The sequence below is a fragment of the Streptomyces sp. NRRL WC-3605 genome (assembly GCF_001509795.1).
Taxonomy (GTDB): domain Bacteria; phylum Actinomycetota; class Actinomycetes; order Streptomycetales; family Streptomycetaceae; genus Streptomyces; species Streptomyces viridochromogenes.
Window position 1 is genome coordinate 1 of record NZ_LLZN01000064.1, and the last position, 55568, is coordinate 55568.

Annotated in this window: 51 protein-coding genes and 1 pseudogene (1 of these 52 running past the window's edge); 20 read left to right on the forward strand and 32 right to left on the reverse strand. The window is 73.1% G+C overall.

From position 1 onward, the window contains the following. From ADL34_RS20845 to ADL34_RS20855, 3 genes and pseudogenes are all read left to right on the forward strand, one after another. Positions 1–222 (forward strand): annotated as a pseudogene (locus ADL34_RS20845) (hypothetical protein); the annotation flags it as partial. A 17-nt stretch (positions 223–239) separates the two neighbouring features. Then, positions 240–1004, forward strand: a complete 765-nt coding sequence (locus ADL34_RS20850) for a DUF4239 domain-containing protein (RefSeq protein ID WP_107115697.1) — start codon at positions 240–242, stop codon at positions 1002–1004. Between the two features lie 225 nt (positions 1005–1229). Beyond that, on the forward strand, positions 1230–1742 hold the full coding sequence (locus tag ADL34_RS20855; RefSeq protein ID WP_062670940.1) for a hypothetical protein: 513 nt from the start codon (positions 1230–1232) through the stop codon (positions 1740–1742). A gap of 101 nt (positions 1743–1843) precedes the next feature. On the opposite strand, the gene ADL34_RS20860 is transcribed toward ADL34_RS20855, so the two are convergent. Continuing rightward, the gene (locus tag ADL34_RS20860) at positions 1844–2332 is read right to left on the reverse strand and encodes a hypothetical protein (protein ID WP_062670942.1); all 489 of its coding nucleotides are present in this window, start codon (positions 2330–2332) and stop codon (positions 1844–1846) included. Between the two features lie 331 nt (positions 2333–2663). Here ADL34_RS20860 and ADL34_RS20865 point away from each other — a divergent pair, with 331 nt between their 5' ends. Continuing rightward, positions 2664–3323: a class F sortase gene (locus tag ADL34_RS20865; protein WP_062670944.1), complete on the forward strand. Its 660-nt coding sequence runs from the start codon at positions 2664–2666 to the stop codon at positions 3321–3323. Positions 3324–3354: 31 nt separating this feature from the next. Here the strand turns inward: ADL34_RS20865 and ADL34_RS20870 are convergent, their stop codons facing one another. Then, a complete protein-coding gene (locus ADL34_RS20870) occupies positions 3355–4206 on the reverse strand; it encodes a polysaccharide deacetylase family protein (RefSeq protein WP_062670946.1) in 852 nt (283 codons plus the stop codon). Positions 4207–4581: 375 nt separating this feature from the next. Here ADL34_RS20870 and ADL34_RS20875 point away from each other — a divergent pair, with 375 nt between their 5' ends. Beyond that, a complete protein-coding gene (locus ADL34_RS20875) occupies positions 4582–5043 on the forward strand; it encodes a universal stress protein (protein ID WP_062670948.1) in 462 nt (153 codons plus the stop codon). A gap of 19 nt (positions 5044–5062) precedes the next feature. On the opposite strand, the gene ADL34_RS20880 is transcribed toward ADL34_RS20875, so the two are convergent. Next, a complete protein-coding gene (locus ADL34_RS20880; protein ID WP_062670949.1) occupies positions 5063–5878 on the reverse strand; it encodes an alpha/beta fold hydrolase in 816 nt (271 codons plus the stop codon). A gap of 57 nt (positions 5879–5935) precedes the next feature. Here ADL34_RS20880 and ADL34_RS20885 point away from each other — a divergent pair, with 57 nt between their 5' ends. Beyond that, a complete protein-coding gene (locus tag ADL34_RS20885; RefSeq protein ID WP_062670951.1) occupies positions 5936–6409 on the forward strand; it encodes a MarR family winged helix-turn-helix transcriptional regulator in 474 nt (157 codons plus the stop codon). Between the two features lie 82 nt (positions 6410–6491). Here ADL34_RS20885 and ADL34_RS20890 read toward each other — a convergent pair whose 3' ends face one another. Next, complete coding sequence (locus ADL34_RS20890) at positions 6492–7637, reverse strand: CapA family protein (protein ID WP_062670953.1); 1146 nt, start codon at positions 7635–7637, stop codon at positions 6492–6494. Positions 7638–7849: 212 nt separating this feature from the next. Between ADL34_RS20890 and ADL34_RS20895 the strand changes: the two genes are divergently transcribed. The 5 genes from ADL34_RS20895 (at position 7850) to ADL34_RS20915 (ending at position 12636) form a co-directional block, all read left to right on the forward strand. Beyond that, positions 7850–8395, forward strand: a complete 546-nt coding sequence (locus ADL34_RS20895; protein ID WP_062670955.1) for a sigma-70 family RNA polymerase sigma factor — start codon at positions 7850–7852, stop codon at positions 8393–8395. Between the two features lie 146 nt (positions 8396–8541). Next, positions 8542–9057 (forward strand): hypothetical protein, encoded by a 516-nt coding sequence (locus ADL34_RS20900; RefSeq protein ID WP_062670956.1) that lies wholly within the window; start codon positions 8542–8544, stop codon positions 9055–9057. A gap of 151 nt (positions 9058–9208) precedes the next feature. Beyond that, positions 9209–9862: a zf-HC2 domain-containing protein gene (locus ADL34_RS20905; RefSeq protein WP_062670958.1), complete on the forward strand. Its 654-nt coding sequence runs from the start codon at positions 9209–9211 to the stop codon at positions 9860–9862. A 192-nt stretch (positions 9863–10054) separates the two neighbouring features. Next, positions 10055–10462, forward strand: a complete 408-nt coding sequence (locus tag ADL34_RS20910) for a hypothetical protein (protein WP_062670960.1) — start codon at positions 10055–10057, stop codon at positions 10460–10462. Beyond that, entirely contained in the window at positions 10459–12636 is a 2178-nt protein-coding gene (locus ADL34_RS20915) for a caspase, EACC1-associated type (RefSeq protein ID WP_062670962.1), read from the forward strand. Before ADL34_RS20910 ends, ADL34_RS20915 begins: the two co-directional genes overlap by 4 nt. Positions 12637–12640: 4 nt before the next feature. On the opposite strand, the gene ADL34_RS20920 is transcribed toward ADL34_RS20915, so the two are convergent. After that, a complete protein-coding gene (locus tag ADL34_RS20920) occupies positions 12641–13504 on the reverse strand; it encodes an Fpg/Nei family DNA glycosylase (protein ID WP_062670964.1) in 864 nt (287 codons plus the stop codon). Positions 13505–13538: 34 nt separating this feature from the next. Continuing rightward, positions 13539–15629 (reverse strand): SpoIIE family protein phosphatase, encoded by a 2091-nt coding sequence (locus ADL34_RS20925; protein WP_062670966.1) that lies wholly within the window; start codon positions 15627–15629, stop codon positions 13539–13541. Positions 15630–15795: 166 nt separating this feature from the next. On the opposite strand from ADL34_RS20925, the gene ADL34_RS20930 reads away from it, so the two are divergent. Further along, complete coding sequence (locus ADL34_RS20930) at positions 15796–17217, forward strand: lipase maturation factor family protein (RefSeq protein WP_062670968.1); 1422 nt, start codon at positions 15796–15798, stop codon at positions 17215–17217. Here the strand turns inward: ADL34_RS20930 and ADL34_RS37050 are convergent. From ADL34_RS37050 to ADL34_RS20975, 10 genes are all read right to left on the reverse strand, one after another. Continuing rightward, entirely contained in the window at positions 17205–17336 is a 132-nt protein-coding gene (locus ADL34_RS37050; protein WP_267891508.1) for a hypothetical protein, read from the reverse strand. The genes ADL34_RS20930 and ADL34_RS37050 overlap by 13 nt on opposite strands. Continuing rightward, positions 17333–17647 carry an L-rhamnose mutarotase gene (locus ADL34_RS20935; protein WP_062670970.1) on the reverse strand — a complete coding sequence of 105 codons (315 nt, stop codon included), beginning with the start codon at positions 17645–17647 and terminating at the stop codon, positions 17333–17335. The genes ADL34_RS37050 and ADL34_RS20935 overlap by 4 nt, the downstream gene beginning before the upstream one ends. Next, positions 17644–18615, reverse strand: a complete 972-nt coding sequence (locus ADL34_RS20940) for an aldo/keto reductase (protein ID WP_062670972.1) — start codon at positions 18613–18615, stop codon at positions 17644–17646. The genes ADL34_RS20935 and ADL34_RS20940 overlap by 4 nt, the downstream gene beginning before the upstream one ends. Beyond that, a complete protein-coding gene (locus tag ADL34_RS20945) occupies positions 18612–19367 on the reverse strand; it encodes an SDR family NAD(P)-dependent oxidoreductase (protein WP_062670974.1) in 756 nt (251 codons plus the stop codon). Before ADL34_RS20945 ends, ADL34_RS20940 begins: the two co-directional genes overlap by 4 nt. Positions 19368–19602: 235 nt before the next feature. Next, a complete protein-coding gene (locus ADL34_RS20950; RefSeq protein ID WP_062670975.1) occupies positions 19603–22611 on the reverse strand; it encodes an alpha-mannosidase in 3009 nt (1002 codons plus the stop codon). Positions 22612–22647: 36 nt separating this feature from the next. Further along, a complete protein-coding gene (locus tag ADL34_RS20955; protein ID WP_062670977.1) occupies positions 22648–24648 on the reverse strand; it encodes an endo-beta-N-acetylglucosaminidase in 2001 nt (666 codons plus the stop codon). Next, complete coding sequence (locus ADL34_RS20960) at positions 24645–25901, reverse strand: glycoside hydrolase 5 family protein (RefSeq protein WP_062670978.1); 1257 nt, start codon at positions 25899–25901, stop codon at positions 24645–24647. Before ADL34_RS20960 ends, ADL34_RS20955 begins: the two co-directional genes overlap by 4 nt. 37 nt (positions 25902–25938) lie before the next feature. Further along, positions 25939–26847, reverse strand: coding sequence for a carbohydrate ABC transporter permease (locus ADL34_RS20965; RefSeq protein ID WP_062670980.1), 909 nt, complete (start codon positions 26845–26847; stop codon positions 25939–25941). Then, complete coding sequence (locus tag ADL34_RS20970; RefSeq protein WP_062670982.1) at positions 26844–27737, reverse strand: carbohydrate ABC transporter permease; 894 nt, start codon at positions 27735–27737, stop codon at positions 26844–26846. The genes ADL34_RS20965 and ADL34_RS20970 overlap by 4 nt, the downstream gene beginning before the upstream one ends. Positions 27738–27743: 6 nt before the next feature. Then, positions 27744–29036, reverse strand: a complete 1293-nt coding sequence (locus ADL34_RS20975) for an ABC transporter substrate-binding protein (RefSeq protein ID WP_062670984.1) — start codon at positions 29034–29036, stop codon at positions 27744–27746. Positions 29037–29243: 207 nt separating this feature from the next. On the opposite strand from ADL34_RS20975, the gene ADL34_RS20980 reads away from it, so the two are divergent. After that, positions 29244–30299 (forward strand): LacI family DNA-binding transcriptional regulator, encoded by a 1056-nt coding sequence (locus ADL34_RS20980; RefSeq protein ID WP_062671181.1) that lies wholly within the window; start codon positions 29244–29246, stop codon positions 30297–30299. Positions 30300–30349: 50 nt separating this feature from the next. On the opposite strand, the gene ADL34_RS20985 is transcribed toward ADL34_RS20980, so the two are convergent. Next, positions 30350–31450 (reverse strand): serine hydrolase domain-containing protein, encoded by a 1101-nt coding sequence (locus ADL34_RS20985; RefSeq protein ID WP_062670986.1) that lies wholly within the window; start codon positions 31448–31450, stop codon positions 30350–30352. A gap of 252 nt (positions 31451–31702) precedes the next feature. After that, on the reverse strand, positions 31703–32401 hold the full coding sequence (locus tag ADL34_RS20990; RefSeq protein WP_062670988.1) for a helix-turn-helix transcriptional regulator: 699 nt from the start codon (positions 32399–32401) through the stop codon (positions 31703–31705). A 62-nt stretch (positions 32402–32463) separates the two neighbouring features. Between ADL34_RS20990 and ADL34_RS20995 the strand changes: the two genes are divergently transcribed. Both ADL34_RS20995 and ADL34_RS21000 read left to right on the forward strand, forming a co-directional pair. Further along, on the forward strand, positions 32464–32904 hold the full coding sequence (locus ADL34_RS20995; RefSeq protein WP_199835606.1) for a hypothetical protein: 441 nt from the start codon (positions 32464–32466) through the stop codon (positions 32902–32904). 239 nt (positions 32905–33143) lie between these two features. Further along, positions 33144–34487 (forward strand): amidase, encoded by a 1344-nt coding sequence (locus tag ADL34_RS21000; protein ID WP_062670990.1) that lies wholly within the window; start codon positions 33144–33146, stop codon positions 34485–34487. A 19-nt stretch (positions 34488–34506) separates the two neighbouring features. On the opposite strand, the gene ADL34_RS21005 is transcribed toward ADL34_RS21000, so the two are convergent. The 8 genes from ADL34_RS21005 to ADL34_RS21035 all read right to left on the reverse strand — a co-directional run bounded on the left by ADL34_RS21005 (position 34507) and on the right by ADL34_RS21035 (position 43689). Then, positions 34507–35688 carry a GDSL-type esterase/lipase family protein gene (locus ADL34_RS21005; protein ID WP_062670992.1) on the reverse strand — a complete coding sequence of 394 codons (1182 nt, stop codon included), beginning with the start codon at positions 35686–35688 and terminating at the stop codon, positions 34507–34509. A gap of 16 nt (positions 35689–35704) precedes the next feature. Further along, positions 35705–36283, reverse strand: coding sequence for a TetR/AcrR family transcriptional regulator (locus ADL34_RS21010; protein WP_062670993.1), 579 nt, complete (start codon positions 36281–36283; stop codon positions 35705–35707). Positions 36284–36473: 190 nt separating this feature from the next. Beyond that, the gene (locus tag ADL34_RS35735; RefSeq protein ID WP_107115699.1) at positions 36474–36647 is read right to left on the reverse strand and encodes a hypothetical protein; all 174 of its coding nucleotides are present in this window, start codon (positions 36645–36647) and stop codon (positions 36474–36476) included. A 451-nt stretch (positions 36648–37098) separates the two neighbouring features. Further along, a complete protein-coding gene (locus ADL34_RS21015; RefSeq protein WP_062670995.1) occupies positions 37099–38619 on the reverse strand; it encodes an SDR family NAD(P)-dependent oxidoreductase in 1521 nt (506 codons plus the stop codon). A 122-nt stretch (positions 38620–38741) separates the two neighbouring features. Then, entirely contained in the window at positions 38742–40082 is a 1341-nt protein-coding gene (locus ADL34_RS21020) for a wax ester/triacylglycerol synthase family O-acyltransferase (RefSeq protein ID WP_062670997.1), read from the reverse strand. Between the two features lie 425 nt (positions 40083–40507). Then, complete coding sequence (glgC, locus tag ADL34_RS21025) at positions 40508–41728, reverse strand: glucose-1-phosphate adenylyltransferase (protein ID WP_062670999.1); 1221 nt, start codon at positions 41726–41728, stop codon at positions 40508–40510. 52 nt (positions 41729–41780) lie between these two features. Next, positions 41781–42932: a glycogen synthase gene (glgA, locus tag ADL34_RS21030; protein WP_062671002.1), complete on the reverse strand. Its 1152-nt coding sequence runs from the start codon at positions 42930–42932 to the stop codon at positions 41781–41783. A gap of 37 nt (positions 42933–42969) precedes the next feature. Next, entirely contained in the window at positions 42970–43689 is a 720-nt protein-coding gene (locus tag ADL34_RS21035; protein WP_062671004.1) for a (2Fe-2S)-binding protein, read from the reverse strand. A gap of 229 nt (positions 43690–43918) precedes the next feature. Here ADL34_RS21035 and ADL34_RS21040 point away from each other — a divergent pair, with 229 nt between their 5' ends. Further along, positions 43919–44965, forward strand: coding sequence for a DMT family transporter (locus tag ADL34_RS21040; RefSeq protein ID WP_062671006.1), 1047 nt, complete (start codon positions 43919–43921; stop codon positions 44963–44965). On the opposite strand, the gene ADL34_RS21045 is transcribed toward ADL34_RS21040, so the two are convergent. Next, a complete protein-coding gene (locus ADL34_RS21045) occupies positions 44955–46154 on the reverse strand; it encodes a transglycosylase family protein (RefSeq protein WP_062671008.1) in 1200 nt (399 codons plus the stop codon). The two genes, ADL34_RS21040 and ADL34_RS21045, sit on opposite strands and share 11 nt — an antisense overlap. Positions 46155–46444: 290 nt before the next feature. Here ADL34_RS21045 and gndA point away from each other — a divergent pair, with 290 nt between their 5' ends. Then, positions 46445–47884 carry an NADP-dependent phosphogluconate dehydrogenase gene (gndA, locus tag ADL34_RS21050; protein ID WP_062671010.1) on the forward strand — a complete coding sequence of 480 codons (1440 nt, stop codon included), beginning with the start codon at positions 46445–46447 and terminating at the stop codon, positions 47882–47884. 306 nt (positions 47885–48190) lie between these two features. Further along, entirely contained in the window at positions 48191–48568 is a 378-nt protein-coding gene (locus tag ADL34_RS21055) for a hypothetical protein (RefSeq protein ID WP_062671012.1), read from the forward strand. 474 nt (positions 48569–49042) lie between these two features. Here ADL34_RS21055 and ADL34_RS21060 read toward each other — a convergent pair whose 3' ends face one another. Both ADL34_RS21060 and panD read right to left on the reverse strand, forming a co-directional pair. Beyond that, on the reverse strand, positions 49043–49387 hold the full coding sequence (locus ADL34_RS21060; protein ID WP_062671014.1) for a GNAT family N-acetyltransferase: 345 nt from the start codon (positions 49385–49387) through the stop codon (positions 49043–49045). Between the two features lie 22 nt (positions 49388–49409). After that, positions 49410–49832, reverse strand: coding sequence for an aspartate 1-decarboxylase (gene panD, locus ADL34_RS21065; RefSeq protein WP_062671016.1), 423 nt, complete (start codon positions 49830–49832; stop codon positions 49410–49412). 367 nt (positions 49833–50199) lie between these two features. Between panD and ADL34_RS21070 the strand changes: the two genes are divergently transcribed. Next, complete coding sequence (locus tag ADL34_RS21070) at positions 50200–51372, forward strand: low temperature requirement protein A (protein WP_062671018.1); 1173 nt, start codon at positions 50200–50202, stop codon at positions 51370–51372. Between the two features lie 152 nt (positions 51373–51524). Here the strand turns inward: ADL34_RS21070 and ADL34_RS21075 are convergent, their stop codons facing one another. The 3 genes from ADL34_RS21075 to ADL34_RS21085 all read right to left on the reverse strand — a co-directional run bounded on the left by ADL34_RS21075 (position 51525) and on the right by ADL34_RS21085 (position 54548). Then, on the reverse strand, positions 51525–51866 hold the full coding sequence (locus tag ADL34_RS21075) for a hypothetical protein (RefSeq protein WP_062671020.1): 342 nt from the start codon (positions 51864–51866) through the stop codon (positions 51525–51527). Between the two features lie 104 nt (positions 51867–51970). Beyond that, positions 51971–52816: an alpha/beta fold hydrolase gene (locus tag ADL34_RS21080; RefSeq protein WP_062671021.1), complete on the reverse strand. Its 846-nt coding sequence runs from the start codon at positions 52814–52816 to the stop codon at positions 51971–51973. A 106-nt stretch (positions 52817–52922) separates the two neighbouring features. Continuing rightward, the gene (locus ADL34_RS21085) at positions 52923–54548 is read right to left on the reverse strand and encodes a cytochrome b (protein ID WP_062671023.1); all 1626 of its coding nucleotides are present in this window, start codon (positions 54546–54548) and stop codon (positions 52923–52925) included. 322 nt (positions 54549–54870) lie between these two features. Here ADL34_RS21085 and ADL34_RS21095 point away from each other — a divergent pair, with 322 nt between their 5' ends. Then, positions 54871–55568: the 5' portion of a class I SAM-dependent methyltransferase gene (locus ADL34_RS21095; protein ID WP_062671025.1), read on the forward strand. Its footprint extends 94 nt past the window's final position; only the first 698 of its 792 coding nucleotides appear in the window; it begins with the start codon at positions 54871–54873; the stop codon falls past the right edge of the window.

Sequence of the window (55568 nt, forward strand, 5' to 3'; positions counted from 1 at the left end):
CCGCCGGTGCGCAAGGCGGCCCCTGTCCCGGCGCCCCCGCCCAAGCCCAAGCCGAAAACTCCGCCGCCCGCGCCCGAGCCCAGCCCGACCCGCGTCCACTACCCGCCGCACCGCGCCGCGCCGCAGCGGCAGGCGGCGAGCAGCGCCCCGTCACCCCTGATCTTCGTCCTGCTGATCGCGGTCCCCGCCATCGCGGCGGTCGCCGCCCTGCGCCCCCGCTGACCCCCTGGAGGATCCCCTTGCCGGAATGGCTTGTTCTCACCCTCGCGATGCTGGCCGCCTGCGGCGTGGTGGTGATCATCACCCTCGTGCGGCACAAGACCGCCCCCGAGGACGAGGACCCCTCCGAGACCCCGGACGTCATCGAGTACATGACGATGTGGATCGGCGTGGTGTACGCCATCGTCCTGGGTCTGGCCATCGCGGGCGTCTGGGAGGGCCGCAGCGCCGCCCAGGACCACGTGCAGGCGGAGGCCGTGGCGCTGCACGAGATCACCGAGCGCGTCCGCGTCTATCCACCCGAGGTGCGCGACCGCATTCGGGAGGATGTCAACGCCTATGTCGGACACGTCGTCACCACCGAGTGGAAGGCCATGGCGGACGACGGCGAGCTCACCGACCGCGGCACCGCGCTGTTCCAGCGTCTGCGGGAGGACGTCACCGACTACGAGCCGAGGTCGGACTTCGAGGCCCAGGCGTACCAGCCGCTCGTCGACCAGGTGACCGCGGCCGACCAGGCGCGGATCGCCCGCGGCGACTCCACCGGCGCGACCATGCCGGGCGTGGTGTGGTTCGGGCTGCTGGCCGGGGCGGTGATCACCATCGGCATGGTGTTCGCCCTGCAGATCCGGCGCACTCCCCGTGAGCTGATCCTCGCCGGGCTGTTCTCCGCGCTGATCGCGTTCCTGCTCTTTCTGATCTGGGACTTCGACTCCCCGTACAACCACGGGGCCGCCGACGCGGCGCAGCCGTTCCTCGACCTGTTCCCGGGCGCCAAGGGCTGACGCGCCCTCACTCCGCCGCAGCGCCGGGGGACGCACGCCGCCGCACCGGCCGCGTCGCCCGGCCGCAGCAACGCGTTCCCCCGAGCGGCCCTCACGGTTGCCCCATTCGTACGACAGCGATCGCGCAGGTGTGCGCACGTTCCTAGCGTTCCGGACATCGAGGTGCGTGTCCGGCGCAGACGGAGGAAGGTCCGTCGCCGCTCCTCGGGGACCGGGAGGAACACCATGCGAGCGATACGTGTCGCGTCGGCCGCGCTTCTGGGCTTCGGCGCCCTCGCCGCGACCGCGCCGGCCGCCCACGCGAGCGGCGACGACTCGGGCTTCTGGGCCAGGGTGGTGCCCTCCGTCGTGGAGCCCGGCGGACAGGTCAGGCTGCACGCCAACGGCTGCGAGCAGAGCGTGACCGTGGCGTCCGGGGTCTTCGACACGGTCGTGATCCCCCGGTGGCGGACCACGGCACGGGTCACCGTCGACCGGGACGCGAAGCGGGGCGCGGTGTACGAGGTGTCGTTCTACTGCGGCACGTTCTGGCAGAGCGCCGACCTCCGGATCGCCGGCGGCCGGCCCGATCCGGGGCACCGGCCCGGCCTCCCGGACAAGGGCGTCAAGGCGGGTGCGGGCGGGACGTTCGCCGGCTTCGACCTCAAGGAGATCGGTCTGGGCGCCGCCCTGGTCGCCGGCGCGATCGGCACCGCGTACCACCTCTCCCGGCGGCGCGCCGACGAGAGCGACGCCTGACTCCGCCCCTTCGCAGGCCACGGACCTTCGCCCCGGCCCCCCTCGTAGGGGCCGGGGCGAAGGTCCGTGGACGCGCATGCGTCGGCCGAAGGGGTGGCCGGTCAGATCTGCCTCTCCGCCCGGCGCCGCATCCAGAACACGCCGCCGCCCGCGAGGGCCGCCGCGATGAGGCCGCCGCCGATGGCCATGTCGGTCGGCGTCGCCCCCGTAGACGAGCTGCCGCCGAGGCCGCCGCGGACACCGCCGACGACGGTGAAGGCGGCGGGGTTCGTCAGGGTCCGGCCGCCGCAGTTGACGGTGATGCTGTGCGAGCCCGGGCGGGCCTTGTGGTCGACGGTCGCGGTGCCCCGGGCGGTGCTGCCGCCGGTCGGCGACAGTGTGGTGGGACGGAACGCGTCCGAGGTCGCGGTGCCGCCCGAGTGGCAGCCGTCGACGGTGATGGTGAGCTGTCCGCCGCGGGCGATGACGCTGGGCAGCGCCACGATGTTGCTGGGGCCGGGCATGCCGTCCCGCGCGACGGCCGCCGGGGCGGCGACGCCGAGAGCGGCAACCGCGGTGGCAGCGGCCGCCAGGGTACGTGTGGTACGCATGTGATCCTCCGCGGAAGACGCCCCGGGTCCCGTCCCCGGTCCGATCGGCGAGAAAGCGCCTCCCAGAAAGACCCTCAGATGCCCTGCCCGGGGCCGCATTTCGGCGCTGGTCCGTCCTGGTGAGGGGACACGCCGGGCGACCGCCCCGGGTGAACGATCACCGCAGGTCACGCACCGTCAGAATTTCTCGGGGGCCCGCACCTCGTATGGCGCACCGAAAATCGCCGCACCACCCGTTCGTATCCGCCCCGTCGCCGCCCGACCGCGGGGGACTTAGCGTTCCGGTATGCGCGAAAGACACGGCGACGGCCGGGTCGAGAGGGGTAGCCGAATGTCTGGGTCCGAGCTGGAGCAAGCGGAGGCGCGACGCAGGACGCGCGCTCCCTGGGGCGTCATAGCGCTGGTGCTGCTGACCGGTCTCGCGCTCATCCGCAACGGGTCCGGCGAGTTCGACGTCGGCCCGCCCCAGCCGGCGTCGGCGGCCGCGGCCGACAGCCATCTGCCCGGCCGGCTCGCGAAGTCCGTGCGGCCCCTGCCGTACGCCATGCCGAACCGGGTGCGGATCCCCGGCATCCAGGTGGACGCGCCGATCATCCCCGTCGGGCTGGACGCGGACGGCTGGGTCGCCGCGCCGCCGCCGGAGGACCCGAACCTCGCGGGGTGGTTCACCGGTTCGGTGACGCCGGGCGAGAAGGGCACCGCGGTCGTCGTCGGACACGTCGACAACACCCAGGGACCGGCGGTGTTCTACGGACTGGGGTCGCTGGAGAAGGGCAAGCGCGTCGAGATCGCCCGCGAGGACGGCAAGACGGCCGTCTTCCAGATCTACGGCATCGAGGTGTTCGAGAAGAACGACTTCCCCGGCGACCGGGTGTACGCCTCGAAGGGCACCGCCGAGCTGCGGGTCATCACCTGCGGCGGCGGCTTCACGAAGCAGAGCGGCTACGACGGGAACGTGGTCGTCTTCGCCGGCCTGGTCGAGGTCCGCTGAGGAACCCCGGCCGGCCGGAGGGCCCGCGGCGTCAGACGAGCCGCGGGTCGGGGACGGTCAGGTGGTAGCCGGCGTCCAGCAGCTCCGGCAGATAGGTCCGCAGGGCCGCGACGCTCTGCGAACGGTCGCCCCCGGCGTCGTGCGAGAGCACCACGACGCCGGGGGCGGCGCCGCCCCGCACCGCGTGGACGATCCTCCGGGTGCCCGGCGTGGTCCAGTCGAGGGTGTCCACGGTCCACGCCAGGGGCTCCATGCCCAGGTCGGCGCCGAGCTGGAAGGCGGTCCGGTTCCAGGCGCCGTAGGGGGCGCGGAACCAGGCGGGGCGCTCGCCGCAGGCGTCCTCGACGACGTCGCTGGTGCGTTCCATCTCCTCGCGCATCCGGCGGCGGCTGAGCCGGGTCAGCAGCGGGTGGGACCAGGTGTGGTTGCCGACGACATGGCCCTCGTCGGCCATGCGGGCCACGAGGTCCTTGTTGTAGTCGGCCATCTCGCCGCACACGAAGAACGTGGCGCGCACGTCGTAGGCGCGCAGGGTGTCCAGGACGTGCGGGGTGTAGCGGGGGTCGGGACCGTCGTCGAAGGTCAGCAGCATGGTGCGGCCGCGTCCCGGCATCCGCAGCAGGGGCGCGTGCCGCACGAGCGGCCGGTGGGGGGCCGCCCGGGGTGGGCCGTATCCGGTCAGGGGCCGCAGGCGGTAGGAGTTCGGTTTCTGGGCGGGACGGGCCGGGGGGCCCGCGGCCGGGGCGGCGGCCCGGACGGGTCCGTCGTCGCCCGCGACCGCCGCGAGGACCCCGGCGGTGCCGGCGGCCGAGACGGCGGCGGCTCCGGCGAACAGCAGACGGCGGCGGGTGAGCAGACGCGGGGGCAGCTGATCCTTCGTCATGACTCATGGGTCGCCCGGCCGCGGACCGGCGCACCAGTGCGGCACCGGGACGGCGGCATCGAAGCACCCGGGCGGCCGAGCCCGTGGCGCCCTCCCCCCCCCGGGCGGTCTCCACGGTGGCGGTCATGCTTCGGCTCCAGGGGGTCTCTTGTCGATCGGGCCGGGTCAGCTCCCGGTGTCTGGTGCCGTGCGTCGCAAGGCGGAGAGGGGAGTCGATGCGGCGCATCGGCGACCGACGACAACGCGGCGAGGCGCGGGTGCCAGGCGCCGGGAGCTGACCCGGCCTGATCGGCAAGACACCCCCTAGGGGGTCTCCTCGCCCGTCGAGCGGCCTGCCCGGCGGGCGGAGCAGGTGCTTCCGATAGCCTCCGTGCCGTGACGGAACAGGACGCGCAGCGGTTCGAGCGGGGTACCGACGGGCCCAAGGTCATCGTGGTCGGCGTGGACGGCTCGGACTCGTCGCTGCGCGCGACGGCCTACGCCGCGGGGCTGGCCCGCCGGCAGCGGGCGCTGCTCGCCCTCGTGTACGTGCAGCCGGTGGTGACGGCGGGGGTCGCGCTCGGGGCGCCGGTCGGGGAGACGACGGACGAGATCGCCGAGGAGCTGATCGCCTATCTCCGGGAGGGGACCGAGCGCGTGAAGGGGATATTCGATCTGCGCTGGGAGTTCCACACCTTCCGCGGCGACCCGTACGGCGGCCTGGTGAAGGCGGCGGACGAACTGAAGGCGGACGCGGTGGTGGTGGGCGCCTCGGAGCAGGCCGGGCACCGGATCGTCGGCTCGGTGGCGGTACGGCTGGTCAAGGCCGGGCGCTGGCCGGTGACCGTGGTGCCGTAGCCGCCGGGCCGGGACGCCGTCAGAGGGTGCGCAGGAAGTCGAGCACGATCGCGTTGAAGTCGTCCGGCTTCTCCATGTGGAGGTAGTGGCCGACGCCGTCGATGGTGGCGGTGCGGCCGTGCGGGACGGCTCGGGCGAGCCGTTCGGCGGCGTCGAGCATGTCGGCGGGCTCCAGGGAGCCGTTGAGGGCGAGGAGCGGGACGTCGAGCTGGGGCAGCCGGGCCCAGGAGCCGGTCACCGGTACGAGGTGGTCCTTCTCGTCCGGGGTGTGTTTGGAGATGGTGTGCAGGGCCATCTCGCGCAGGCGCCGGGCGATCTCCGGGTCGACGTCGGCGGCGTCGCGGTGCTCGCCGGGGATGACGCGCAGGAAGGCCCGCAGCCAGCCCTCGATGTCGCCGGCGCCGAGGGTGCGCGCGTACTCGGCCTGGATGCCCTTGGTCCACGGGTCGGTGTAGGTGAAGTCGCCGGTGGCGGCTCCGCAGGTGACCACGGCGCGGACGAGTTCCGGGTGTTCCAGGGCGGTGTCGGTGGCGACGACGCCGCCCATGGAGACGCCGACGAGGACGGCGGGGCCGGTGCCGAGGTGGCGCAGCAGGGCGGCGAGGTCGTCGGCCCAGCGGAACGGCTTCGTGGCGTTGGCGGAGAGGCCGTGGCCGCGTACGTCGGGGGCGATCACCCGGTGGTGGGCGGCGAGCGCCGGTATCTGGCCGGTGAAGGCGCGGTGGTCGACGTAGCCGGGGTGGACGAGGACCACGGGGTCGCCGGAGCCGGTGTCGAGGTAGGCGAGGTCGCCGTCGGCCGAGGCGAAGTAGCGGGGTTCCACAGCAGCTGTCATGACAACCAAGGTGTCATCTTCTCGCCGTTTTGACAACCGAGGTGTCATGATGGCCGGGTGAACGACACCGCGCAGCCCCTTCCCCCCGGCGAGCTGGCCCACCGGCTGACGGAGGTCTTCGACCTCGTGGGCCCGCTGTACCGGCTCACCCAGCACAGCGTCGAGCGGGGCGCGGCCGCCGAGGGCCTCACCGTGACGGTCCGGGCGGTCCTGGACCTGCTCCACCGGCGCGGGCCGCTGACCGTGCCGGCGATGGGCCGCACCCTGGCCGTGAGCCGCCAGTTCGTGCAGCGCACGGTGAACGAGGCCGCGGGGCAGGGACTGGTGGAGAGCATCCCGAACCCGGCCCACCAGCGGTCCCCCCTGATCCGGCTCACGGACCCGGGGCGGCGGGCGATCACAGCCGTGCTCGCGCGCGAGCACCGCGCGCTGCGCGGGACCGGCGGCGACCTGACGGACGCCGAGGTCTCGGCGTGCGTGCGGGTTCTCGGCGAGCTGGTACGGCTGATGGAACGCGCCGACGGCGACTGACCGCGGCGGGGGGCGTATTCCGGAAGTCCTCGGCCGGCTCGCGGCGCCCTCCGGGCGGACGGCGGCCCTCTCGGAACACGCCCTACTCCGCCATCCGCAGGCCGTCCTCCGCCCCGCCCCGGCTCAGGACGACGTCCCGGATGCGGTCGCGCACCCCCTTCAGGTCCGCGCCGCCGGCGATGGCCTGGTTGAGGTCGACGACCCGGCCCGCGTCCACGTCGAAGACCTGCGGCAGGAACTCGGCCTTCGTCACCTCCCAGCGTCCGCCCTTCTTCTCGGGCGGCACGAAGGTGAAGCGGCCGAGGGTCGACTCGTTGCCGCGCGGGTCCTGCACGCCCTGGTCGTTGTACATCGCGCCGGCGACCTGGTCGCCCATGCCGTAGACCACCCAGGTGCCGTTGACCTTCTCGTAGGCCTGCGGGACATGGGCGTGGGTGCCGAGGATCAGGTCGACGTCGGGGCGGTCGCCGGTGCGCGAGGCCGTGAGGTCGCGGGCCAGGGTCAGCTGCTCGTCGTCCGGGGCGTCCTGCCATTCGGTGCCCCAGTGCAGGGACACCACCACGACGTCGGCTCCGGCCTTCCGGGCGGCGCGCGCGTCCGCCACGATCTTCTCCTGGTCGATCAGGTTGACCGCCCAGGGCTGCCCGGCGGGCAGCGGGAGGTCGTTGACGCCGTAGGTGTACGCCAGATGCGCCACCGTGGCCGGGCCTGCCCTCAGCACGGTCGCGGTGCGCGACTCGCCCTCGGCCCGCGCGGTGCCGGCGTGCTTCACCTTCGCCCGGTCGAGGGCGTTCAGCGTGCGCAGGATGCCGGCCGCCCCGTCGTCGAGGCTGTGGTTGGAGGCCGTCGAGCAGCCGTCGTAGCCGGTGGCGGCGAGCCCCCGGGCGATCTCGGGCGGCGACTTGAACAGGGGGTAGCCGGTGTACTCGCCGTTCTCGCCGTAGACGGTCTCCATGTGACAGAGCGCCAGGTCGGCGGCGGAGACGACGGGCTTGACCCCGGCGAGCATCGGACGGAAGTCGTACCCCTTGCCCCCGGCGTCGAAGCGCGCGCGGTCGATGATGGACGTGTGCGGCAGCACGTCGCCGGTGGCGACGAGCGTGAAGCCGCGGGGACCGGCGGAAGGACCCGGCCGGCCCGCGACCTCGCGGTTGTGGGCCTGGCAGGCGGCGCCTGCGGCGAGGACGGCTGTGACAGCGATGGCCACAAGCCGACTGCGTGCGATCATCAGCTCACCCCTTGTGGTCGTATATACGCATCAAATAGGTACGAAGCGGGACACCATCGCAAACAATTCGGCCACTCCGATTAGCCCGTCCGCGCACCCGCCGCAGGCGGAAGGGACCGTTCACCGCACCGTTCGCCGACGCGATCGACCGTCCGCCGCAGGCCGTTGCGCGCGCCCTGTCCCCCGGTCCGGGCTTGCGCTGCGATACGGCCATGACGGCCGGAACCACCCTCACGAACAGGACGACCGCCGAGCACGAGCTCGCCGCACTGCAGCGGGAGCACGGCCGGCCCCTCTTCGCGCTCCTCCTCCGGCTCTGCGACGGAGACCGCCAGCGCGCCGAGGATCTGGTGCAGGAGACGCTGGTGCGCGCCTGGCAGCACCCCGAGGCCCTGCGCGCCGACGACTTCGACTCCGTCCGCCCCTGGCTGATGACCGTCGCCCGGCGGCTCGCCATCGACGCGCGGCGGGCCCGGCAGGCACGGCCGGCCGAGGTCGGTGACGCGGTACTGGAGAACGCCCGCGTCATGTCCGATCACGCCGAGCGGGCCGCCGAGGCGCTCGACGTGCGCGAGGCTGTGAAGACTCTCACTCCCGAGCACCGTGAAGTCCTGGTGCTGGTGTATTTCCAGGGGGCGAGTGTGGCGGAAGCGGCCCGGACCCTCGGGATCCCGCCCGGTACCGTGAAGTCGCGCGCCTACTACGCGCTCCGCGCCCTGCGCAGGGTGCTTCCGGGATACGCGCCCGACCTGCGGTGAAACCGACGGCCGAGTCAAACCTCCGTAAAGCGCCTTGCTGAACACCCCGGTTGAGTAATCGGCTGTCCCCATCCGTGTTCCGGATAGGGCGATTGCCCACGACCCCGGGGTGGGGCGACGCACCCACCGGAGGAAGGCAGGAAGGGATGCTGCACCCAGGTCAGGAGAGCACGGACGGCACAGGCGGCGGTGAACTCACCGTCCCCATGGCGTGGTTGTACGCCGAGTACATCGCCGACGAGCTGCTGCGCACCGGTGATCTGATGCCACCGACGTCCTTCGAGTTCCGCGCCGGCCGTGACGCGCTGGCGCTGACCATCTTCCTGTCCGACACCGACGGCGAGCTGTCCGGCATCCGGGTCGTCACCCAGCTGGAGACGTGGCTGTCCCTGACCGCCTATGACCAGCCGTGGCAGCACTGGGTGCGCGAGACGATGGCCTGCCTCGCGGCGCGGGCCGCCGCGGCGGGCGGGCCGGCCCCCGATCTGCGGCTCGCCGAGGCGGCCTGGCGCTGGCTTCAGGAGACCGAGCTGCTCGCCCCCGACCTGAACGCGGTGCCGGGGGGCGGTACGCCGGCCGGCGAGGACGAGGGACCCAAGGTCTGGACCCCCGCGTGGCAGCTCGGACTGCCCCTGGGACACCTGGCCATCCACCTTTTCTGAGAACTTCTCCCCCGGGACCAATCCTCGGCGCCGACCGCTCCGAATCCCTTGGTTGCGATTCTGTGTGTGGCTTGAGTGTTTCCGCCGTCCGGTGCGTACCAATGGGCGCACGGAGTAACACACCCCACACCCAACGGCACGAGGATTCGGCATGAGGTCCCTGGAGAGGCATCGCGACGTCGCCGCGTACGCGCTCGGCGTGCTCAGCGAGGCGGAGGCGTTCCGCTTCGAGGACCACCTCATGGAGTGCGCGCGGTGCAGCGCACACGTGACCGAGTTCGGGCCCGTCACCCGCCAGTTGTTGCTGTACCGGCGGTCCACGCCCCGCTTCGTGCACCCGATGGCCCAGCCGGGCCCTCAGATGCTGAACCGGCTGCTCGACGCGGTGGCGTCACGACACCGCGCCGGCCGTCGGCGCACCCTGTACGCCCTGGCCGCCTCGGTGGTGATCGCCCTCGTCGGCCCCGGCGTGGCGCTCATGGCGACCGGCGAGGAGCACACCCGCCAGGTCGTCGAGGCCACGGACGCGCGCTCGGGGGTGTGGGCGCAGGTCAGGACGGAGAACGAGGTCTACGGCACCCAGGTCGAGCTCAAGGTGAAGGACGGCGCGGGCCCCCGCACCTGCCATCTGATCGCCGTCGGCCGGGACGGCGCCGAGGAGACGGTGACCAGTTGGTCGGCCGCCCATCACGACGCCCGCGCGAACACCATGAAGGGCGCCTCGGCGATGCACACCGACGAGATCGCGCGCTACGAGGTGCGAACCTCGGACGGCGAGCACCTGGTGACGATCGAGCCCGGGTGACGTGACCGGCCCGGTGCGGCGACGTGGCGGACACGGGGCAGCACGGATGGCACGGAACGACACCGTTGAACCGTGAAGTTCCGTCAGCCCGGCGGCCGGTGCGTGCAGTTGCCCCACCCCTGTGAGCAGCGGAAACTGTAAGAAGGACGGGGAGCCACCGTTCGCAGTGATGACGGCGAAGGGGCTGATCCGGTGGAACGCACCCTGCGCATTCTCCTCAGCGACGAGGAAGCCGACCCCGACCGGGTGGCCGAGCTGACCGGCTATCTGCGCCAGGAACTGCTCCAGCTCGACGTGGACCGGGTGACGGCCGTCCCCGGGGAACCGGCACCGCCCGGCGCGCGGGCCGTGGACGCCGCCCAGCTCGGCGCCCTGCTGGTCACCCTCGGCACCTCCGTCACCGCGCTGAACCAGGTGGTCACCGTCCTGCGCGACTGGTTCGGCCGGGTCCGGCGCACCCGCCCGGACAGCCGCCCGGCGCTGCGGCTCGTCATGGACGACGACGTCCTGGAGATCTCGGAGGCGTCCGACGAGCAGGTGACCGAGGCGCTGCGGGTCTTCGTCCAGCGCCACGCCGCCCCGACGGAGGCCCGGCCATGACGGACACCCGGCACGCGCTGATCATCGCGAACGAACGGTACGACGACCGGGCGCTGAAGCAGCTCAAGGCGCCCGGGCACGACGCCGACGCGCTCGCGGAGGTGCTGGGCGACCCCCGGATCGGCGACTTCGACGTGGACGTGGTCAGCAACCAGCCTTCGTACGTCCTGCGCCGGCGCATCGAGCACTTCTTCTCCGACCGGCGCCGCGACGACACCCTCGTGGTGCACTTCTCCTGCCACGGCATCAAGAGCGAGTCCGGCGAGCTGTACTTCGCCGCCAGCGACACCGAACCGCTGCTGCTGGAGGCGACCGCGGTGCCGGCGCAGTTCGTGCGCCGCTGCATGTCCCGCAGCCGCGCGGGCCGGACCGTGCTGTTCCTCGACTGCTGCTACGGCGGGGCCTTCTCCCGGAGTTCGTCCGGGGTGCGGGCCACCGGTGACGTGAACGTCCTCGACTCCTTCGCCACGGACAAGCCGGCCGGCGGACGCGGCTGGGCCGTCATCACCGCGTCCAGCTCCATGGAGTACGCCGTCGAGGGCGGCGACCTCACCGAGGACACCGCGCCGCGCCCCTCCGTGTTCACCGGCGCCGTGGTGCGGGGCCTCGACACCGGCGAGGCGGACCTCGACGCGGACGGCGAGATCTCCCTGGACGACCTGTACGACTACGTCTACGACCGGGTGCGGGGGCAGAACCCCCATCAGACACCGGGCAAGACGGTGGAGATGCACGGCGAACTGCACCTGGCGCACAGCCGGCGCGGCCGCCGGGTCGAGATCGCGGCCGAGCCCATCCCCGAGTCCTGGCGGGCGGCACTGCGCAGCAAGAACCACTTCACCCGGATGGGAGCGGTCGCGGAACTGCGCTACCGGCTGGCGAGCGAGTCCCTGCCCGTGGCCGAGGGGGCGCGGCAGGCCCTCCTGGACGTCGCCGACAACGACATGCGCCAGATCGCGGACAACGCGCGCGCCCATCTGCGGGAGATACGGCTCCAGCCGTCACCGTCCCGGCTCGACTTCGGCCGGCTGCACCGGGACGCGCCCGAGCCGCACGGGACGGTGACGCTCGGCGGCCTGCCGCTCGCCCGGGCGTGCGTGCCCCGGCCGACCGAGCCCTGGCTGCGGGTCACGGAGGTGGCCGACGGCCTGGACGTCACCGTCGACCCGGCGGCCGAGGGCCGGCTGAGCGCGGACATCCTGCTGAAGGGTGTGGCCGACGAGGCCGTGATCCACGTGGAGGCCGAGAGGGAGCCGCAGGCGCGGTCCGCCGCGCGGAGCCCGGCCACCGGGCCGGAGCGGGAGACGCCCCTCCGCCCGGCGTCCGCACCCGCTCCCGGCACCGAGGACGCCCCCCGGCACCAGCACGCACGGGCCGACGGGGCCCCGGACCAGGCACGGCGGCATCCGGCCGAGGAACCGCGCCCCACCCCGGCGGGCGTCACCTCGGCGGAGGCGGGGACCCGGGACCGCTCGGCAGACGAGACACGGCTCGTCGCCACCCCGGACGCCCCGCCGCCGCACCCGGCCGAGACCCGTCCACGGTCCGACGACGAGACACGCGTCGCCGCCACACCGCAGGCCCCGCCTCAGCCGCCGGAGGGGACGCGGCCGGGCCCCTCCGACGACGCGGCCGGGGACGCGCGGCGCGGCCGTACCTCGCCGCCCGCGGGCGCGGGTGCCTCCGCCGCCGGTCGCGGCAACGCCGAGACCCGGGTCGTCCAGGGCGGCAGCCGGCCGGTATCCGCGCACGCGGCCGACCGGGCGTCCGGGGACGGGCCGGTGCGGTCCCGGTGGGCGCCCGTGGTCGCCGGCATCGCGCTGGCCTCGGCCGCGGCCTCGGCGGCCACGTTCGTGGCCGCCGTCGTGGCCGGCGTGCCGGCTGTGCGGGACTTCGCCGGCGCCGGCACCGGGGACTCCCGGACCCTCGGCTCCTTCGTCGACGGGACGGGCACGGTGCCGTTGCTCGTCGCCTCCGTCGTCACCGCGGTCGTCGCGCTCGTCCTCGGCGCGGTCGCGCGGCACGAGGTGCGGGCCCGTCCGGAGCGGTACACGCGCGCCTCGGCCACCTCCACGGCGGCCCTGACCACGCCTGCGCGCTATGTGGCGATCCCGGCGCTGTTCCTGGCCGTCCTCGCGTTCATCGCCTGGCTGGCCACGCGGGGCCTGACCTGAAGGGCTACTTCAGCAGCCGGGACAGCCGGCGGTCCGCCAGCGGTTTGCCGCCCGTCTGGCAGGTCGGGCAGTACTGGAGCGAGGAGTCGCTGAAGGAGACCTCGCGGATGGTGTCGCCGCACACCGGGCAGGGCTCGCCCGTGCGGCCGTGCACGCGCAGGCCGCTCTTCTTCTCGGCCTTCAGCCGCCCGGCCGCGATCCCGCGTGAGCGCTCGACCGCCTCGGTGAGCGTCGTCCGCAGCGCCTCGTACAGACGGGTGACGTCCTCGGGCGTCAGGGACGCCGCCAGCTTGAACGGCGACATCTTCGCCGCGTGCAGGATCTCGTCGCTGTAGGCGTTGCCGACCCCGGCGATCAGGCTCTGGTCGCGCAGGGCGCCCTTGATCTGGCGGCGTTCGTCCTTCAGCAGGGCGGCGAACCGCGCCTCGTCGAAGTCGTCGGCGAGCGGGTCGGGGCCGAGGCGGCCGACACCGGGCACCTCCTGCGGGTCGGCCACGACGTACACCGCGAGCCGCTTCTGGGTGCCCGCCTCCGTCAGGTCGAACCCGGCGCCGGTCTCCAGGGCCACCCGCAGCGCGAGGGGCCCCTTGCCGGGGCGGGGCAGGCCGCTCGGCAGTTCGTCCTTCCAGTGCAGCCAGCCCGCCCGCGCCAGGTGGGTGACGAGGTGGGGCCCGCCGTCCGTCTCCACGTCGAGGAACTTGCCGTAGCGGTGCACGGCGGCGACCCGGTGGCCCTCCAGCGCGCCGACGGGCGGGTCGTACGTCTTCAGGACACTGATCGCGACCGGCAGCACCCGGACGATCTCGTGGCCGACCAGGTGCTCGGTGAGGAAGTCCTTGAGCGCTTCCACCTCGGGGAGTTCCGGCATACGTCCAGAGTGCCATCCGCCGCCGACAACGCCATCAGGCCCGCTCCGGCACCACGAACTCGCACCACACGGCCTTGCCGCCGCCGCGCGCCTCCACGCCCCACACGTCGGTCAGCAGGTCGACCAGGAGCAGGCCCCGGCCGGACACCCCGGACTCCCCCGCCTCGCGGCGCCGCGGCAGCGCGCTGGAGGAGTCCTCCACCTCGACGCGCAGCCGGCGGTCGCTGCCGGCGAGGACCCGCAGGGTGACCACGGCGGCGCCCTCGGTGTGCATGAGGGCGTTGGTGATCAGTTCGTCGGCGACCAGTTCGATCTCGTCGGCGCGGTCGCCGGCGCTCCAGGCGCGCACGGCGGCGCGGATCATGTGCCGGGCGCCGGTCAGCGCCTCCGGGTCACCGGGGGCCACGTGCTGCTGGAGGCGGCCGCCGGCCTGCGGGGTGTCGAGGACGCGGCGGCGCAGCAGGAGCAGGGCCACGTCGTCGTCGCCGCCACGCTCCTCGGCGACGTCGATGAGCCGGTCCGCGAGCTCCCGTACGTCCTGGGGTCCGGCGCCGATGAGTCCGGTGAGGGTGCTCATGCCGTCGTCGAGGTCGGCGCCCGGCAGTTCGACCAGGCCGTCGGTGCACAGCAGGAGCGTGTGGTCGGCGTCGAGCTCCAGGGTGCCGACCGGGTACTCGAGGCTGCCGAACTCCGCGGACAGGCCGAGCGGCAGTCCGCCCTCGACGGCGACGCGGCGGCAGGCGCCGCCGGGCTCGCGCAGCAGCGGGTCGATGTGCCCGGCGCGTACGACCTGCACGACCCCGGTGGACAGGTCGGCCTCGGCGTAGAGGCAGGTCGCGAAGCGGTCGGTGTCGAGTTCGTGCAGGAAGACGGAGGCGCGGGCCATCACGGTGGCCGGGGTGTGGCCCTCGGCGGCGTAGGCGCGCAGCACGATGCGGAGCTGGCCCATGACGGCGGCGGCGTGCGTGTCGTGGCCCTGGACGTCGCCGATGACGGCGCCGACCCGGCCGCCGGGCAGCGGGATCAGGTCGTACCAGTCGCCGCCGATGTCCCGGCCGAGGGTGCCCGCGGCTCCGGCGGCGCGGTAGCGGACGGCGACCTCGGCGCCGGGCACGCTGGGGATGGTGCGCGGCAGCATGGCCTGCTGGAGGCCGGTGGCGAGGTCCTTCTCCTGCTCGTACAGCATGGCCCGCTGGAGGCTCTGCGCGATGCTGCTGCCGAGGGCGAGGAGGACGTTCCGGTCCTCGGCGGAGAACCCGCCCCGGTCGCTGTAGAGGAGGCCGATGGCGCCGATCGGGCGAGCCTGCGCGATCAACGGCATGTAGGCGGCGGCGGTGATGTGCAGGCCGGTGATGTGCGGCCAGAGGATCGGATAGCTCTCGGCGAACTCCTCCGGCGACTCGATGAAACGGGGGCCGAGGGTGCGGACGACCTCGCTCATCGGGTACGGCTCGTCGATCCGGGTGACCAGGGTGCCGGGGACGAAGCTGCCCGCGGGGCCCTCGGCGACGAGCCGGATACGGCTGCCGGCCTCGACGAGGCCCATGACGAGGCTCTTGGCGCCGAGGAGGGTGAGGCCCTGGACGTCCTTGAGGATGTCGATGACGTCCTGGACGGTGCGGGCGTGCGCGAGGGCGGCCGTGGTGAGCTGCACTACGTTGGTCTGCTGCCGGCGCGCCTCGTCCTCGGCGGTCTGTTCGAGCCGTTCCTCGTTCTCGGCGAGTTCGTCGGTGGCGTCGCGGACGATGCCGACGATGCGGCGCGGCTTGCCCGTCTCGTCCCGTCGGATGTAGCCCTGGGTGTGCGTCCAGCGCAGCTCGCCGGCGCGGGTGCGGATGCGGAAGTAGGCGCCGTAGTTCTCGCTGCCGTCCTTCAGGGCCTGGGAGACCGCCGAGTCGAGGCGGAAGGCCTCGGCCGGCGGGACGCGGCCGGAGAGGCTCTCGGGGCGGCCGTCGAACTCGTCGGGGCGCAGGTCGAAGACCTCGTGGGCCTGGGCGTCCATGTGGAACAGCCCGCTGTCCAGGTCCCAGTCGAAGCTGCCCATGCGGTTGAGCGCCAGGATCGGTTCCGGGTGGGTGGGCCAGTCGTCCGGGAGTGACAGGGCGCTCGCTCCCCGATCAACCATGGGCCCACCTTGCCAGTATTTGTCCGATTCTTCGACCGGGGCGGGCGGGTGGAGGCCGGTGCGACGCGCGATGGAGTGACAGGCGGGGCGGCGGGTGTGTCCGGGGCGCGACCATGGCAGGGCGAGAGCATGACGGGCGCGGGCGCCGGGAGAGGAGGGCACGGCCGTGGACTGGTTCGTCGCACCGGGGTACGAGACGAGCCGGCTGGTGTTCCAGCGGGCTCTGGCCGGTGTCTACCTGGTCGCGTTCCTGACGGCTGCCCTGCAGTTCCGGGCCCTGATGGGGTCACGCGGCCTGCTGCCCGTGCCGCGTTTCGTGGCGCGGGTGCCGTTCAGGGCCGCGCCGAGCCTGTTCCAACTGCACTACTCGGACCGTTTCTTCGCCGGCTGCGCCTGGTCGGGGTGCGCGGTGTCGGCGGCGCTGCTGGCCGGCGCGGACTCCCTGGTGCCGTTGTGGGCGGCCCTGCTGCTGTGGCTGGTGCCGTGGGCGCTGTATCTGTCGATCGTGAACGTCGGCCAGACCTGGTACTCCTTCGGCTGGGAGTCCCTGCTCCTGGAGGTCGGGTTCGCGGCGGTCTGGCTGGGCAACGACGAGGTGGCGCCGCCGGTCGTGGTGCTGTTCCTGCTGCGCTGGATCCTGTTCCGCGTGGAGTTCGGCGCCGGGCTGATCAAGATGCGCGGCGACGCCTGCTGGCGGAAGCTGACCTGTCTGGACCACCATCACGAGACGCAGCCGATGCCCGGGCCGCTGAGCTGGTTCTTCCACCATCTGCCGAAGCCGCTGCACCGGGTCGAGGTGGCCGCCAACCACGTCACCCAGCTGGTGGTGCCCTTCCTGCTCTTCGCCCCGCAGCCGGTCGCGACGGCCGCGGCGGCCCTGATGATCGCCACCCAGCTGTGGCTGGTGCTGTCCGGCAACTTCGCCTGGCTGAACTGGATCACCATCGTGCTGGCCCTGTCGGCGGTCGCCTTCCCCGCCGATCCGCCGGACCGGCCGGGCGCACCGCTGTGGTACGAGGTCACGGTTCTCGTGGTCGCCGTCGTCCTGGTCGGTCTCGGCTACCGCCCGGTCGCCAACATGATCTCCCGCCGCCAGGTCATGAACCGGTCCTTCGACCCGCTGCACCTGGTCAACACGTACGGCGCCTTCGGCAGCGTCAGCCGGGTCCGGTACGAGGTCGTGGTCGAGGGCACCACGGACAGCAGGCCCCGCGAGGACTCGGACTGGCGGGAGTACGAGTTCAAGGGCAAGCCCGGTGATCCCCGGCGCTGGCCCCGCCAGTTCGCCCCCTACCATCTGCGGCTGGACTGGCTGATGTGGTTCGCCGCGCTGTCGCCGTCGTACGCCGGGGCGTGGTTCGGGACGCTGATGGAGCGGCTCCTGGAGAACGACCGCGCCACGCTGAGACTGCTGCGGCGCTCGCCGTTCCCGGCGGACGAGCCGCCGCGCTTCGTGCGGGCCCGTCTCTTCCGCTACCGGTACACGACGTGGCGGGAGCTGCGGGAGACGGGCGCGTGCTGGGAGCGGACGTATGTGCGCGAGTACCTGCCGCCCACCCGGCTCGCGGGCGGTTCTCAGAGCCCGTAGACGCGGACGGCCGTCTCCTCGAAGATCCAGCGGGCCTGGTCGGCCGCGGTGACCATGCCGGAGCTCCTGGCGCGGGCGTGCAGGTCCCGGGCGTGGTGGTGGGCGTCCACGACCGTCACGGCAGCTCCCACACCACCGGGAGTCCGGCGCCGGCGCCGTCGCGGGAGTAGTCGTGCACGACGTCGAGGAGCTGGGCCATGCGGGCCTGCCAGGCCACGTTGACGGGCAGTTCCTCCAGTTCGGCGAGGAGACGGCCGTAGTCCTCGCACTCCAGGAGGTGGAAGAGGTCCGGTCCGCTGCGCCAGATGGTCCAGGAGGTCGCCCCGGCCGCGCGGATGGCGTCGGTGAGTTCCTTCGGGACGTCCCGGTGGGCGGCTTCGTACGCGTCGACGCGGTCGGCGCGGACCCTGGTGTGCAGGGCGACTCTCATGGCGATGCCTCCTCGGACAGCAGACCGGACGCGAGCAGTTCCTGCCAGAAGCCCGTCGGCACGGGCGTCGCGAACTGCTCGGCGCAGTCCGTGACTTCGGCGGCGGACCGGGCGCCCACGAGGACGCCGGCGACGGCCGGGTGGGCGGCGCAGAAGGCCAGGGCGGCGGCCCGCACGGTGATGCCGTGGCGTCCGGCGAGTTCCTTGATCCTCAGTGCCCGTTCCACCAGGGGCGGCGGCGCCTGGGCGTAGTCGTAGGTCCCGCCGGGCCGCGGGTCGGCCAGCAGGCCGGAGTTGAAGGCGCCGCCGACGACGACGGACGTGCGGCACTCGACGGCCAGGGGCAGCAGGTCGTCCAGGGCGCTCTGGTCCAGGAGCGTGTAGCGGCCGGCGCACAGGACCACGTCGACGTCGGTGTCCATGACGAAGCGGGTCAGCATGGCGGTCTGGTTCATCCCGGCGCCGATGGCGCCCACGACGCCCTGGGAGCGCAGTTCCTCCAGCGCCGGATAGCCCTCGCGGAAGGCCTGTTCGCCATGGTCGTCGGGGTCGTGGAGGTAGACGACGTCGACCCGGTCGAGGCCGAGCCGCTCCAGGCTCGCCTCCAGGGTGCGGCGTACGCCGTCCGCGCTGAAGTCCCACACGCGGCGCCGGTCGGCGGGGACGGCGAACCCGTCGGCGAGGTCGTCGCCGGTGGCGCCGGGCACCGGCTCCAGCCGGCGGCCGACCTTGGTGGAGATCGTGTACGCGTCCCGCGGGTACTGCCGCAGGGCGGCGCCGAGCCGGCGTTCGGACAGACCGAGCCCGTAGTGCGGGGCGGTGTCGAAGTAGCGGATGCCCGCCTCCCAGGCGGCCTCCACCGCCCGATGCGCCTGCTCGTCGCCGACCTCGCGGTAGAGGTTGCCGATGGCGGCCCCGCCGAAGCCGAGGGGGCTGATCCGGACGCCGGTGCGGCCGAGCCGGTTCACCGGGCGGCCTGGCGGAGGCGCAGTCCCTGCATGCCGCCGTCCACGGCGAGGGCGGTCCCGGTGGCGGCGCCGGACAGCGGGCTCGCGAGGTACGCGATGGCACCGGCGACCTCGGCTGCGGAGACGAGCCGTCCGGTGGGCTGACGGGCCTCCAGCGCGGCGCGCTCGGCGGCCGGGTCGGGTGCGGCGCCGAGCAGCCGCCCGACCCACGGGGTGTCCACGGTGCCGGGGTTGACGCAGTTCACGCGGATGCCGTCGCGGACGTGGTCGGCGGCCATGGCGAGGGTGAGCGCGTGCACGGCCCCCTTGGACGCGCTGTACAGGGCGCGCTGCGGGAGCCCGGCGGTGGCCGCGATGGAGCAGGTGTTGACGATCGCCGCGTGCGCGGAGACGCGCAGGTACGGGAGCGCGGCGCGGGCCACGCGGACCATGCCGACGACGTTGACGTCCAGGACCCGGTGCCACTCGGTGTCGTCGTTGTCCTCGACGGTGCCCTGGGCGCCGACGCCCGCGTTGTTGACCAGCACGTCGAGTCCGCCGAGCGCGGCGACGGCGTCCGCGACGGCCGTGCGCACCGAGGCGTCGTCGGTGACGTCGGCGCGGTACGCGAGCAGGGGCTCGTCGACGGCGGACGGGTCGAGGTCGAGGACGGCGACGCGGGCGCCGCGTTCGGCGAGGAGGTCCGCGGTGGCCCGGCCGATGCCGGAGGCGCCTCCCGTCACCAGCGCCGTGAGTCCTTCGAAGTCGCTCATGCCGCGTGCCCCTTCCGTGCGTCTGGAGGTCGGCGGCCCGGAAGGCGCTGGCCGGGTACGAGTACCGCGCCGCGGACTCGGGCCGCAAGGCCGGGGAGAACGCAGGCGCGGTGACCTTCCTTCTGATGCGAACTGAGGGCGTGCCGAGTCGGACACGTGCCGAGCCGGACACGTGCCGAGCCCGAGGCGTTCGGACGGTGGGGCGGGCGCCCGGTCGCGCCCGCCCCCGTCCGTCTCAGCCCCGCCGCAGCCGCAGCGTCACCAGCTCGAACGGCCGCAGCCGCAGCGCGACCTCCCGGCCGGTGTGCTCCGGTGTCTCGGGCAGAGGGCGTTCCAGCAGGTCGGTCGCCGTCACGTCCGCCACCTCGAAGCCGGCCGTCAGCGTGGCCCGGACCCGGCCGCCGTGCGCCTCGTGCAGACGGACCACCACGTCCCCGCTGCCGTCGTCCGCCAGCTTCACGGCCGTGACGACCACGGCGTCCCGGTCGACGGTCACCAGCGGGGCCACCTCGCGGGCGCCGGCCAGCCGCCGCTCGGGCAGGTTGATCCGCCAGCCCTCCCGCACCGCGTCCCCGATCCCCGCTCCCGGCACCAGCGCGTGCCGGAAGCGGTGCACGCCCTGGTCGGTCTCCGGGTCCGGGAAGCGCGGGGCGCGCAGCAGCGAGACGCGGACCGTGGTGGTCGTGCCCAGGTCGCCGTCGGTGCGGACCGTCCGGGTCACGTCGTGGCCGTACGTAGAGTCGTTGACGACGGCGGCGCCCCAGCCGGGCTCCTCCACGTGCACGAACCGGTGGTTGCACGCCTCGAACTTGGCCGCCTCCCAGCTGGTGTTGGTGTGGGTGGGCCGGTGGAAGTGCCCGAACTGCGTCTCGGACGCGTAGCGTTCGGCGTGCACGTCGAGCGGGAACGCCAGCTTCAGGAACTTCTCCGTCTCGTGCCAGTCGACCTCGGTGTCGAACAGCACGCGCCGCTCCCCCGGGGCCAGCGACAGGCGCTGGGTGACGCGGGAGTCGCCGAAGGACCGCACGATCCGCACCTCGCCGTCGCCGGCAGTGATCTCGTCCACGTCGGTGAGATCGGTGACGGTGTGCCGGTAGAACGCGTCGACGTCCCAGGCGTCCCACATGTTCGGGAAGTCCGGGTGGAGCTGGAGGAGACCGGCGGCCCCGCCGGGCGCGACCGTCTCCCGGTCCGCCTCGACGTCGTACGCGGACACGACGAGTCCGCGCGCGTCGATCTCCACGCGCAGCAGGCCGTTGTCGAGGACGTACCCGCCGTCCGGGCGGGGCGTGAGGGCCGTGCGGTCCTCGGACACCGGCGGGCGCGCGCCGCCCGCCGGCACCCCGGCGCGGGGGTGCGGGGCGGCGTTGAAGACGAGCTCGGTCGTCCCCTCCCCCGCGAGGGCCCGCTGGGCGGCGTCGACGATCGCCTCCAGGTCACCGGCCAGCCGCGCGTAGGTGGCGCGGGCCTCGCGGTGCACCCAGGCGATGGAGGAGCCGGGCAGGATGTCGTGGAACTGGTGCAGCAGCACCGTCTTCCAGATCCGGTCCAGCTCCTCGTACGGGTAGGGGAAGCCGGTGCGCACCGCGGCCGTCGCCGCCCACAGCTCCGCCTCGCGCAGCAGGTGCTCGCTGCGCCGGTTGCCCTGCTTGGTCCCCGCCTGGCTGGTGAGGGTGGCCCGGTGCAGCTCCAGGTACAGCTCGCCGACCCAGACCGGGGCGTCCGGGTACTCGGCCTCGGCCTTGCGGAAGAAGGCGTCCGGGGTCTCCCAGACGACGGTCGCCGAGCCCTCCAGGTCGCGCATCCGGGCCGCCTTGGCGATCATCTCGCGGGTCGTGCCGCCGCCTCCGTCTCCCCAGCCGGTCGGGGCCAGCGAGCGCCGGGCGCGCCCCTTGTCCTTGAAGTTGCGGGCGGCGTGGGCGATCTCGGCGCCCTTCATCGAGCAGTTGTAGGTGTCGACGGGCGGGAAGTGGGTGAAGATCCGGGTGCCGTCGATGCCCTCCCACCAGAACGTGTGGTGGGGGAACTTGTTGGTCTGGCTCCAGGAGATCTTCTGCGTCAGCAGCCACTTGGAGCCGGCCGCCTTGATGATCTGCGGCAGCCCGGCGGCGAAGCCGAAGGTGTCGGGCAGCCACGCCTCGTCGTTCTCGATGCCGAACTCGTCGAGGAAGAACCGCTTGCCGTGCACGAACTGCCGGGCCATCGCCTCCGAGCCGGGCATGTTGGTGTCGGACTCCACCCACATCCCGCCCGCGGGGACGAACCGCCCCTCGGCGACCGCCTTCTTCACCCGCGCCCACACCTCGGGCCGGTGCTCCTTCACCCATGCCCACTGCTGCGCCTGGGACATGGCGAAGACGAAGTCGGGTTCGTCCTCGACGAGGGCGGTCATGTTGGAGGTGGTGCGGGCCACCTTGCGCACGGTCTCGCGCAGCGGCCACAGCCACGCCGAGTCGATGTGCGCGTGCCCGACGGCGCTGACGCGGTGCGCGGACGGCACGGCGGGCGCGGCGAGCACGTCGGTGAGGCGGGCCCGGGCCGCGGCCGCGGTGCCGTTGACGTCCTGGAGGTCGAGGGCGTCCAGGGCCCGTTCCACCGCCCGCAGGAGGTCCCAGCGCCGGGCCGACTCGACCGGCAGCTCGGCCATCAGCTCGCCGAGCACCTCCAGGTCGACGACCAGCTGCCAGACCTCCTCGTCGAAGACGGCGAGGTCCATCCGGGCCAGGGTGTACTGCGGCTCGCTGCCCGCGGTCTCCTTGTCGCCCAACCGGGTGGGCAGGAAGGGGTGGTAGTCGAGGATGACGGGGTTGGAGGCCGCCTCGATGTGCAGCCGCACCTCCTCGCCGCCCTCGGCGGGCGCGGCGACGCGCACCCACTGGTTGCGGGGGTTGAGTCCCTTCACCGGGGTGCCGTCGGGCCGGTACACCAGGCCCTCGCACTGGAAGCCGGGCATGTTCTCGTCGAAGCCGAGGTCGAGCAGCGCCTCGACGGTCCGCCCGGCCCACGCCTCGGGGACGGTCCCGCTGACCCGGAACCAGCTGGTTCCCCACGGGGCGCCCCAGCGGGCGCCGACCTGGATCGGCTCGGGTATGGCGGCGAGCCCTTCGGCGACCGGTACCGGCTCGTCCGGCGCGTGCCACACGGCCACGTCGAGGGGCACCGACTCCGGGTACACGGCGGGGCGGACGCGTTCGTCGAGGACGCGCTTCAGGCGGGCTTCGACCAGGGTGCGGTCGTCATGCATGCGGGATGCTCCATCGGTAGGTCGTCCGGGCGGTGGTCACCAGCGGTGGGTCACGGTCACGGGGGCCGACGTGGTGTACAGCTCCCCTACGGCGCGCAGTTCGAACCGTGCCGCCCTCTCGCCCTGTTCGGGCCGCAGCCCTGGGGTGAAGAAGGCGTGCTGGCAGGTGCCGCCGAGGAAGCGCCGGGTGCCGTCGGGCAGCACGCGGTGCAGGGTGTGGTGGCGGGTGGCGCCGGGCGCGGGGTTCCAGGCGAAGCGCAGGTCGCCGCCGGACGCGGCGGTGACGCGGAGGCCGGAGGGTGCGGCGGGGGTGGGGGCCGCGTCGTGGACGGCGATGCCGCCGAGCCGCCAGCGCACGGGGCCGCCGCCGGCCGGGATGAGCCGCACTCCGAGGGCGTGCGCGGTGCCGGTGAGTCCGGTGAGCCGTACGGTCGTGGTCGTCCAGCCGTCGGCCGTGGTCACCGGGTGGTAGGTGTACGGCGGTGCCTCGCCCGGAGCGGCCGGGTCGGCGGTGGCGACGGCGAGTTCCACGTCGACGCGTCCGGCGTCGGTGCGGTGGGTCAGCTCGACGACCGTGTCCCGGGTGAGCGGCAGCCGGGCCGCGTACAGGTCGAGGACGGCGGGCCGGTCGAGGTCCCCGGCGACGAGCACGCTGGACCCGCCGTGCCAGGCGTCCTCGAAGTCGAAGGTGACGGTGGGCCGTTGCCCGTCGGTGCGGACGACCCAGCGGCGGGAGGGGAGCCGGTCCTGGAGCCCGAGGTGGTTCCAGGGCGTGTCGGAGGTGACCGCGCCCTTCTCGTACCAGCGCAGCCCGTGCCCGGTGTTGAAGACGCTGGCGAACGGCAGGCGGGTGACCGTGGACCGGTCGGCGACGGAGACGGCGGGGGCCCGCCAGCCGTCGGTGGTGTCGGGGCGGGACGGGTCGAGGGACCGGCCGGTCCAGAAGCGGTCGTCGGCGGCGTGGAAGTCGCCGGGCGTCCTGCGGTCGGCGGGCAGGTGGTTGCGGGTCCACTCGGGCCGGTAGAGGCCGAGGGACGCCACGTGGGAGCGGTCGCGGGGCACGATGGCGTCCCAGTCGACGGACGTGTCCGAGCCGTTGGACTCGACGTCGACGCCCGCCCACAACGCGTGCCGGTCGCGGTTCAGCTCCTCGGCCCGCTGCCCGGAGGAGGCCAGCTTCGCCGCCGTCCAGCGGAAGTCGACGAACATGTCGTCGGCGGCCTGGAAGAAGGGCTCGTTCCGCTCGTTCAGCGCGCCCTGCCAGCTCACGGAGCCGTTCACGGTCATCGCGTCGTACCAGGTGACCCGCTGCCCCTCGGCTCGGGCGCGTGTCCTCAGCTCCCGCAGGAAGCCGAGCATGTCCGCGCCGAGCGCCGCGTCGCCGCCCCCCGTCTCGGCGTTCACGAACCAGCCGTCGAAGCCGTACGCCTTCGCGACCTCGACCAGCTTCGCGGCCAGCGGGTACCTCCCGGCCGCGTCCCGCTGCACCAGGTCCCGGGTCCACCGCAGCTGCCCGCCGTAGGCGACGGGCGGCAGGAAGACGTTGCCGAGGACGGGGACGCCGTGCCGGTGGGCCGCGTCCACGATCGGCGCGTTCGGCGCGAGGATCAGCCCTTCGCCGGAGGAGCCGCCCCAGAACACCAGCTCGTCGATGTACGCCCAGTGCGTGAGGGCGTAGTAGTCGGCGGTGGCCGAGCCCTGGGACGGGTTGCTCGCGGTGGGCCCGAAGGACACGAGCGACTGGATCCGGGCCTGTCCCGCGCGTGCGGTCGGGTTGGCCGGGGTGGGGGTGAAACGCGGGGCGAGCGGGACGGTGGACGCGTTGAAGGCGAGGTCGGCGTCGCCGGCCGGGCGCCAGGACTTCAGGCTGCGCCAGGTGATGCCCGGTTCAGGCGTTCCGGCGGGCAGGGAGTCCGGGTACCAGTAGGACGCGTAGGGCGGGCCCGCCGGGGCCTTGGCGGCGGCGTGCGCGGGGAGCGACGGCAGGAGCGCGGCCGTGGCGCCGGCGATGAGGACGGTGCGTCTGGTGGGGTTCACGAGCGGGTGCCTCCTTGGGGGGTGGGGAGTACCTGGTCGGGAGCGACGACCTCGGTGATGCCCCGTGCGCAGAGGTGGGCCGGGTCGTCCGCGCGGCTGTCGAGGACGGTGGTGGGGCGGGCGCCGTCGGCGGTGAGCCGGAAGAAGGCGTCGAAGACGGGGCCGCCCGGGGCGCAGAGGGAGCGGCGGGCCGGATCGGCGGGGACGACGAGGGCCGTCGTGCGGGGCTCGGGCGTGCGGGGTGTCGCGCGGGCCGCGCGTTCGAGGACCCGGGCGGTGTCCTTCGGGGCGCGGTCGTTGGTCAGCAGGCCCAGCCCGTACTCGAGTTCGGGGAAGTCGGCGAGGTCCCGGGACACGTCGTGGGAGCACCACCAGGTGACGCCCCACAGGCCGGGGCAGTCCAGCGCGTTGGTGACGGTCGCCTCGGTGAACGCGGCGGCGTGCTCGGGCGGGACGAGGGGTGCGGGCGCGCCGACCTCCTGGAGCCACACGGGACGGTGCGGGTCGTCGGCCCACGCCTTGCTGAGTTCGATCAGGTAGGCGGCGTGGTGCTCGGACGGGACGGAGGCGCGGCCGTGGCGCTGGGCGGTGCCGTTGAACACCCAGGAGTGGACGGCGGTGACGGCGCCGTGCCGGGCGGCCTGGGCCGGGGTGAACGGCTGGTCGTCCTGGTACCAGGTGGCGTCGTACTCGGCGTGCAGGTGCAGCCGGCCGGGGGCGCCCTCCTCGCAGGCGGCGAGCATGCGGGTGAGCCAGCGGTCGATGTCCGCCTCGGTGGCCCGGTCGGGGTCGGGGTGCGGTCCGGCGGAGAACTGGTTGACCTCGTTGCCGAGGGTCATGCCGAGGAAGTTCGGCCGGCCGGCGAGGGCGGCGGCGAGGGCGCGGAGGTATGCGGCCTGTCCGTCGAGGACGTCCGGGTCGGTGAAGAGGTTGCGGCGGTGCCAGGTGCGGGTCCAGGCCGGCAGGAAGTCGAAGCTGCTGAGGTGGCCCTGCAGACCGTCCACGTTGACGTCGAGGCCGCGTTCGGCGGCGGCGTCGACGAGCTGGACCAGGTGCTCGACGGCCCGGCCGCGGATCAGGGTGCGGTTGGGCTGGAAGTACGGCCACAGCGGGAAGACCCGGATGTGGTCCAGGCCCAGTGCGGCGATGGAGTCGAGGTCGGCGCGCACGGAGTCCGGATCGAAGTCCAGCCAGTGGTGGAACCACCCTTCGCTCGGGGTGTAGTTGACGCCGAAGCGCACGGCAGGAGGCATGCGTGTCCTTGTGACGGAGGTGCGAGGGAGGTCGTGTTCAGCCCTTGACGGCGCCCTCGCCGACCCCGCGGAAGAAGTACCGCTGGAGGCAGGCGAACAGGGCGATCAGCGGGGCGACGGCGATGATCGTGCCGGCGGCGACGAGGCGTTCGTCGTTGGCGAAGGTGCCGTGCAGATAGTTCAGGCCGATGGTCAGGGTGAACTTGGACGGGTCGCTGAGCACGATGAGCGGCCACAGGAAGTCGTCCCAGGCGCCCATGAAGGCGAAGATCGCGACGACCGCGAGGGTGCCCTTCACGGACGGCACCGCGACGCGCAGGAAGCGCTGCCAGACGTTGGCGCCGTCGACGAAGGCCGCCTCCTCGATCTCGTACGGCAGGTTGAGGAAGGCGTTGCGCATCAGCAGCACGTTGAGGGCGCTGACGCAGCCCGGCAGCACGACCCCGATCAGGGTGTTGTTCAGGCCGAGCTCCCGCATGGTGGTGAACTGGGCGATGATGATGCCCTCCACCGGGACGAGCATCGCGAGGATGAAGACGAGGGTGGCGGCCGTACGGCCCCGGTAGCGCAGGCGGGCCAGGGCGTACCCGGCGAGGGCCGCGCCGACGCAGTTGGTGACGACGTTGGCGGCGGCTACCTTCAGCGAGTTGAGGGCGTAGTCCCAGACCGGGATGGTGTCGGCGACCCGCTCGTAGTTGTGCAGGGTGGGGTCGGCGGGCAGGAAGCGGGGCGGGGAACTGAAGATGTCCTCGGTGGGTCCCTTGAGGGACGTCGACAGCTGCCAGAGGAACGGGCCGACGGTGAGGGCGAGCACCCCCAGCAGGAGCAGGTAGCGCAGGGCGAGTTCCCAGACGCGGACGCGGCGGCCGTGCTCGTCGGTGATGCGGGGCTCGCGCGGGGCGGCCGGCCGCGCGGGGGCGGGGGGCGCCTTGTCGATGACGCTCATGACGCGTCCTTCCGGTCGGCCCGCAGCACGAGCAGCATCAGGGCGACGGTGACCACGAAGACGACGACCGAGATCGCCGAGGCGTAGCCGACCCGGCCGGTCAGGCCGGTTCCGGTGCGCTGGACGAGCATGACGAGGGTGGTGTCCTCGCCCGCCGGGCCGCCGCTCGGGCCGGCCATCAGGTACACCTCGGAGAACACCTTGAACGCGGCGACCGAGGACAGCGCGCCGACCAGGACCATGGTGGAGCGGACGGCCGGCACGGTGACGGAGAGGAAGCGGCGGACGGCGCCCGCGCCGTCGACGGCGGCGGCCTCGTGCAGTTCGCGGGGCACGTTGGCGAGCGCGGCCAGGTAGATGATCATGTAGTAGCCGAGGCCCTTCCAGACCGTCACGGCCATGGCGCTCAGCAGGAGCAGCCACTGGTCGCTGAGGAAGCCGACCCGGCCGACGCCGATCGCCTCCAGCACGGAGTTCACCAGGCCCCGTTCGTCGAGCAGCCACACCCAGATCAGTCCGACGACGACGATCGAGGCGACGACCGGGGTGTAGAACGCGGACCGGAAGAAGGTGATGCCGGGGATGTTCTTCTGCACGAGCAGCGCGAGCAGCAGGGGCAGGACGACGAGGGCGGGGACGACGACGAGGACGTACAGCGTGCTGTTGCGCAGTCCGATCCAGAACATGTCGTCGTGGAGCAGCTCCGAGAAGTTGGCCAGCCCGACGAACTCACCGGGGATGAGCGTGCGCCGGTCGGTGAAGGCGTTGACCAGGGTGGAGACGAACGGGTACAGGATGAACGCGCCGGTGATCAGCAGGCCCGGGGCAGCGAACAGCCAGGGGCTGGAGGGCAGTTGGCGCCGCACCCGGGACACGGTGGAGCTGGCCATCGTCGGTCAGCCCTGCTGCCGGAGGAGCCGGTCGCAGGCCTCGACAGCGTTGTCGAGCGCTTCCTTCGGGCTCTCCTTGCCCTGGAGCGCCTTGGCCACCTCGTTGCGCAGCGCGGTCTTCATCTGCTCGCTGAACAGCACGGGCGTGTAGTTCACGGCGTTCTTCAGGGACTTGGCGGCGGCGACCCGCACCCGTGTCTCGTCGGTGCCGTCCTCCTTGGTGAAGTACGGGTCGTCGAGGGAGCCGGCGGTGCTGGGGAAGATCGCGACCTTCTTGGCGAAGGACATCTGGTGCTCGGCGTCGGTGACGTAGTGCGCGAAGGCGACGGCGGCGGGGGTGCGCTTGGTCTGCGCGTTGACCATCACGCCCATCACGTACATGTTGACGTGCCCGGTGCTGGTGATCTGGTCGGTGATGCCGATGTTCTTGTACAGGTTGGGCGCCTGCTTCTTGAAGTTGCCGAGGTCGAGCGCGCTGCCCGGGTTCATGGCGACGGCCCCGGTGAGGAACTTCTTGCCGGAGGACTCGGGCGTCGCGGTGAGCGCCTGCGGGTCGAGCGCCTTGGCGTCGTACAGCTCCTTGTACTTGGTGAGGAGTTCGACGCCCTTGGTGTCGTTGAACGCGAAGGCGGTGCCCTCCTTGTTCATCAGGGGGACGCCGTAGCGGCCGAAGTCCTCGATGGTGGGCACGTTGGCGAGGGTGGCGACCTTGCCGTCCGTCTTCTCCGCCATGGTGAGGGCGGCGTCGAAGACCTCGTCGTACGTCTTCGGCGGCTGCTCGGGGTCGAGGCCGGCCTCCTTGAAGAGGGTCTTGTTGTAGAAGAGCGGGCCGGTGTTGAGGTACCAGGGGAAGGCGTACGTGCCCTGCAGGCCCGGCACCTGGTGGCTGGCCCAGGCGCCGTCCAGGTACTCCTTCTTGTACTTCGCCGCGACCTTGTCCAGGTCGAGCGCGAGGCCCGCCTTGGCGAGCGGGGCGACGAGGTCGGGCGAGACGTTCACGACGTCGGGGAGCGTGCCGCCCGCCGCGTCGGCGCTGATCTTGTCGGCGTACCCCTCGGCGGGCTGGTCGATCCACTTGACCTTGGTGCCGGGGTACTTCTTCTCGAAGCCGGCGATCACGCCCTCGAAGTAGTCCTTGAAGTTGGCGCGCAGGTTCCAGGTCTGGAAGGTGATGTCGCCTTCGACCTTGCCGGAGGCGTCGGCGTCGGCGCTGCCGCCCCCCGACGAACCGCAGGCGCTGAGGGGGAGCGCGACACAGACGGCGAATGCGGCAGCGAGGGCTCTACGGGAGAGGGGCACCGTGAACCGGCCTCCTTGATGGGCTGATTGGTGGGACGAGGCAGACCCTGCACGCCGTCGCGAGGGAGCGTCAATGGCTCTCGCACAGCTAATTGCATTAGTGACTAATGCGCATTAGACGACCGGAGCTGAAGCGCATTAGGATCACGTCACTGAACCGCATTAGTGCGCGTGCCGCACGAATGCGTCCTGGACGGGGGGATCACGATGACGGCGACTCCGGGCCGACGCTCACCTGCCCGGCGGCCGACGATGAAGGACATCGCGCGACACGCCGGGGTCTCGCAGAGCGCTGTCTCCTTCGCGCTGAACGGCCGTCCCGGGGTGTCCGAGGACACCCGCGAGCGGGTGCGGCGGGTCGCCGAGGACCTGGGCTGGCGGCCCAGCACGGCGGCGCGCGCCCTGTCCGGGGAGGGAGCGGCGACGGTCGGCTTCGTGCTGGCGCGCCCCGCCGACACGCTGGGGGTCGACTCGTTCTTCCTGCAACTGGTCTCCGGCATCCAGGAGGTGCTGGCGGAGCGGCACCTGGGGCTGTTGTTCCAGGTCGTGGAGGACGTCTCCGACGAGTGCGCGGTGTACCGGCGCTGGTGGGCCGAGCACCGGGTCGACGGCGTCCTGGTGGTCGACCCGCGCACCGACGACCCCCGCCCGGACCTCCTGGACGAACTCGGCCTGCCCGCCGTGGTGATCGGCGGCGCACCGGACGACCGGCACCCCGGTCTGTCGACGGTGTGGGCGGACGACGCGGGCGCGATGGCGTCCGTGGTGGAGGGCCTGTACGCGCTCGGCCACCGGCGGATCGCACACATCGCCGGGCTGCCGGGACTGGCCCACACCGAACGCCGGATCCGCACGCTGCGGGCCGAGGCGGGGCGGCGGGACCTGACGGAGGTGCGGTCGGTGACGACGGACTACTCGGACACCGAGGCCGCGGCCGTCACCCGCCGGGTGCTGGAGGGCGCCGCTCCCCCGACGGCGCTCATCTACGACAACGACGTGATGGCGGTGGCGGGCGCCGGCGCCGCGACCGAACTGGGCTTCTCCGTCCCGGCGGACGTCTCGGTGGTCTCCTGGGAGGACTCGGCCCTGTGCCGCATGGTCAAGCCCTGGCTGTCGGCCCTGTCCCGGGACAGCGCGGAGTTCGGCCGGACGGCGGCCCGTGAACTGATCGCCCTGCTGGACGGGGGGTCGGCGCGGGCGGTGGGCGTGCCGGTGCCCCGGCTGGTGGAGCGCGGGAGCACGGGGGTGGCGCGCGGCGCGTGACGGGCCGGGCCTCCCCGGACAGGGCGTGCGCCGCCGGGCTTCTCAGCGGCTCAGAGTCCCTGGATCCCTTCGTACGCCGCCGCCACGATCTCCATCCCCCGGGTGTCGTCGGCGGGCTCCCGCATCTGGTGGGTCACATAGGCCACGACCAGCCGGCTGCCGGGATCGATCATCACGAGCGACCCGCCCCAGCCGCCCCAGCCGCACGCGCCGCCGAACAGGCCGTACCCGAGCCCCCACCGCGTCGGCATCCCGAGCACCCGGTCGTCACCGTCGAACTGCTCCTCGCGGGCGCGCTCGCAGCCCGCCTGTGACAGCAGCCGTACGCCGTTCACCTCTCCCCCGCACGCCAGGACGGACTGCACGAGCGCGACCGAGCGGGCGTTGCCGTATCCGCTCGCGGCGGGGATCTGCGCACGGCGCCAGGGCAGGCTGTTGCCGTCCCGGACGCGCATGCCGTTCCCCGCCTCGGAGTTCGCCGGATCGCCGGGCGCGCTCGACGTGTAGTCCTCGTCCCGCCCGGCCGGGGGGATCGCCGGTGCGACCCGGTGGTCGTGCTCGGCCGGCAGGCCGATGTGGAAGTCGGCGCCCAGCGGCCCGGTCACCTCCGCGGCGAGGAACTCCCCGACGCTGCCGCCGGTGATCCGGCGCACCACCTCGCCGACGAGGAAGCCCTGGGTGAGCGAGTGGTATCCGGCCGCGGTGCCGGGCTCCCACCGGGGCGCCCGCGCCGCCAGCCGGGCCGTGACCGCCGGCCAGTCGTAGAGGTCCTCGACCGACCCGTCCCAGTCGGGGAGCCCCGCGGTGTGCGAGAGGACGTGCCGGACGAGCACCTTGTCCTTGCCCGCCGCCGCGAACTCCGGCCAGTACCGGGCCACCGGTGCGTCCGGGTCGAGGTCGCCCCGGTCGATCAGGACGAGGGCGCACAGGGCCGTCATCGTCTTGGTCACGGACCAGACGTTGACGATCGTGTCCCGCTCCCAGGGGGCGGTCCGTTCCGCGTTCGCGTGTCCGCCCCAGACGTCGACCACCGGTTCGCCGTCCACGAAGACGGCGACGGAGCCTCCCGCGTCCCCGGCGTCCAGCATGCCGGCGAACGCGGTCGGGACGGCGAGGAAGAGGTCGTCGTAGGAGCCCTGGACGTCGGCCATGTACCCATCCAGCCCTACGGCGGCACCCCGGTCAACCGGGTTTCACGGCGGTACGGCCCTTGGGGGGTGTCTGACAATTCCCGTCGTCCGCCCGGAAGGGCGGGCCTCGCGGCGTCCGGTGCGTGCGATCGCAAGGCGCCGGAGCGCCCGCGTGGCGGAGTCACGTGGGCGTTTCGGCAACGCGGCGAGCGTGCGTGCCGGACACCGCGAGGCAGGCGGGAATTGTCAGACACCCCCTAGCCGCGGCGCCGCTCAGGAGGCGGGCACTAGCACCACACAGCAGCGGCCCGGAGCCGGGGCCAGGCACGCCCGGTAGGCGGTGTCACCGGAGGCGGCGAGCGCGCCGCGCAGCAGATGCAGGTTCATCCCGCACACCGTGTCGACGTGCCTGCGGGCCAGGAGGTGGAAGGGGCAGTTGCCCAGGACGACGGTGTCACCCTCGCGGCGCGGCTCGAAGCCGTACCGCTCCAGCAGGTCCACGACGCCCCGGGCGGCCTCGGCGCCCAGCCGCTCGCCCAGCTCGGCGGCCTTGCGGTTCAGCACCGCGCGGACGGGTTCGCCGGTGCTGTCGGACTCCTCCACGGCCTCGGCCAGCAGCTGCCCGGCCAGCTCGTACTGCCGGGCGGGCACGCTCACGCCGACCTCGCGCCCGGAGCGGCGGTACAGCTTGGCCGGGCGTCCTGCGCCCGGTCCGGTCCGCCCGCTGCGTCGCTCGTAGACGACGTCCAGCAGTCCCTCCCCGGCCAGTCGGTCCAGGTGGAACGCGGCGGTCTGCCGGGCCAGCCCCAGTGTCTCGGCGGCCTCGTCGCGGCCGACGGGCCCGGCGCTGCGGGCCACGAGGTCGTACAGCCGGCGGCGCGTCGGCTCGTCCAGCGCCGCCAGGGCGGAGAGGTCGTCGCGGGGTGCTTCCTTCGGGTGATCCACGAACCCCAGTGTAAAACCAATCCGCATTGACTAAAGAGACGGGGTGCGCTTCTATCATCAAGAGACATTGTTCATAGAAGGAGGGCGTCATGTCGTCCGCACCCGCTCCCGCTCCCGCCACGCCCGGCACCTCGCGGCAGGCCATCGCCACGGACCCCGGCTACCAGGCCTTCTGGATCCTGCGCGTCGGATTCACGGTCGCCCCCGTGCTGTTCGGGCTGGACAAGTTCGCCAATCTGCTCGTCGACTGGCCGGGCTACCTGGCCCCCTGGATCGACGACGTCGTCCCCGGCAGCGCGCAGGCCGCCATGTACGCCGTCGGCGTCATCGAGATCGTCGCCGGACTGGTCGTGGCCGTGGCTCCCCGCTTCGGGGGCTGGCTCGTCGCCGGCTGGCTCGCGGGGATCATCGTCAACCTCCTGACGATCCCCGGCCATTACGACATCGCGCTGCGCGACTTCGGCCTGCTGCTCGGCGCGGTCGCCCTGGCCCGGCTCGCCCAGCGCTACCACGGCACCGGTCGGCGCTGACACGGCGAAGGGCGGCCACCGCCGGGTCCCGCCCGGCGCGTCCGGCCGCCCCCTCGGCCGGCGGGCCCACTTGGTGCCCGGGGCCGCCCCCTCGGCCGACAGTCCCCCGTGGTGCCCGGCGTCGGGCGCCTCGTCCATCGAGGCACTCCCGGACATCCAGGCCCGGCGCCCCCTCGACTCGGGGCCCGGCGCGGGGCAGAGTTCTCCTACATACCCGCGAGTACGCAGAAGGAGCGCCCGTGACCAGCTGGGTCGGCCGGACCGCCGCCGAGATCGCCGCCGCCGTCCGCGAGAAGCGGGCCACGCCCCGGGAGGTGGTGGCCGAGCACCTCGCCAGGATCGAGCGGCTCGACGGGCATGTGGGCGCCTTCCGGGTGGTCCGCGCCGAGGCGGCGCTCGCCGAGGCCGACGAGGTGGCCTCGCGCGGCGATCTCGCCGAACTGCCCCTGGCCGGCGTGCCGGTGGCCGTCAAGGACAACCTGGCGGTGCGCGGCGAGTCCATGCGGGTCGGCTCGGCGGCGACGCCGGACGCCCCGGCCGCCGAGGACCATGTCACGGTGGCCCGGCTGCGCGCCGCCGGAGCGGTGGTGGTGGGCCTGACGAACGTGCCGGAGCTGTGCGTCTTCGGCACCACCGAGGGCGTGCACGGCACGGCCCGCAATCCCTGGGACACCTCCCGCACGGCGGGCGGTTCGTCCGGCGGCAGCGCGGCCGCGGTCGCCGCGGGCCTGGTGCCGCTCGCCCTCGGCAACGACGGCATGGGGTCCCTGCGCATCCCCGCGGCCAACTGCGGCCTGGTAACCATCAAGCCGGGCCACGGGGTGGTCCCGGCGGGCATCGGCGACGGCGACTGGTTCGGGATGTCGGAGAACGGCCCGCTCGCCACGACCGTCGAGGACACCCGGCTGATGCTGGCGGTCCTCGCCGGCACCGAGGTGGCGGCGCCGAAGACGCCGCAGACGTACCGGATCGCGGTGTCGCTGCGCAGCCCCATCGCCGGTGTCACGATCAGCAAGCCGTACACGAGTGCCGCCCGGGAGGCGGCGGCGCTGCTGATGAAGGCCGGTCACCAGGTGCGCAGGGCCGATCCGCCGTACCTGATGTCGCTGGGCGTCACCTCGCTGACGCACTGGACGGCGGGCACGTCGGTGGACGCCCGGGGCCTGGACACCGCGCTCCTGACCCGCCGGACGCGGGTGCACGCGGCCGTGGGCCGCCGGTTCGTCGGCCGGGCGCGCTCCGGTGAGGACCGGGAGCGGCTGCGCGGCCGGCTGGAGCCGTTCTTCGCCGAGTACGACGTGCTGCTCACCCCGGCCCTCGCGCGCCGCTCCCCCCGGTCGGCGCCGTGGCACGAGCGGGGCTGGCTGCGCAACGTGCTGGCCAACACCGGCTACTCACCGCTGACCCCGCCCTGGAACCTCACGGGCTGGCCGGCGATGGTGGTGCCGTTCGGCACCCTGCCGTCCGGAGCGCCCACCGCCGTGCAGCTGGTGGGGCGCCCCGGCTCCGAGGCGGCGCTGCTGGCCCTCGCGGAGCGCGTCGAGGAGCTGCGGCCGTGGCGCAGGACGGCGCCGCTGGACTGAGCGGGCCGCCCCGTCCGGCTCACACCTCCCGCGCGAACGGCCCGTCGACGCCGAAGGCCAGTTTCGCGAACCGCTCGCCCATGCGGCGGTGGGTCGTCGCGTCGGGGTGCAGGCCGTCGGGCAGCGGCAGCTCCTCGAAGTCGGCCTCGCCGTAGAGTTCGCGGCCGTCGAGGTAGGAGAGGTGCGGGTCGTCGGCGGCCCGCTCCCGCACGATCCGGGACAGCTCGTCCCGGATGACGTTCAGCGTCAGCTTGCCGCCCGCACGCTCCGCCGGTTCGCCCATGGCCACGAACCGCAGCCGGCCCTCACGGAGCCCGCTGTAGTCCGGGGCGCAGGGCCCGGGGGTGTCCTCGTGGATCGGGCACAGGATGGGCGAGACCACCAGCAGCGGTGTCGTCGGGTGGCCTTCGCGGACGGTGTCGAGGAAACCGTGGACGGCGGGCCCGAAGGCACGCAGCCGCATGAGATCGAGGTTGACCAGGTTGATCCCGATCTTGACGCTGATGAAGTCGGCGGCGGTGTCGCGCAGGGCGCGGGCGGTGAACGGGTCGAGCAGGGCGCTCCCGGCCAGGCCCAGGTTGATCAGCTCCACGTCACCGAGGGCGGCCGCGGCGGCGGGCCAGATGCCGGTGGGGCTCGCGGCGTCGGAGCCGTGGCTGATGGAACTGCCGTGGTGCAGCCACACCTTGCGGCCGGAGTCGCGCGCGGGCTCGACGGGGGCGTCGGTGCGCAGGGCGATCAGTTCGGTCGTCTCGTTGTGCGGGAGCCAGATCTCGACGACCTTGTCACCCTCGGGCAGCCCGTCGAACCGGACCGTGCCGGGCGGTCCCGAGCGGCGCTCGTCGGTGCCCGCCGCCATGTCGACGGTCACGACGTTGCCGCCGTCGACGCTGCCCTGCGCCACCAGACGTCCGTCCACGAGCAGGTCGTACACGCCGGCCGGCCGCTCGGGCACGCCGACGTAGCTGCGCCGGGTGCGCAGGGCGTCGAGCTCGACCCTGGCGGCCCGGGTGCGGAAGACGAGCCGTACGCCGGACGGGTGCGACTCGGCCATGGCCAGCTGCCCGTCGGTGTTCTGCGCACGGGCCCGGGCGGGCAGCCGGTGCGGCAGCAGCCCGTGCTCGGTCCGCTCGGTGTCGAGGGCGCCGCGCAGCAGGTCCGCGGTGACCGTCGTGGTGGTCCAGTCGTGCTCGGTGTTCATGTCCTCAGCCTGTCGATCAGGAGGTGGGCTCGGTGGGCCAGTTGCGCAGCAAGGAGTCCAAGGCGTCCAGGATCCGGTTCCAGGTCTCCTCGGAGTCGGGCGCGCTGTGCCGGAAGCCGCCCGCCGACTCCAGGCTGGAGTACCCGTGGAAAACGCTTCCGAGCAGCCGGACCGCGTGCGTGGCCTCCGGTTCGGCGAGGTCGTAGCCGCGCAGGATCGCCCGGGTCATCTGCGCGTGCCGGGGACCGGCGCTGCGGGCGGCCGTCTCGGGGTCGAGCGGCATGCGGGCGGCGGCGGCCCGGCCGGGGTGCTCGCGCTCGTAGTCGCGGTAGACGTTGGCGAAGGCGACCAAGGCGTCCTTGCCGGCCCGTCCGGCGATGGCGTCGGCGGCCCGGTCGGCCATCTCCTCCAGCGCGAACAGGGAGATCCTCGTCCGCAGGTCCTGGGTGTTCCTCACGTGCGAGTACAGGCTCGCGACCTTGACGCCGAAGCGCCGGGCCAGCTCCGACGCGGTGACCTGCTCGAAGCCGATCTCGTCGGCCAGCTCGGCGCCCGCGCGGACCAGGCGGTCCGGGGTGAGTCCTACGCGTGCCACAACGATCCTTCCGCTTGCCTTAACCGAGTATGACTCCACCTAAAGTATTTAGGCAAATGAGCGATGGGTCAAGGAAGGGAAGAGGGGGAGAAGGGGAGAGAGAAGCGGGACGCGATCCGGCGCCGGACATGCCGGAGCCGCGGCCGGTCGTCGGCCGCGGCTCTCCGCGATCGGTGGGTGGCCCGCCCCGTCAGTCGACGCTGGGCAGGATGTGGGGTTCCGCGAGGTCCTCCTCGTAGCCCGCCAGCCGGATGGGGGCGGACCGGGCCCACACGTCGAGACTGCCCATCTCCTTCGACCCTCGGCCCGCGCGCTCCGTGCGTTCCTTGGGGCACTGTTCGCCGTTCGTCTTCTCAGGTGTCACCGCGCACTCCTTCTGTGTCGGATCACCCTCGGGGGGCGGAGCGGGCCAGTCTGCGGTCCGGTACCTGACGCCCCTTCGGGTCCAGCTCAACGTCGATTCGGACGCGGTGGCGTCGGTAACTGGTGTGCAAGCAGGCCGTTGTGCACCGGCTTGTCCCGGGACGGACCATGGGTGTGGGTTGGGACCCTGTGGCGCTGTCCGTCCGCTCCAGATTAACCAAATGAGCGCATGGCTGCTCGATGGGGCTGCAAACAACGTGTAAATCTCCGGAGTCGACCGGTAACCACCCGCCCGACATCGCCTGTTCTGCCCCTGGACACGGCTTTTGCCCGTCACCCGTTCGGCGCAACAGGGCCCCGATGGGGGACCCAACTCACCCCGGTCCCGCACAACGCCCGGCCGGAACCGGCCAACACGCCCCGAATCACCGCGATTCGGGGCTGTGCGGGCGTCACCACTTGCCGGGTGCGTAGTCCTTCAGGAAGACGCCGTACAGGTCCTCGCCCGCCTCGCCGCGCACGATCGGGTCGTAGACCCGGGCGGCACCGTCGACCAGGTCGAGCGGCGCGTGGAAGCCGGCCTCGGCGAGCCGCAGCTTGTCGTAGTGCGGGCGCTCGTCGGTGATCCAGCCCGTGTCGACGGAGGTCATCAGGATGCCGTCGGACTCGAACATCTCCTGCGCGCTGGTGCGGGTCACCATGTTCATCGCGGCCTTGGCGGCGTTGGTGTTGGGGTGCCCGGCACCCTTGTAGCCGCGGCCGAAGACACCCTCCATCGCGGAGACGTTCACCACGTACGAGCGCCCGCTCGCCGCCTTCTTCGCGGCCTCGGCCATGCTCGGCCGCAGGGCGCTGATCAGGATGAAGGGCGAGGTGTAGTTGCAGAGCTGGGTCTCCAGCAGCTCGACCGGGGAGATCTGGTCGATGGTCTGCACCCAGGTGTTGGACTCCACGACGTCGGGGACCAGACCGCCGGCGTCGATCGCCGTGCCGTCCAGGTGCCGGGCGACGCTGGCGTTGCCCGCGACCAGGGCGAGGTCGGCGACCTTCTGGGCGTCCAGGCCGCTCGCGCCCAGCGGCAGCGCGGTCAGACCGTCGACCGCGCCGGAGTTGAAGGCGCCGATCACCTGGTGGGCGGGCAGCTCGCCGGCGGGCAGCGGGGCGCTCTCGCCCTCGACCAGCGCCGCGTAGGCGGAGGGCAGCCGGCGCACGGTCTGCGTCGCGTTGTTCACGAGGATGTCGAGCGGGCCCGCCTCGGCGACCCGCTCGGCGAGGGCCACGGCCTGCGCCGGGTCGCGCAGGTCGATGCCGACGACCTCCAGCCGGTGGATCCAGTCGGCCGAGTCGTCCATCGCCTTGAACCGGCGGATGGCGTCCTTCGGGAACCGGGTGGTGATCGTGGTGTGGGCGCCGTCCCGCAGCAGCCGCAGGGCGATGTACATGCCGATCTTGGCGCGGCCGCCCGTGAGCAGGGCGCGCTTGCCGGTGAGGTCGGCGCGCGCGTCGCGCTTGTCGCGGTTCAGCCGGGCGCAGTCCTGGCAGAGCTGGTGGTAGAAGTAGTCGACCTCGACGTACCGGGCCTTGCAGGTGTAGCAGGAGCGCGGGCGCTGGAGTATCCCCGCGATCCGGCCCTCCTCGGTGCGGGAGGACGGCAGCAGGCCCTCGGTCTCGTCGTCGATGCGCTGGGCCGAGCCGGTCGCGGTGGCCTCCGTGACCGCCTTGTCGTGCGCGGTCTTCGCCGCCCGGCGCTCCTGGCGGCGGCGCTGCTTCACGGTGCGGTAGACGCCCGCGGTGGCCCGGCGCACGGCGATCGCGTCGGGGTGGTCGATCTCCAGCTTGTCGAGCTCCTCGAGCACGCTCAGGCAGACGGCCAGCCGCTCGGGGTCGATACCGGGGCCGTACACGACGTCGTCGGCGGGCTCCTGTCCGGCCTCGGTCCTGATCGCCGTCGAGCCGTCATCTGTCACCGTCATCGCCGCTGCCGTTCCCTGATCACCCGCGGCGCTCCGGTCGCGCTCGCTTTCGAACGCGGAATTCTACGAAACGCCGGGCCCCTCCTCCAAAATCCGGCGGAAGGGCCCCGTGGGCGGGCGGGTCAGGGATCGCAGGCGGTGATCAGTGCGGTGACCTCCTCGGTGATCGCCCGGGCGAGCACGTCGAGGTCCGGTACGGCCCGCGCGTCGGCGACGAGACCGAAGTGCACACCGCCCCGGTACGTCGAGATGGCGACGGCCAGCGACTGGCCGCGGGCCAGCGGGGCGAAGGGGTAGACCTCGGCCACGGGGTGGCCGCCGAGCTTCAGCGGGATGCCGGGCAGCGGCACGCTGGTGACGAGGATGTCGAACCAGAGCCGGGCGGCCTGGGCGACCAGCGGCCCGGCGAAGCGGTGCCCGAGCGCCGGCACGTGGTCGGCGAGCAGGGCGACGGCCCCGGCGCCCCGGTGCGGGCCCGCGTCCTTGTTGCGGTCCATGGCCGACCGGACCGCGGCGAGGCGGCGCAGCGGATCGGGGTCGTCCACCGGCAGCCGCATCAGATAGCCGGAGAGACGGTTGCCCTGGGGGTGCGCGGTGCGCGGGCGGCGCCGGGAGACCGGGATGAGGGCGCGGGGCGCGACACCCTCGCTGCCGTCGCCGCGCTCGTCGAGCCAGCGGCGCAGCGCGCCGGCGACGACCGCGATCAGGACGTCGTTGACGGTGCCGCCGACGGCCTTGCGGACGAGGTGCACGTCGTCGATGTCGACGACGACCCCGGCGGTACGGCGGGTGCCGCTCGGCTCGGCGGTGAGCGCGGGGGTGGACCGGGTGGCCAGGGTGGACACGGCGACGGAGGCGCCGATGTCCAGGGCCCGGCCCACGTCGGACACGGCGCCGCGCACCACGTCGGGGAGTCCGCGCACGTCGGGCAGGAGCCCGCGCGCGGGGACCTCGGGACGGGGCCGGCGGGCGGGCAGGTCCATCGGGTCGAGGACGGCGGCGGCCAGTGTCAGGGCGCGCAGGCCGTCGGCGAGGGCGTGGTGGAACTTGAACAGCACCGCGAACGACACCCCGTCCCCGCCGGGCAGGACGTGCGCCTCCCAGGGGGGCCGGCCGCGTTCCAGGGGGCGCTCCATCAGCCGTCCGGCCGCCGCCTGGAAGTCGGCCGTCGGCGCGTGCAGCCGGACGTGGTCGAGCGGGTCGAAGTGGGGGGCGGGCTCGCGGGCGGCGCCGCCGAAGGAGAACGGCGCGCGCAGCAGACCGCGCGGCCGCCAGGCGTCGCGGATGCGCATGCGCAGCCCGGGCACGGCGGCGGCCCGCGCGGCGAGGAGGTCGGCCGCGTGGGCGCCGGCGGTCGGTGTGTGCGCCGCGAACACACCGAGGGCCCCCAGGTGCATCGGGTGTTCGGCGGACTCGATGTTCCAGAACGCAAGGTCGAGGGGTGCGAGCAGGTCGGAAGTCAATGGCTTGCCTCGCGTCGGCGGAAGGGTGGATCAGCAGTCAATCGCTCCCTGACGATTACAGTCAAGTACGATCAGGCTACGCACAGTTAACAGCAGATTAAGTCCCGCCTCGTGTGAAGGCAGTGGACTCATGGTGCATATGGGCTCACTCCACCACAGGGAGCGGCACCAGGCATCCCGTGCGTGTCACCCGGGAGGCGTCATGACGCCGCCGTCGCCGGCGGCCGCTAGGGGGTGTCTTGTCGATCGGGCCGGGTCGGCTCCCGGTGTCTGGTGCCGTGCATCGCAAGGCGGAGGAGGGAGTCGATGCGGCGCATCGGCGACCGCGGAGGAGGGAGTCGATGCGGCGCATCGGCGACCGACGACAACGCGGCGAGGCGCGGTGCCAGGCGCCGGGAGCCCGGCCTGATCGGCAAAGACACCCCCTAGGACACCCGCTGCCCCTTGCCTAGCGCGATCACACCGCCCTGGGAGACCGTGTAGAGCTCCACGTCCCGGTCCGGGTTGACCCCGATGGTGGCGCCCGGCGGCACGTCGACGTTCTTGTCGAGGACCGCGCCGCGCACCACCGCGCCCCGCCCGATGTGCACGTTGTCGTGCAGCACCGACCCCTGCACGACGGCCCCCGGGTCGACCACCACGCCCGGCGACAGCACCGACCGGGTGACCTGCCCGCGGATCAGGCAGCCCGCGCTGATGATGGACTCGCCGGCGATGCCGCCCGCGTTGAACCGGGCCGGGGAGAGCTGGCCCGAGTGGGTGTAGATGGGCCAGCTGCGGTTGTAGAGGTTGAAGGCGGGGCGCTCGGCGATCAGGTCCATGTGGGCGTCGTAGTACGCGTCCAGGGTGCCCACGTCCCGCCAGTAGCCGCGGTCGCGGCTGGTCTCGCCGGGGACGTGGTTGGCCTGGAAGTCGTACAGATGCGCCTCGCCCCGCTCGGTGAGCTGGGGCAGGATCGAGCCGCCCATGTCGTGCACGGAAGCCTCGTCCTCGGCGTCCCGCTGGAGGGCCTCGACGAGCGCCTTGGTGGTGAAGACGTAGTTGCCCATGGAGGCGAACACGCGCTCCGGGTCGTCCGCGAGGCCCGGCGGGTCGGCCGGCTTCTCCAGGAAGCCGCGCACGGTCTGCCCGTCCGGGCCGGGGCTGATCACCCCGAAGGCCGAGGACTCCGTGCGCGGCACCCGGATGCCCGCCACCGTGACGCCCGCGCCGCTCTCGATGTGCTGGTCCAGCATCTGGCGCGGGTCCATGCGGTACACGTGGTCGGCGCCGAAGACGGCGACGTACTCGGGGCGTTCGTCGTGGATCAGGTTCAGCGACTGCAGGATGGCGTCGGCGCTGCCCAGGTACCAGCGCGGGCCGAGCCGCTGCTGCGCCGGGACCGGGGTGACGTAGTTGCCGAGCAGGCTGGACATCCGCCAGGTCGTGGTGATGTGCCGGTCCAGCGAGTGCGACTTGTACTGCGTGAGGACGCAGATGCGCAGGATGCCGGCGTTGACGAGGTTGGACAGGACGAAGTCGACGAGCCGGTAGGTGCCGCCGAAGGTGACCGCCGGTTTCGCGCGGTCGGCGGTCAGGGGCATCAGGCGTTTGCCCTCCCCGCCCGCCAGAACGATGCCGAGTACCGAAGGTCCACCACCACGCATGGCCGCTCCCCTCACCCCTGGTTGCTTCCCAGCCTGCCCGGAGCCGCGCGCGCTAAGCCTGTTTCAGGATCTCCCCGTAGAGCCGGACCGTGCGGCGGGCCACGGCGTCCCAGCCGAACTCCCCCACCGCGCGCTCCCGTCCGGCCTCTCCCATCCGCCGGGCCGCCTCCCGGTCCCCCACCACCGCGTCCAGGGCCCGCGCGAGGCCCGCCTCGAAGTCGTCGTCCAGCGGGACCAGCAGTCCCGTACGGCCGTCCTCGACGACCTCCGGGATGCCTCCGACCCGTGACGCCACGACCGGGGTGCCGCAGGCCATCGCCTCCAGGTTGACGATGCCCAGCGGCTCGTACACCGAGGGGCAGACGAACACCGCCGCGTGCGTGAGGAGTTGGATGACCTCCGGGCGCGGCAGCATCTGCGGGATCCAGTGCACCCCCGCGCGCACCCGGCTCAGCTCCTCGTACAGGTCGCGGAACTCGCGGTCGATCTCCGGGGTGTCGGGGGCGCCCGCGCAGAGCACGACCTGGGCGGCGGGGTCGATGTCCCGTACGGCGCGCAGCAGATGGGGCACACCCTTCTGACGGGTGATGCGGCCGACGAACAGCACGTACGGGCGGTCCGCCTCGATTCCGAAGCGGGCGAGGACGTCGGCGCGCGGGTCGGGCCGGTACAGGGTGGTGTCTATGCCGTTGTGCACGACGTGGACGCGGTCCGGGTCCAGCGCCGGGTAGCAGCCGAGGATGTCCTCGCGCATGGCGCCGGAGACGGCGATCACCGCGTCGGCGGACTCGAAGGCGGTGCGCTCCGCCCAGCTCGACAGGGCGTATCCGCCGCCCAGTTGCTCGGCCTTCCAGGGCCGCAGCGGCTCCAGGGAGTGCGCGGTCAGCACGTGCGGGATGCCGTACTGGAGCTTGCCGAGGTGGCCGGCGAGGTTGGCGTACCAGGTGTGGGAGTGGATCAGTTCGCGGCCGGCGAGGGCGGCGGCCATCGCCAGGTCCACCGAGAAGGTGCGCAGCGCGTCGTTGGCGGTGTCGAGCGCGGGCCAGGGGCGGTGCCGTCGTACGCCGACCGTGCGGCCCTCGCCCCAGCAGTGCACCTCGAGGTCGACGAGCTCCCGCAACTCCCGCGCCAGGAACTCGACATGGACGCCCGCGCCGCCGTACACGTCCGGCGGGTACTCCCGGGTCAGCAGTCCCACTCGCACCCGGAACCCCCTGTCTCAGCGGCTGGTGTCCTCATGGTCACCCAGATGGGGCGTGCGGGGAAGAGCGCGGGGGCCGGGTGAGGCAGCAGTCGCCGCACAGGCCGCCGCCGGGCACCCGGTAGTAGAGGCAGCAGCTGTGGCGGCGGAAGGCCGTCCCCGTGAGCGTGCCGGCGCCGGCGAGGAGGGGGTGGGCGAGGAGGCCGGCGGTCAGGGCGCGGGTGCGGGCGGCCGCGTCGGCCCGTCCGTGGGCGTGGGCCCATTGGCCGAGCCGGCGGGCGGCCGCCGCGAGAGCCGATCCGGCGTTGCCCCACAGCAGCCCGCGGGCCACCCGGTGCCGTCGGCCCAGCGCTGCGGCCAGGGGTTCGAGATGCCCGTGCAGGACGACCGCGGCGACGGTCTCCGCGTCGGCGGGCCGTGCGCGCGCCTCGCCGAGCCACAGGTCGCCGGGGGCGGAGGCGCGGGGGTCCCAGTGCAGCAGCTCCGGATCGAGGTCGGGGACGGCTTCGTAGAGGGCGGCGCAGCCCAGGGTGACCGACCACAGGCGGGCGGCCAGGCCCTGCTGGGCGACGGACGCGGCGACCCGGTCCTCCCCGGTCCGCAGAGCGCCCGCGACATGCCGGACCCGCAGGTCCAGCGCGTCCCCGTCCCCGTACGCCCGGGCCAGGGGCGTGCCGGCCCGTGGCCCGTCCGCCGGGGTGCGCAGGACGAAGAAGCCGCCGAGCGGGCGGAGCAGGGTCAGGCCGAGGTCGAGGTCCACGGGAAGCAGTACTACCAAGCCCTTGTCAGGGCTCCGTCTGGGGGTGTCCCCCATGCGGGCACCCGACCCGAGGATGACACCGGGGCCGTCGTACTCCATCAGCAGTACGACACAGTGGGTGCTCTGGGACGACGACGGGAAGAGCGGCGCACGGCATCGTGTTGCTCATGATGGCCGACCGTTCGCCGCGCCGGGGTCACGGCCCCCGCCCTACGCAGAGGAGCAGCCCATGAGCGCCCTCGCGTTGTCCGTGCTGCTCTCCCTGGTCTCGGCCGTCGCCTACGCGGGCGGCGCGATCGTGCAGGAGCGCGTCGCCGTGTCCTCCCCCGGGCAGCAGTTCGCGCCGATGCGCCGGCCCGGCTGGTGGGCCGCGGTCGCGCTGAACGGCCTCGGCGGCCTGCTGCACGTGGTGGCGCTGGCGTACGGCCCGCTGAGCCTGGTGCAGCCCCTCGGTGCGCTGACGATCGTGTTCGCGCTGCCGATGGCGGCGCTCTTCGTGGGCCGCAGGGCCGGGGCGACGGCCTGGCGGGGCGCCGTGATGGCGACCGTGGGCCTGGTGGGCCTGCTGTCCCTGGTCGCCGCGTCCCCGGCGCAGTCGCTGGACACGGCCGAGCGGGTGGCCGTGGCCCTGCTGACCGGCGGGATCGTCGTGGCGCTGATGGTCGCGGGCCGGGCCGCCCACCGGCACCCGGCGGTGCGCAGCACACTCCTCGCGACCGGGTCGGGCATCGCGTTCGGCATGTCCTCGGTGTTCACCAAGGTCGTCGCCGTCGACTGGAACGGCGGGGTGTCCCTCGGCGACCTTCCGGCGCTCGGCACCATCGGGGTCTTCGCGACGGCCGGCCTGCTGCTGTCGCAGGCCGCCTACCGGGGCGCGGGCCTGGCGGCGCCGCTGGCCACGCTGACGGTGGTGAACCCGGTCGTGGCCGCCGCCGTCGGCCTCACCCTGTTCGGCGAGGCCTTCCGGTACGGCACCACCGGGACCGTGCTCGCGCTCGGCTGTGGTGTGGTGGCCGCGGGCGGCCTGATCCTCCTGACGACGGAGCGGCTGGCCTCCGCCGCCCCCGTCCCGGCGCCGGAGACGGCCCCATCGGCGCCGCGCCAGGAGATCGTCGTCCCGGACGCCCCGGACGTGCTGGAGGACCTGCTGCTCGTGCCGGCCCGGGCGGCCGCCGGGGACGACGGGCCGCGGCCCGTCTGCCTCTACGGCCTCTTCCCCGGCCCGTACGACCCGCCGCCGGTGGTCGACCGGCACCGGGTGCGGGTCAAATCCTGACGCCGCCGGCCCGCAGATACGCCACCGGATCGACGTCCGAGCCGAAGCCCGGGCCCGTACGCACTTCGAAGTGCAGGTGCGGGCCCGTGCTGTTGCCCGTGGACCCCGAGCGTCCGATGCGCTGACCGGCGCCCACGGACTGCCCGTCCTTCACGGAGATCGCGGACAGGTGGGCGTACTGCGTGTAACGGCCGTCGGCGTGCCGGACCACCACCTGGTAGCCGAAGGAGCCCTCCCAGCCGGCGCTCACCACCGTCCCGGCGCCGACGGACCGCACCGACGTGCCGGTCGGGACCGGGAAGTCGACGCCCGTGTGATAGCCCTTCGACCAGGACGAACCCGCCTTGCGGTAGGGCGTGCCGGTGCCCGCGCCGACCGGCGCGACCAGCGAGCCGCCGCTCTTCGTGACGCGTTTCTCGCGGTCGGTGGACGGCTTCTTCCGCGCCGGCTCCTCGGCGGGCTTGCGGGCGGGGGCCTTGGGGGCGGCCTTGCGGGCGGGCGCCTTCGCGGCGGCCTCGCCGCGCAGCGCGAGGCGCTGGCCCGGCAGGATCAGGTCGGGGTCGTCGCCGACGGTCGCGCGGTTCGCGGTGTAGAGGCCGCGCCAGCCGCCCCGGACCTTCCGCTCCTCCGCGATCCGGGAGAGCGTGTCGCCCCGCACCACCGTGTACATCTCGGCCCTGCCCGCGCGGGACTGGGGCGTGGTCTGCGGCTGGACGTCCTGGACGGACGTCTTCTTCGCGCCGGCCTTCCGGGGGGCCTCGGGGACGGCCTTCGGGGTGGCCGAGTCCGGGTGCACGCCGGGGCTCTCCCCGCCCCTGGTCAGCCCGGCCCGGACCGAGCACTGCGGCCAGGCGCCGGGGCCCTGCCCGTCGAGCACCTTCTCGGCCACGGCGATCTGCTGGTCCTTGGTGGCCAGATCGGCGCGGGCGGCGTACCGGGTGCCGCCGTACGCCTCCCAGGTGGACTGGGCGAACTGCAGGCCGCCGAAGTAGCCGTTGCCGGTGTTGACGTGCCATCGGCCGGTGGACTCGCAGGCGGCGACCTTGTTCCAGGTGTCCAGGTCGGCGGCCTGGGCGACGCCGGTGCCGATGAGCGGGAGGGCGATGCCCGCGCCGCCCGCGGTGACGGTGAGCGAGGCGCGATTGATCCTGTTCGGCTGGTACCGGCGGTGCCGGCCGCGTACGGCCATGGAGGAGCCCCCCTCGACATGCGTCAGGAGGGGCAAAAGTAAGCGCCGCGAACAGGCCATGACAAGACGGCAAATCAGCCGCCTGTTCGCGCCAAGTGGCGCGGAAGGGGCGCTCTTTGACGAACGCGCGGTGCGGCTGAGTGCGCCGGGGCGTTCCGTGCGTATGTGCCTGCGACATCGCGCCACCCTGATGTGCGGTCGCCGTACCGGCACGTCAGGATGGACGAGGGGCAATACTGGCGGGCGTGACCGGCACCGCTGCCACAACGAGATCACTAGGAGCCAACGGCATGAGCACTTCGGCGCAGATCGGCGTCACGGGTCTCGCGGTCATGGGCCGCAACCTCGCCCGCAACTTCGCCCGCAACGGCTACACGGTCGCGGTGCACAACCGTACGCCCGCGCGCACCCGGGCCCTGGTGGACGAGTTCGGCGGTGAGGGCGACTTCGTCGCGGCCGAGACCGCCAAGGAGTTCGTGGCGGCGCTGGAGCGCCCGCGGCGGCTCGTCATCATGGTGAAGGCCGGTGAGCCGACCGACGCAGTGATCCAGGAGTTCGCGCCACTGCTCGAACCCGGCGACATGATCATCGACGGCGGCAACGCGCACTTCGCGGACACCCGCCGCCGTGAGCGTGACCTGCGGGAACAGGGCATCCACTTCGTCGGCATGGGTGTCTCCGGCGGTGAGGAGGGCGCCCTCAACGGGCCCAGCATCATGCCGGGCGGCCCGAAGGAGTCGTACGACTCTCTGGGCCCGATGCTGGAGAAGATCTCCGCCAAGGCGAAGGACGGGGCGCCCTGTGTGACGCATGTCGGCCCCGACGGCGCCGGGCACTTCGTGAAGATGGTGCACAACGGCATCGAGTACGCCGACATGCAGCTCATCGGTGAGGCGTACCAGCTGCTGCGGGACGTCGCCGGGTACGAGCCCGCACAGATCGCGGAGATCTTCCGCACCTGGAACCAGGGCCGGCTGGACTCCTACCTCATCGAGATCACCGCCGAGGTGCTGTCCCACGTGGACGCGGCGACCGGCAGGCCGTTCGTGGACGTCGTGGTCGACCAGGCCGAGCAGAAGGGCACGGGGCGCTGGACCGTGCAGATCGCGCTCGACCTCGGAGTGCCGGTGTCCGGCATCGCCGAGGCCGTCTTCGCGCGGTCGCTGTCGGGGCACGCGGCGCTGCGGGACGCGTCGCGCGGGCTGGCCGGCCCGAAGGCCACGCCGCTGAGCGAGTCGGAGGCCGCGGCCTTCGCCGACCGGGTCGAGCAGGCGCTGTACGCCTCGAAGATCGTGTCGTACACGCAGGGCTTCCACGAGATCGACGCGGCCCGCTCCGAGTACGACTGGGACATCGACCTGGGCGCCGTCTCGGCGATCTGGCGCGGCGGCTGCATCATCCGCGCGGCGTTCCTGGACCGTATCCGGGCCGCCTACGACACCCGGCCCGACCTGCCGAGCCTGCTGTCCGACGAGACCTTCGCGCAGGAGATCGCCGACGCGCAGGACGACTGGCGCGAGGTGCTGATCGCCGCGACCCGCCAGGGCGTGCCCACGCCGGGCTTCGCGGCGGCCCTGGCCTACTACGACGCGCTCCGCGCGGAGCGCCTGCCGGCCGCGCTCACGCAGGGGCAGCGGGACTTCTTCGGCGCCCACACCTACCGCCGGGTCGACCAGGACGGCTCGTTCCACACGCTGTGGGGCGGGGACCGCTCGGAGGTGTCCGCCTAGGGCGGGTCCGCAAGGTCCCGCCTGCCGCCCGGCACCCCTACGGGCGGACGGCGGGACGTCACGGACATGACCTGCCAGTTCTCCGCTCCGTCGGCTCGTCCGCCCCGCCCCCGGTCTCGACCCGGGGGCGGGGCGGACGTCTGTCCGGGTGAGCCCTGCTGCCCCGACCGGCGCCCCCGGGTGGTGGACGCCCGGTCCCCCGCCGAGGCTGTCCTACGCCGAGCCTGCCACGACATGTCAGGGCGGGTGGCGCCGCACGGCGATGTCGGGGCCGGTGTGGCCGGGACGTCTCAGAGCCGGGATCACATGGCGGAGAAGGACATCGGAACGGGCTGCCCGCCGCCGCCCGTTCACAGCCACGCCCGGTGCGGCCTGACCCGGCACCGAGGACGCACGCGGTACGGACGTGCCGCGGCGGCCCTCGTCACGGCGGGAGCCTTCCTTCCCCTCGCCCTCGCCCCCACAGCCGGCGCCGCCGAACCGCGGCCGCTGGTCGCGGCGCGCTTCGTGCCCGGCCCCTGCCCGGCGACGCCCGAGCCGGTGCCCGGCCGGTGCGGGTATCTGGAGGTGCCGGAGAACCGCGCCCGGCGCGGCCGGACCGACTGGCTGACCTCGGCCACGCACCTGACGACCGGGGTGCCGCGCTCCATCGACGCGCTGGCCCACGGCGACCCGGTCAGCTGAGCGGGGGCCCGGGCTCGGGGTTCGGCCATCCGGTCCCGGCGGGATCGGTGCCGCCACATCGGGTCCGGGCCAGCGGTCAGCTGAGCGGGGGCCCGGGCTCGGGGTTCGGCACCGGTTCGGGCCCCGGCGGGACCGGCGACGGGGCGGGGCCCGGTGGGACGGGGTCGGGCGGAGTTGGCGGGCCCGGCGGCACCGGGTCGGGCGGGGACGGCGGGCCCGGCGGCACCGGGTCCGGTGACGGGGGCGGGCCCGGCGTGGGCGGTGGTGGCCCGGGTGCCGGGGGCTGGGGAGCCGGCGGGGGCTCCGGGGTCGGCACCGGGTGCGGCTCCGGGTGCTGCGGCTCCGGGTCCGGATACGGGTTCGTCATGGCGTCCTCCAGCGACTCGACGCACGTCCGCTCTTGACTACTGCCCCGCGTACCCGGGGCGGGCGCGGACAGTCACCCGCCCGCACCACGCGACCCGTCGGATGACATCAGAACCGCCCGGGATGCGCCCGCAGCCAGTCCATCGCGGCGGCGAGCAGCTCCGGGTCGGCCGCGGGGGCCTCGTCCGGGTGCCGCTCGGCCCACTTGACGACGTACGGGCAGAGCGGCGCGACGACGACGCCCTCGCGCTCCGCCGTGCGGTACAGCTCGCGGGCGAGGGAGCCGGCGATGCCCTTCCCCTCGTGGGCGGGCTCCACGATGGTGTGGACGGGGACGAGGGCACGGGACGGTTCGTCGAGGACGAAGTACTCGATACGGCCGACGACCTCGTCGCCCTGGACCGCCTCCAGGCGGCCCGCCGCCCGGTCGTCGCGGATCTCGGTGTCGTTCATCGCACGCTCCTGCTCCTGGGACTCAGGCCACCGGCACGGCCTGCGGGCTGCGCTCCTGGTCGGAGCCCGGCACCGGCTCGGACGGGTCCGCGCCGAGGGCGACGATCCGGTTGGCGCCGTCCACGTGCACGACGCGCGGCTCGTACTCCCGCGCCTCGGCGTCGGTCATCTGAGCGTAACTGATGATGATCACCAGGTCGCCGGGGTGGACGAGATGGGCTGCGGCCCCGTTGATCCCGATGACACCGGACCCTCGTTCGCCCTCGATGACGTACGTCTCCAGACGGGCGCCGTTGGTGATGTCGACGATGTGGACGAGCTCACCGGGATACAGATCGGCGCCGTCGAGCAGATCCGCGTCGATGGTCACCGATCCCACGTAGTGCAGGTCGGCCTGCGTGACGGTGGCACGGTGGATCTTGGACTTGAACATGGTACGCAACATCGATGCACTCCCGCAATTAGGCTCCCTGCCTGCGTTCTTGCAGGTCAAGGGCTGTTTCCACACGGTACAGCCAGTCGCACGGCCGAGTGGCTCTCCCTGGCATCTCAGGGTTCACGCCGGCCGATCACCGAACTTCCTGACGACGCGTCAGGCCTTCGCGAGGAAGTTTCGAGCGTGGCCAGCCTATGCAACAGGCCTCGAGCAGCGGTCGTGACCATCGCCACATCGGGCCGTCGGTGATCGAGTGGTGCCGCGAGCCGGCCCGCGCGCGACCGTGCTGTCACAGATTTCCGCCGGGCCCGGTCGTAGGGACGGCCACGGTGTCGTCGGTGGCTCCTCCGCGCCCTCCCAGAGAGATCAGGACGCCATGAGTCAGTCAACGAACACGTTCTCCACCTGGTACCGGCCGATGCTCGCCCGGCCCGCAGGCGAGGAGCACCGTCCCGCCAGCGCCCTGGAGTTGTTCTTCGACCTCTGCTTCGTCGTCGCCGTCGCGCAGGCGTCGTCGGCGTTCGAGCACGAGATGCTCTCGGGCCGTCCGGGGCACGGTCTGCTGGGGTACGCGTTCGTGTTCTTCGCGATCTGGTGGGCGTGGATGAACTTCACCTGGTTCGCCTCGGCGTACGACACGGACGACGTCCCGTACCGGCTCATGACCTTGATCCAGATCATTGGGGCCCTGGTCATGGCCGCCGGGATCACCGAGGCCCTGGAGCACGGGGACTTCACGGTCATCACCTGGGGGTACGTGGTGATGCGGCTGGCCATGGTCAGCCAGTGGCTGCGGGCCGCCGTCACGGATCGAGCCCGCCGGCGTTCCGCGTCGCGGTACGCCGTGGGCATCCTGTTCCTCCAGGGCTGCTGGCTGGCACGGCCGGCCCTGCCGGCCGACGGCGGGACCGTCACGTTCGCCGTGCTCGCCGCCATGGAACTCGCGGTGCCGGTCTGGGCCGAGCGTGCCGAGGGGACCACCTGGCATCCGCAGCACATAGCCGAGCGCTACGGCCTGTTCACCCTGATCGTGCTCGGTGAGTCCGTGATGGCGGCCGGTCTCGCCGTCGGTGCCGCGCTGGACACCCACCAGGGCCTCGGCGCCGTCCTGCCCGTCGCGCTGGGCGGGCTGCTGACCGTGTTCGCCCTGTGGTGGATGTATTTCGCCCAGGACGCGCCGCGCCGTCTCAAGACCCAGCGCACGGCGATGTGGTGGGGGTACGGGCACTACGTGGTGTTCGCCGCGGCGGCCGCCGTGGGCGCGGCGCTCGCGGTCAACGTCGCCCACGCCGGCGACGGTTCCGCGCTGACCGACGTCCAGGCCGCGGCCGTGTACACGGTGCCCGTCGCCCTCTTCGTCCTCTGCGTGTGGCTGCTCCACCGGCGGACCGCTCGGCTGTCCACGGCGAGCGACGCGCTGCCGCCCGTCGCGGCCCTGGCCGTTCTGTGCTCGACCGTCACGCCGTTCCCCGTGCCGGCCACCGGCGTCATCGTCGCGCTGCTCATCGCGGGTCTCGTCGTCGTACGGCGCGAGAATCCCGACGCCTGACGGCGCACTCCGCCGTGTGCGTCGGTACGGCGGCAGGGCCGAGAGCCCGGCCTCTGCGGCACCGCCCCGCGCCGCCGACGTCTGGTGCCCGATGTGTGACACCCGGACGGGGAGGACGGGGAGTACCACCGGCCTCCGGGGCGCGGCGAGGGTCAGGGGCCCGTACTCACGAGGAGGACGGTGCCCACGAAGGTCAGCAGGGTCAGGACCGTCACGGCGACGAGCAGCCATCGCATCCATCGGAGGGCACTGCGGCGCCGGGCCGAGTCGGCCTGGGCGACGCTGTCGGCGATGTGCTGTGTCACCGTCCCGGCGACGTACTTCTGCTCGTCGAGATACCACTCCTCGATGTCCCTCTTCTGCCGGGGACTCAGCTCGGCCGACTGCGCGAGGAAGGCGGCCACGCGCAGCCGGGCGGCGCTGAGATGGGCCTCCTGGTACAGGTAGGCCTCCAGATCGGCCAGCCCGCGAGCGGCCTGCTCCTCCGTGCTCATGATTGCGCTCCCGAAGTTGGCGGCCCGGCGTCCGTGGCGGAGCCGGGCCGGCGAGGACGGCGCGGTGCCGCGGCACCGCGCCCCGATACGCACGCCGCCGCGTGTCAGCGCGCCGCGTGAGCGGCGGCGGCCTCGATGACCTCGGTGACCTTCCCGGGCTTCGAGACGCTCACCGCGTGCGAGGACCGCACCTTCGAGGTGTGGGCGTGGGCCCGCTCGGCCATGAACTCCTGCGCCGCGGGCGGGATGTTGAGGTCCTGCGTGGCGACCAGGACCCAGGAGGGGATGCTCTTCCAGGCCGGTTCGGCCGCGGCTCCGGACAGGGCGGCGTCGGTGATCGGCCGCTGGGTGACGGCCATCAGGTCCGTCGTGGCGCGAGGCACGTCCGCGGCGAACTGGTGGCGGAACCTGGAGTTCTGGATGTACAGGTCGTTGACCGGGGAGTCGCCGGCGTTCGTGGTCGGCACCGGACGCAGTGCGTCGCCGAGGGTGCTGCCCGGGAACTTGCCCGCCAGGTCGGCCGCGCTCTCGCCCTTGTCCGGGAGGAAGGCCGCGAGGTAGACCAGCGCCTTGACGTTCTCGTTGCCCGTGGCGGCGTTGCTGATCACCGAGCCGCCGTACGAGTGCCCGGCCAGGACGATGGGCCCGTCGATGCCGGCCAGCACGTCCCTGAGGTAGGCGGAGTCGCCGGCCAGGGAGCGCAGCGGGTTGGCGACGGCTACCACCGGGTAGTGGTCGTGGCGCAGTCTGCGGACGACGTCGTTCCAGCTCGTGGAGTCGGCGAACGCTCCGTGGACGAGGACGACGGTGGGCTTGGGCGCCTCGGTGGCGGGATTCCTGTCGGCGGAGGCCGACCCGGTCGTGGTGGCGAGCAGCCCGGCGAAGACGCTCGCGGTGGCGAGGGCGGTGAGTGCGGTACGGGTCCGGTTGCTGCGGACGGTTCGGTTCATGGCGATGGCCTTTCGGGAGGGATGGGTTGGATGGGTGGTGGGTGACCCGCTCGTCTCCCGGCAGGGCACGCGTGGGAGACGGGTGGGAGTCGGCGGTCCGGGCAGGTCAGGGGCGGTGCCGGGCGGTGAGTTCCCGGTGCTCGGACGGCGAGGGCTTCGGGATCTGGGTGCCAGGGCCGTAGAGGGCGCGGCTGAGCGCGACGCGCAGGCGACGGGTGGCGGTCAGGAACCGGGGCGGCGCGGGTCCGTCCGGGTCGGGCGCGGATTCCAGCGGCCGGTACTGCTCGTGGGCGGTGAGGGTGTGCAGCCGGGCCGGGTCGAGGGGCTCGTGGACCTCGACGTACTCGCCGTGGGGCAGGCGCTTGATGACGCCGGTCTCGCGACCGTGCAGCACCTTGTCGCGGTCGCGCCGCTGGAGGGCGAGCGCGAGGCGCTTGGTGATCGCGAAGGCCAGGACCGGGGCGGCGAACAGGCCGATACGCACGGCCCAGGTCACGGAGTTGACGGACACGTGCAGCTGGGTGGCGATGATGTCGTTGGCGGCGCCCACGAGCGCCACCGCGTAGACGCTGAGCCAGGCCACGCCCAGGGCGGTCCGTACGGGACGGTTGCGGGGGCGGTCCAGGATGTGGTGGTCGCGGTCGTCGTCCGTGACCCAGGCCTCCAGGAACGGGTAGGCGCCCATCGCGAGGAAGAGGATCAGGCCGGCCAGCAGGGGCAGGAGGTTGTCCAGGGCCAGGGTGTGGCCCCACAGGTCGATCTCCCAGCCGGGCATGACACGCAACAGGCCGTCGGCGACGCCCATGTACCAGTCCGGCTGGGAGCCGGATGACACCTGGTCCGGGCGGAAGGGGCCGTAGTTCCAGACGGGGTTGATCTGGGCCACGGCGGCCATGAAGAAGATCACGCCGGATACGCAGCAGAGGTAGCCGGCGGACTTCACTGCACGGACCGCGAGCGGGAGGCCGACGACGTTGTTCTCGTTCCGGCCGGGGCCGGGGTACTGGGCGGGCCGGTGGCGCAGGGTCAGTATCACGTACCCGACCAGCACAGTGATCATCAGCGCGGGGATGACCAGCGTGTGCAGGGTGTTGAAGCGCGCGATCAGGTCCTCGCCGGGAAACTCGCCGCCGAAGAGGAAGAAGGACAGGTAGGTGCCGACGACCGGGATCGACAGCAGCGTTCCGTTGACCACTTGCAGGCCGGTTCCGGACAGCGAGTCGTCGGGCAGGTCGTAGCCGGTCAGACCGGCGAACATGGCCAGGACGAGGAGCAGGAACCCCAGCACCCAGTTCAGCTCGCGCGGCTTGCGGAAGGCACCCGTGAAGAAGACCCGCATCAGGTGCGCGAAGAGCGCGGCGACGAAGACCAGTGCGGCCCAGTGGTGTGCCTGGCGGACGAGCAGGCCGCCGCGGACGTCGAAGGAGAGGTGCAGGGTCGAGTCGAAGGCCCGGGACACCGACTGCCCCCGCAGCGGCGCGTATCCGCCCTGGTAGACGACGGGATCGGTGGAGGGGTGGAAGTAGAAGCTGAGGTAGACGCCGGTGATCAGCAGGACGACGAGACTGTAGAGCGCGATCTCGCCGAGAAGGAACGACCAGTGGTCGGGAAAGACCAGGCGCCGGGCGGAGCGGGCCGCCCCGCGCGGGCCCATCCGGCTCGCCATCCACGTGGTGAGCCGCTCTCCCCCGCGCCCCCGCTCCGGTCCGGCCGGCCGGCTGTCGTTGCCCATCTCGTCACCATTCGTCGCACAGCGCACTGTTCAGGTGCGTTCATCAACTGCTGTCTCCATCAAGACCGGTAAAGACGCAAAGGTGTGACACTCGAGCGGTCCGGTGTCAGCGTGTGACGACGTTCTCCAGGTCGCTGTCCGCGGCGAACCGGGCCGGCTGCCGCCGCACGATCGCTTCGAGGCGGCGTCACAGGCCAGGGGTGAAGGCGCCGACGTGCGGGGTGGCCAGGACGCCGGGCGCGGTCCGGAGCAGGTGGCCCGGCGGGAGGGGTTCGGGGTCGCCCACTGTCACACCGTCTGCCCATACGTTGTCATGTCGGGCATGCACACTCTTCTCAGCGGACCGTCCGGTCTCCCGCGGGAACCCGACTCCTACGCGGTCACCGCGGAGTTCTACGACATCCTGCAGGCCGACGCGGACGCGGCGCGGGTCCGCCGGCTCTACGCACGCCAGATCGCCGAGGCCCGCACCGGCGTGCTGGACGTCGGGGCCGGTACCGGGCGGGTGACGATGCTGGCCCTCGCCGAATCCCGGGCCGGCGTGCACGCCGTCGAGCCGGCCCGGGCCATGCGCACGTCGTTGCTGACCCGGCTCGCCGCCCTGCCCTCCGAGCAGCGGGACCGCGTGACCGTGCACCCGCACACCCTGGACGAGACCGCGCTGGACGCCGTCGCGGACGTGGCCGTCTGCCACAACATGGTGGGCTGCCTGCCACCCGGAGTACGCGGGAAGTTGTGGCCCGCGCTCGGCAGGGCCCTCGCCCCCGGCGGCTCGCTGTTCGTGCAGCTTCCGCCGGCCCGGGTCCCGGCCCGCACCCTCGTGCGCCGGCTCGCGGAGAAGCGGGTCGGCGAGCACGTCTACGGCGGGCGCATGACGATGTCGGCCGCCGGCTACCGCATCCGGACCCGCGCCGACTACTGGGTCAGGGACGCCGAGGACGTGCTGCGGGAACACACCGAGACGTTCTGGATGTGGCCCGCGACGCGCGCCCGGCTGACGGGCGAACTGGCCGCGCACGG

Coding starts and splice junctions, on each gene's coding strand:
- ADL34_RS20925 (WP_062670966.1), bottom strand. CDS start 15,629: ATGGTTGATCGGGGAGCGAGCGCCCTGTCACTCCCGGACGACTGGCCC.
- glgC (WP_062670999.1), bottom strand. CDS start 41,728: ATGCGTGGTGGTGGACCTTCGGTACTCGGCATCGTTCTGGCGGGCGGG.
- ADL34_RS20990 (WP_062670988.1), bottom strand. CDS start 32,401: ATGCGGATTGGTTTTACACTGGGGTTCGTGGATCACCCGAAGGAAGCA.
- ADL34_RS21040 (WP_062671006.1), top strand. CDS start 43,919: ATGAGCGCCCTCGCGTTGTCCGTGCTGCTCTCCCTGGTCTCGGCCGTC.
- panD (WP_062671016.1), bottom strand. CDS start 49,832: ATGTTGCGTACCATGTTCAAGTCCAAGATCCACCGTGCCACCGTCACG.
- ADL34_RS21070 (WP_062671018.1), top strand. CDS start 50,200: ATGAGTCAGTCAACGAACACGTTCTCCACCTGGTACCGGCCGATGCTC.
- ADL34_RS20900 (WP_062670956.1), top strand. CDS start 8,542: ATGCTGCACCCAGGTCAGGAGAGCACGGACGGCACAGGCGGCGGTGAA.
- ADL34_RS21055 (WP_062671012.1), top strand. CDS start 48,191: ATGGCGGAGAAGGACATCGGAACGGGCTGCCCGCCGCCGCCCGTTCAC.
- ADL34_RS20985 (WP_062670986.1), bottom strand. CDS start 31,450: ATGGCCGACGTCCAGGGCTCCTACGACGACCTCTTCCTCGCCGTCCCG.
- ADL34_RS21060 (WP_062671014.1), bottom strand. CDS start 49,387: ATGAACGACACCGAGATCCGCGACGACCGGGCGGCGGGCCGCCTGGAG.
- ADL34_RS21045 (WP_062671008.1), bottom strand. CDS start 46,154: ATGGCCGTACGCGGCCGGCACCGCCGGTACCAGCCGAACAGGATCAAT.
- ADL34_RS21015 (WP_062670995.1), bottom strand. CDS start 38,619: ATGACGGTGACAGATGACGGCTCGACGGCGATCAGGACCGAGGCCGGA.
- ADL34_RS20855 (WP_062670940.1), top strand. CDS start 1,230: ATGCGAGCGATACGTGTCGCGTCGGCCGCGCTTCTGGGCTTCGGCGCC.
- ADL34_RS21085 (WP_062671023.1), bottom strand. CDS start 54,548: ATGGGCAACGACAGCCGGCCGGCCGGACCGGAGCGGGGGCGCGGGGGA.
- ADL34_RS20980 (WP_062671181.1), top strand. CDS start 29,244: ATGACGGCGACTCCGGGCCGACGCTCACCTGCCCGGCGGCCGACGATG.
- ADL34_RS20865 (WP_062670944.1), top strand. CDS start 2,664: ATGTCTGGGTCCGAGCTGGAGCAAGCGGAGGCGCGACGCAGGACGCGC.
- ADL34_RS20960 (WP_062670978.1), bottom strand. CDS start 25,901: ATGCCTCCTGCCGTGCGCTTCGGCGTCAACTACACCCCGAGCGAAGGG.
- ADL34_RS20890 (WP_062670953.1), bottom strand. CDS start 7,637: ATGATCGCACGCAGTCGGCTTGTGGCCATCGCTGTCACAGCCGTCCTC.
- ADL34_RS20950 (WP_062670975.1), bottom strand. CDS start 22,611: ATGCATGACGACCGCACCCTGGTCGAAGCCCGCCTGAAGCGCGTCCTC.
- ADL34_RS20880 (WP_062670949.1), bottom strand. CDS start 5,878: ATGACAGCTGCTGTGGAACCCCGCTACTTCGCCTCGGCCGACGGCGAC.
- ADL34_RS20995 (WP_199835606.1), top strand. CDS start 32,464: ATGTCGTCCGCACCCGCTCCCGCTCCCGCCACGCCCGGCACCTCGCGG.
- ADL34_RS20860 (WP_062670942.1), bottom strand. CDS start 2,332: ATGCGTACCACACGTACCCTGGCGGCCGCTGCCACCGCGGTTGCCGCT.
- ADL34_RS20945 (WP_062670974.1), bottom strand. CDS start 19,367: ATGAGCGACTTCGAAGGACTCACGGCGCTGGTGACGGGAGGCGCCTCC.
- ADL34_RS20895 (WP_062670955.1), top strand. CDS start 7,850: ATGACGGCCGGAACCACCCTCACGAACAGGACGACCGCCGAGCACGAG.
- ADL34_RS21080 (WP_062671021.1), bottom strand. CDS start 52,816: ATGAACCGAACCGTCCGCAGCAACCGGACCCGTACCGCACTCACCGCC.
- ADL34_RS20965 (WP_062670980.1), bottom strand. CDS start 26,847: ATGAGCGTCATCGACAAGGCGCCCCCCGCCCCCGCGCGGCCGGCCGCC.
- ADL34_RS20905 (WP_062670958.1), top strand. CDS start 9,209: ATGAGGTCCCTGGAGAGGCATCGCGACGTCGCCGCGTACGCGCTCGGC.
- ADL34_RS20870 (WP_062670946.1), bottom strand. CDS start 4,206: ATGACGAAGGATCAGCTGCCCCCGCGTCTGCTCACCCGCCGCCGTCTG.
- ADL34_RS20915 (WP_062670962.1), top strand. CDS start 10,459: ATGACGGACACCCGGCACGCGCTGATCATCGCGAACGAACGGTACGAC.
- ADL34_RS20970 (WP_062670982.1), bottom strand. CDS start 27,737: ATGGCCAGCTCCACCGTGTCCCGGGTGCGGCGCCAACTGCCCTCCAGC.
- ADL34_RS21005 (WP_062670992.1), bottom strand. CDS start 35,688: ATGAACACCGAGCACGACTGGACCACCACGACGGTCACCGCGGACCTG.
- ADL34_RS20935 (WP_062670970.1), bottom strand. CDS start 17,647: ATGAGAGTCGCCCTGCACACCAGGGTCCGCGCCGACCGCGTCGACGCG.
- gndA (WP_062671010.1), top strand. CDS start 46,445: ATGAGCACTTCGGCGCAGATCGGCGTCACGGGTCTCGCGGTCATGGGC.
- ADL34_RS21075 (WP_062671020.1), bottom strand. CDS start 51,866: ATGAGCACGGAGGAGCAGGCCGCTCGCGGGCTGGCCGATCTGGAGGCC.
- ADL34_RS20920 (WP_062670964.1), bottom strand. CDS start 13,504: ATGCCGGAACTCCCCGAGGTGGAAGCGCTCAAGGACTTCCTCACCGAG.